At 61.7% G+C, this 46,371-nt stretch carries 45 protein-coding genes and 4 pseudogenes; 22 read left to right on the forward strand and 27 right to left on the reverse strand.

Going from position 1 to position 46,371, the window contains the following annotated elements; translation table 11 throughout:
* Positions 1-103 precede the first annotated feature (103 nt).
* From NKI61_RS20210 to NKI61_RS20220, 3 genes are all read left to right on the forward strand, one after another.
* The gene (locus tag NKI61_RS20210; protein WP_352537634.1) at positions 104-865 is read left to right on the forward strand and encodes a heme ABC transporter permease; all 762 of its coding nucleotides are present in this window, start codon (positions 104-106) and stop codon (positions 863-865) included.
* 191 nt (positions 866-1,056) lie between these two features.
* Positions 1,057-1,728 carry an outer membrane protein gene (locus NKI61_RS20215; protein ID WP_023816258.1) on the forward strand — a complete coding sequence of 224 codons (672 nt, stop codon included), beginning with the start codon at positions 1,057-1,059 and terminating at the stop codon, positions 1,726-1,728.
* Between the two features lie 35 nt (positions 1,729-1,763).
* A complete protein-coding gene (locus tag NKI61_RS20220; RefSeq protein ID WP_352840448.1) occupies positions 1,764-3,395 on the forward strand; it encodes a tetratricopeptide repeat-containing sulfotransferase family protein in 1,632 nt (543 codons plus the stop codon).
* A gap of 47 nt (positions 3,396-3,442) precedes the next feature.
* Here the strand turns inward: NKI61_RS20220 and NKI61_RS20225 are convergent, their stop codons facing one another.
* The 3 genes and pseudogenes from NKI61_RS20225 to NKI61_RS20235 all read right to left on the reverse strand — a co-directional run bounded on the left by NKI61_RS20225 (position 3,443) and on the right by NKI61_RS20235 (position 5,164).
* Entirely contained in the window at positions 3,443-3,739 is a 297-nt protein-coding gene (locus tag NKI61_RS20225; protein WP_023672893.1) for an addiction module antidote protein, read from the reverse strand.
* Positions 3,732-4,036: pseudogene (locus NKI61_RS20230) on the reverse strand (type II toxin-antitoxin system RelE/ParE family toxin). The gene NKI61_RS20225 and the pseudogene NKI61_RS20230 overlap by 8 nt, the downstream one beginning before the upstream one ends.
* Before the next feature lie 69 nt (positions 4,037-4,105).
* Positions 4,106-5,164 carry a D-TA family PLP-dependent enzyme gene (locus NKI61_RS20235; protein WP_352537636.1) on the reverse strand — a complete coding sequence of 353 codons (1,059 nt, stop codon included), beginning with the start codon at positions 5,162-5,164 and terminating at the stop codon, positions 4,106-4,108.
* A 150-nt stretch (positions 5,165-5,314) separates the two neighbouring features.
* Here NKI61_RS20235 and NKI61_RS20240 point away from each other — a divergent pair, with 150 nt between their 5' ends.
* Positions 5,315-6,001, forward strand: a complete 687-nt coding sequence (locus tag NKI61_RS20240) for a D-lyxose/D-mannose family sugar isomerase (RefSeq protein ID WP_023694398.1) — start codon at positions 5,315-5,317, stop codon at positions 5,999-6,001.
* A 7-nt stretch (positions 6,002-6,008) separates the two neighbouring features.
* Here NKI61_RS20240 and NKI61_RS20245 read toward each other — a convergent pair whose 3' ends face one another.
* Genes NKI61_RS20245 through NKI61_RS20275 form a run of 7 tightly spaced genes read right to left on the reverse strand, consistent with a single transcriptional unit; the run spans position 6,009 to position 12,332 of the window.
* On the reverse strand, positions 6,009-6,362 hold the full coding sequence (locus NKI61_RS20245; protein WP_023702292.1) for a hypothetical protein: 354 nt from the start codon (positions 6,360-6,362) through the stop codon (positions 6,009-6,011).
* Between the two features lie 13 nt (positions 6,363-6,375).
* Complete coding sequence (locus NKI61_RS20250; RefSeq protein ID WP_352840450.1) at positions 6,376-7,242, reverse strand: RDD family protein; 867 nt, start codon at positions 7,240-7,242, stop codon at positions 6,376-6,378.
* Positions 7,229-8,248: a stage II sporulation protein M gene (locus NKI61_RS20255; RefSeq protein WP_023715249.1), complete on the reverse strand. Its 1,020-nt coding sequence runs from the start codon at positions 8,246-8,248 to the stop codon at positions 7,229-7,231. Before NKI61_RS20255 ends, NKI61_RS20250 begins: the two co-directional genes overlap by 14 nt.
* Positions 8,245-9,555 (reverse strand): DUF58 domain-containing protein, encoded by a 1,311-nt coding sequence (locus NKI61_RS20260; protein WP_352840453.1) that lies wholly within the window; start codon positions 9,553-9,555, stop codon positions 8,245-8,247. Before NKI61_RS20260 ends, NKI61_RS20255 begins: the two co-directional genes overlap by 4 nt.
* Positions 9,552-10,508, reverse strand: a complete 957-nt coding sequence (locus NKI61_RS20265; protein ID WP_023698037.1) for an AAA family ATPase — start codon at positions 10,506-10,508, stop codon at positions 9,552-9,554. Before NKI61_RS20265 ends, NKI61_RS20260 begins: the two co-directional genes overlap by 4 nt.
* Positions 10,495-11,703 carry a hypothetical protein gene (locus NKI61_RS20270; RefSeq protein WP_023736408.1) on the reverse strand — a complete coding sequence of 403 codons (1,209 nt, stop codon included), beginning with the start codon at positions 11,701-11,703 and terminating at the stop codon, positions 10,495-10,497. Before NKI61_RS20270 ends, NKI61_RS20265 begins: the two co-directional genes overlap by 14 nt.
* Positions 11,700-12,332 (reverse strand): DUF4129 domain-containing protein, encoded by a 633-nt coding sequence (locus NKI61_RS20275; protein WP_023682900.1) that lies wholly within the window; start codon positions 12,330-12,332, stop codon positions 11,700-11,702. Before NKI61_RS20275 ends, NKI61_RS20270 begins: the two co-directional genes overlap by 4 nt.
* A gap of 150 nt (positions 12,333-12,482) precedes the next feature.
* On the opposite strand from NKI61_RS20275, the gene NKI61_RS20280 reads away from it, so the two are divergent.
* From NKI61_RS20280 to NKI61_RS20290, 3 genes are all read left to right on the forward strand, one after another.
* On the forward strand, positions 12,483-13,265 hold the full coding sequence (locus NKI61_RS20280; RefSeq protein ID WP_352840456.1) for a hypothetical protein: 783 nt from the start codon (positions 12,483-12,485) through the stop codon (positions 13,263-13,265).
* 63 nt (positions 13,266-13,328) lie between these two features.
* A complete protein-coding gene (locus NKI61_RS20285; protein WP_023715255.1) occupies positions 13,329-14,207 on the forward strand; it encodes a hypothetical protein in 879 nt (292 codons plus the stop codon).
* Between the two features lie 27 nt (positions 14,208-14,234).
* Positions 14,235-14,990: a hypothetical protein gene (locus NKI61_RS20290; RefSeq protein WP_023743642.1), complete on the forward strand. Its 756-nt coding sequence runs from the start codon at positions 14,235-14,237 to the stop codon at positions 14,988-14,990.
* Positions 14,991-15,026: 36 nt separating this feature from the next.
* On the opposite strand, the pseudogene NKI61_RS20295 reads toward NKI61_RS20290, so the two are convergent.
* The 6 genes and pseudogenes from NKI61_RS20295 to NKI61_RS20320 all read right to left on the reverse strand — a co-directional run.
* Positions 15,027-16,141 (reverse strand): annotated as a pseudogene (locus NKI61_RS20295) (hypothetical protein); the annotation flags it as partial.
* A 231-nt stretch (positions 16,142-16,372) separates the two neighbouring features.
* A complete protein-coding gene (locus NKI61_RS20300) occupies positions 16,373-18,013 on the reverse strand; it encodes an ABC transporter substrate-binding protein (RefSeq protein WP_352840459.1) in 1,641 nt (546 codons plus the stop codon).
* A 271-nt stretch (positions 18,014-18,284) separates the two neighbouring features.
* Positions 18,285-19,343, reverse strand: coding sequence for an alpha/beta hydrolase (locus NKI61_RS20305; RefSeq protein ID WP_352840461.1), 1,059 nt, complete (start codon positions 19,341-19,343; stop codon positions 18,285-18,287).
* Between the two features lie 3 nt (positions 19,344-19,346).
* A complete protein-coding gene (locus NKI61_RS20310; RefSeq protein ID WP_352840464.1) occupies positions 19,347-20,024 on the reverse strand; it encodes an isochorismatase family protein in 678 nt (225 codons plus the stop codon).
* 337 nt (positions 20,025-20,361) lie between these two features.
* Positions 20,362-21,666, reverse strand: coding sequence for a M24 family metallopeptidase (locus NKI61_RS20315; protein ID WP_352446613.1), 1,305 nt, complete (start codon positions 21,664-21,666; stop codon positions 20,362-20,364).
* A gap of 322 nt (positions 21,667-21,988) precedes the next feature.
* Positions 21,989-22,885, reverse strand: coding sequence for a GlxA family transcriptional regulator (locus NKI61_RS20320; protein ID WP_286439855.1), 897 nt, complete (start codon positions 22,883-22,885; stop codon positions 21,989-21,991).
* Positions 22,886-23,068: 183 nt separating this feature from the next.
* On the opposite strand from NKI61_RS20320, the gene msrC reads away from it, so the two are divergent.
* A complete protein-coding gene (msrC, locus tag NKI61_RS20325) occupies positions 23,069-23,566 on the forward strand; it encodes a free L-methionine (R)-S-oxide reductase MsrC (RefSeq protein WP_023730524.1) in 498 nt (165 codons plus the stop codon).
* Here msrC and NKI61_RS20330 read toward each other — a convergent pair.
* Positions 23,563-24,597 (reverse strand): YeiH family protein, encoded by a 1,035-nt coding sequence (locus NKI61_RS20330; protein ID WP_502899909.1) that lies wholly within the window; start codon positions 24,595-24,597, stop codon positions 23,563-23,565. The genes msrC and NKI61_RS20330 overlap by 4 nt on opposite strands.
* Positions 24,598-24,987: 390 nt before the next feature.
* On the opposite strand from NKI61_RS20330, the gene NKI61_RS20335 reads away from it, so the two are divergent.
* The 3 genes from NKI61_RS20335 (at position 24,988) to NKI61_RS20345 (ending at position 27,309) form a co-directional block, all read left to right on the forward strand.
* Entirely contained in the window at positions 24,988-25,458 is a 471-nt protein-coding gene (locus NKI61_RS20335; RefSeq protein ID WP_352840470.1) for a GNAT family N-acetyltransferase, read from the forward strand.
* 13 nt (positions 25,459-25,471) lie between these two features.
* Positions 25,472-25,759, forward strand: coding sequence for an ACT domain-containing protein (locus NKI61_RS20340; RefSeq protein WP_352840473.1), 288 nt, complete (start codon positions 25,472-25,474; stop codon positions 25,757-25,759).
* 116 nt (positions 25,760-25,875) lie between these two features.
* The gene (locus NKI61_RS20345) at positions 25,876-27,309 is read left to right on the forward strand and encodes an aldehyde dehydrogenase family protein (protein ID WP_023705799.1); all 1,434 of its coding nucleotides are present in this window, start codon (positions 25,876-25,878) and stop codon (positions 27,307-27,309) included.
* 63 nt (positions 27,310-27,372) lie between these two features.
* Here NKI61_RS20345 and NKI61_RS20350 read toward each other — a convergent pair whose 3' ends face one another.
* The 8 genes and pseudogenes from NKI61_RS20350 to NKI61_RS20385 all read right to left on the reverse strand — a co-directional run bounded on the left by NKI61_RS20350 (position 27,373) and on the right by NKI61_RS20385 (position 38,038).
* Entirely contained in the window at positions 27,373-28,683 is a 1,311-nt protein-coding gene (locus tag NKI61_RS20350; protein WP_023705800.1) for an HlyD family type I secretion periplasmic adaptor subunit, read from the reverse strand.
* A pseudogene (locus NKI61_RS20355) lies at positions 28,680-30,417 on the reverse strand (type I secretion system permease/ATPase). The gene NKI61_RS20350 and the pseudogene NKI61_RS20355 overlap by 4 nt, the downstream one beginning before the upstream one ends.
* A gap of 34 nt (positions 30,418-30,451) precedes the next feature.
* Positions 30,452-30,859, reverse strand: a complete 408-nt coding sequence (locus NKI61_RS20360; protein WP_352840475.1) for a hypothetical protein — start codon at positions 30,857-30,859, stop codon at positions 30,452-30,454.
* A gap of 72 nt (positions 30,860-30,931) precedes the next feature.
* Positions 30,932-34,273 (reverse strand): M10 family metallopeptidase C-terminal domain-containing protein, encoded by a 3,342-nt coding sequence (locus NKI61_RS20365; RefSeq protein ID WP_352840478.1) that lies wholly within the window; start codon positions 34,271-34,273, stop codon positions 30,932-30,934.
* 288 nt (positions 34,274-34,561) lie between these two features.
* Positions 34,562-35,065 (reverse strand): hypothetical protein, encoded by a 504-nt coding sequence (locus NKI61_RS20370; protein ID WP_023705804.1) that lies wholly within the window; start codon positions 35,063-35,065, stop codon positions 34,562-34,564.
* 404 nt (positions 35,066-35,469) lie between these two features.
* Positions 35,470-36,096: a hypothetical protein gene (locus tag NKI61_RS20375; RefSeq protein WP_031196890.1), complete on the reverse strand. Its 627-nt coding sequence runs from the start codon at positions 36,094-36,096 to the stop codon at positions 35,470-35,472.
* 102 nt (positions 36,097-36,198) lie between these two features.
* Positions 36,199-37,413: a tyrosine-type recombinase/integrase gene (locus NKI61_RS20380; RefSeq protein ID WP_352840481.1), complete on the reverse strand. Its 1,215-nt coding sequence runs from the start codon at positions 37,411-37,413 to the stop codon at positions 36,199-36,201.
* Positions 37,400-38,038, reverse strand: a complete 639-nt coding sequence (locus tag NKI61_RS20385) for a hypothetical protein (RefSeq protein ID WP_352840484.1) — start codon at positions 38,036-38,038, stop codon at positions 37,400-37,402. The genes NKI61_RS20380 and NKI61_RS20385 overlap by 14 nt, the downstream gene beginning before the upstream one ends.
* 114 nt (positions 38,039-38,152) lie before the next feature.
* Here NKI61_RS20385 and NKI61_RS20390 point away from each other — a divergent pair, with 114 nt between their 5' ends.
* The 11 genes and pseudogenes from NKI61_RS20390 to NKI61_RS20435 all read left to right on the forward strand — a co-directional run bounded on the left by NKI61_RS20390 (position 38,153) and on the right by NKI61_RS20435 (position 44,567).
* Positions 38,153-38,347, forward strand: coding sequence for a DNA-binding protein (locus tag NKI61_RS20390; RefSeq protein WP_352840487.1), 195 nt, complete (start codon positions 38,153-38,155; stop codon positions 38,345-38,347).
* The gene (locus tag NKI61_RS20395) at positions 38,347-38,838 is read left to right on the forward strand and encodes a hypothetical protein (protein WP_352840490.1); all 492 of its coding nucleotides are present in this window, start codon (positions 38,347-38,349) and stop codon (positions 38,836-38,838) included. The genes NKI61_RS20390 and NKI61_RS20395 overlap by 1 nt, the downstream gene beginning before the upstream one ends.
* A gap of 26 nt (positions 38,839-38,864) precedes the next feature.
* The gene (locus tag NKI61_RS20400) at positions 38,865-39,185 is read left to right on the forward strand and encodes a hypothetical protein (protein WP_352840494.1); all 321 of its coding nucleotides are present in this window, start codon (positions 38,865-38,867) and stop codon (positions 39,183-39,185) included.
* Positions 39,186-39,193: 8 nt separating this feature from the next.
* Entirely contained in the window at positions 39,194-40,345 is a 1,152-nt protein-coding gene (locus NKI61_RS20405) for a hypothetical protein (protein ID WP_352840495.1), read from the forward strand.
* Between the two features lie 373 nt (positions 40,346-40,718).
* Entirely contained in the window at positions 40,719-40,994 is a 276-nt protein-coding gene (locus tag NKI61_RS20410) for a hypothetical protein (protein WP_352840497.1), read from the forward strand.
* A complete protein-coding gene (locus NKI61_RS20415; RefSeq protein ID WP_352840499.1) occupies positions 40,991-41,197 on the forward strand; it encodes a hypothetical protein in 207 nt (68 codons plus the stop codon). Before NKI61_RS20410 ends, NKI61_RS20415 begins: the two co-directional genes overlap by 4 nt.
* Positions 41,198-41,461: 264 nt before the next feature.
* A complete protein-coding gene (locus NKI61_RS20420; RefSeq protein WP_352840502.1) occupies positions 41,462-41,803 on the forward strand; it encodes a hypothetical protein in 342 nt (113 codons plus the stop codon).
* Positions 41,804-42,037: 234 nt separating this feature from the next.
* Positions 42,038-42,260 (forward strand): annotated as a pseudogene (locus NKI61_RS32940) (hypothetical protein).
* A gap of 44 nt (positions 42,261-42,304) precedes the next feature.
* Positions 42,305-42,574, forward strand: coding sequence for a metal-sensing transcriptional repressor (locus NKI61_RS20425; protein WP_352840503.1), 270 nt, complete (start codon positions 42,305-42,307; stop codon positions 42,572-42,574).
* A complete protein-coding gene (locus tag NKI61_RS20430; protein WP_502899908.1) occupies positions 42,571-43,632 on the forward strand; it encodes a cation diffusion facilitator family transporter in 1,062 nt (353 codons plus the stop codon). The genes NKI61_RS20425 and NKI61_RS20430 overlap by 4 nt, the downstream gene beginning before the upstream one ends.
* A gap of 224 nt (positions 43,633-43,856) precedes the next feature.
* Positions 43,857-44,567 carry a HoxN/HupN/NixA family nickel/cobalt transporter gene (locus NKI61_RS20435; RefSeq protein WP_352840506.1) on the forward strand — a complete coding sequence of 237 codons (711 nt, stop codon included), beginning with the start codon at positions 43,857-43,859 and terminating at the stop codon, positions 44,565-44,567.
* 279 nt (positions 44,568-44,846) lie between these two features.
* Here NKI61_RS20435 and NKI61_RS20440 read toward each other — a convergent pair whose 3' ends face one another.
* Together NKI61_RS20440 and NKI61_RS20445 are read right to left on the reverse strand one after the other, a co-directional pair.
* Positions 44,847-45,227, reverse strand: coding sequence for a response regulator (locus NKI61_RS20440; RefSeq protein ID WP_352840508.1), 381 nt, complete (start codon positions 45,225-45,227; stop codon positions 44,847-44,849).
* 414 nt (positions 45,228-45,641) lie between these two features.
* On the reverse strand, positions 45,642-45,824 hold the full coding sequence (locus NKI61_RS20445) for a hypothetical protein (RefSeq protein WP_352840511.1): 183 nt from the start codon (positions 45,822-45,824) through the stop codon (positions 45,642-45,644).
* Between the last annotated feature and the right edge of the window lie 547 nt (positions 45,825-46,371).

Raw genomic sequence — 46,371 nt, forward strand, 5'->3', positions numbered from 1 at the left:
ACCCCACCCCGCTGCTTTGCAGCGACCTCCCCACAAGGGGGAGGGTAAGCACTGCGACAACCGCTCAATTGCCCCGAACGCGCCGCCGGTCTATCTAGACCTTATGAGCGACACCTCCTCACGCCTCGCCGGCTGGACCGACCTCGCCAACCCGACGCGCTTTGTCGGGCTGGCCGACAGGCTGGTGCCGTGGCTGGCGTCGATCGCCGCGATCCTGCTAGCCACCGGTCTCTATATGAGCTTTGCCGCGCCTGAGGATTTCCAGCAAGGCATCACGGTGCGCATCATGTATATCCACGTGCCTTTCGCCTGGCTCGCCATGATGTGCTACACGGTGATGGCGGTCGCCGCGCTCGGCACGCTGGTCTGGCGCCATCCCTTGGCCGATGTCGCCCTGAAATCGGCAGCCCCGATCGGCGCCACCTTCACCGCGCTTGCGCTGGTCACCGGCTCCATCTGGGGCAAGCCGATGTGGGGCACCTGGTGGGTCTGGGACGCGCGTCTGACCTCGGTCTTCATCCTCTTTCTTATGTATCTCGGCATCATCGCGCTGACGCGCGCGCTGGATGACGCCAGCCGCGCCGCCTGGGCTGCCGCCATCATCACGCTGGTCGGCTTCATCAACATCCCGATCATCAAATTCTCGGTCGACTGGTGGAACACGCTGCACCAGCCGGCCTCGGTGTTCCGGCTCGGCGGGCCGACGATCGATCCCAGCCTGCTATGGCCGCTGCTGGTGATGGCGCTCGGCTTCACCGTGCTGTTCTTCGCGCTGCACCTGACGGCGATGCGCACCGAGATCCGCCGTCGGCGAGTGATCGCCATGCGGCGCATCGCGGCGCGGCAGGCAGAGCAACGCGACTAGGCGGTTCTCTTTTCCGGCCACTCGAATGACAACCGAACAGCAGCCTTTGCCTGTCTCCGTCTAAATTAGAATATGCTGCTATGTTGCTGTATAGCAACGAGGATTGCTGAAAGAGTGCCCTGACTGCGTCTGCTTATTGACAGCTCCAACCCAGGCGAGCAAGTAGCTGGAAGGCCACGAGGGAATCGACGATGAAACTGCTTCTACTCGCTGGTGTGTCGACAACGGCATTGGTGCTTGGTTGGAGTTCGGCCTACGCCGCCGACGCGATTGTCGACGTTCCGAGGGCGGAGGATCTCTGGTACGTCACGCTCTTCGGCGGCGCCAGTTTCCCGAACCATGTGAAAACGGACTACAATGGTACTGGCTATTCAGTCGATCTTGATACCGGGTTCGTAATCGGCGGCGCTGTCGGTCGGCGCATCAACGATGTGTTTCGTGTCGAAGGCGAACTGTCCTACGCGCGCTACAAGGCAAGCGAATACAGCTACACGGGCGTCGGCAACTATCCGGCTTCCGGCAATCTGTCGGCCACCTATCTTCTCGCCAACGTCTGGGCCGATGTTGCGCATTTTGGTGATGCCAAACTCTATGTCGGCGGCGGTGTCGGCGCGGCCTATGTTACCGCCGATACTCACTTTGATGGCCACGCCTTTGGATACGGGCCTGGCGGCTGGGGTTTCGCCGGCCAGGTGGGCGCCGGTGTTACCTACGCGGTAACGCAGAATGTCGACCTCGATTTCGGTTACCGCTTTAAGGCCGTGACAAGCGTGGATCTAGACGACAATGATGGCGGCGGCACATACGAGAACGCCAAATTGTACTCCCACAATCTCCAGCTTGGCGTTACCCTGAAGTTCTGATTGGTTCGTCGCAGGCCGCGACCGGGATTTGACGGATGCCGCTCTTGCCACGCCGGCAACCCCTGGGCCTGCCGGCAATGATCCCAGCCTCGCTGCCGACCGCCGGTGAGCCGGCGGAAAAGACATTGCAGCGCGGCATCGACCTGCAACGGCGCAAGCGTTTTCGCGAGGCCGAGTTCTGCTACCAGACGGTGCTTCGCACGCAGCCCAAAAATGCCATGGCGCTGAACCTGATGGGCACGCTCGCCATCGAGGCCGAGCATCATGACGCCGCCATTGCCTATATGGAAAGGGCGGTCAAGCTCGAACCGGACAACGCCATCTTCCGCAACAATCTCGGCAATGCCTACAATGTCACCGGCAACGTCGACAAGGCGCGCAGACATCTGAGAAAGGCGATCGAGCTCGACGGAGGGCTCATCGAAGCGCTGTGCAATCTCGGCCGCTCCTACCGCAGCCAGCTCGAGGGCGACATTGCTGAAGGGTTCTATCGCCGGGCGCTGGCTATCGACGGCCAGTCGGTGATGGCACTTGCCGGTATGGGTGATTTGCTCACCGACATTGGACGGCCGGCCGAGGCGGTCGAATGCTTCAGCAAGGCCCTTGCCATCGACCCGGGCCATGTCGAAGCGCTGGCCGGAATGGCGCTGGCGCGCCGGGCGGTCAAGGATGATCCGACGCTGCCTCTAATACGGGCTCGTCTGGAATTGCCGACGACCACCGATCGCGAGCGGGTGGTGCTGCACCATGCCGCCGGCAAGATGCTCAACGATCAGCGCGAGTATCGCCCGGCAATCCGCCATTTCGCGAGGGCCAAGGCGATTTCCGGCAATGATTTCGACATCGACCGGCACACCCAGCTTTACGACAGCTTCATCGACACTTTCGACGCCGGCTTCTTCGAGGCGCGAGCCAATTTGGGAAATCCATCCAGACGCCCGGTCTTCATCGTCGGCATGCCACGGTCGGGAACGACGCTGACCGAGCAGATATGCGCCAGTCATCGCGATATCAATGGCGCCGGGGAGTTGTCGACCATTCGTTCACTTGCCGGCGAACTTGGGTTCGACAAGCTCGACCCAGCCATTTTCACCAAGGGCATGGCGGCGCTCACTGCGGCCAAGGCCAAGGAGCTTGGATCGAAATATCTCGACGATCTCAACAGACGCAACACCAAGGCGCGGCTTGTCGTCGACAAGATGCCGCATAATTTCGAGCTGCTGGCCTTCATCAGCCTGATCTTGCCGAATGCCCGCATCATCCATTGCCGGCGTGACCCGATGGACAATTGCGCGTCCTGTTTCATGCATAATTTTTCCGAGGCGCACGGCTATAATGCTGATCTGACCAAGCTTGGGCAGTATTACCGGCAGTATGACCGCCTGATGCGCCATTGGACCAAGGTCATCCCGCTGAATATCCACGACATGCCCTACGAAGAAACGGTCGCCGATTTCGAAAATCGCGCCCGTGGATTGATCGGATTCCTCGGCGTTGAGTGGGACGATGCCTGCCTGCGTTTCAACGAGACCGAGCGCACCGTGCGGACGCCGAGCCGCTGGCAGGTGCGCCAGCCGATCTATTCATCCTCGGTCGAGCGCTGGAAGCTGTATGGCGACGCGCTGGATCCGCTGAAGGCGGCGCTGGGTCCGGTTTATCAGTCCTGATTTCAGTTGGCCCGAACAACCTCGCGCTCGACGCGCGCTGGCGTAGATTAGACCTGAGTTGCATCGTGCTTTGGGGCCAAATGAAAGCCGAATGCTTTCATGACCGCCAGTGTGGTTTCCAGCGTAGGATTACCGTTTTCGCTGAGCGAGGTATAAAGATGCTCGCGAGCCAAGCCGGTCTTTCTGGCAATGTTGCTCATCCCCTTGGCGCGGGCAACGACACCGAGGGCGGACGCGACGAATTTGGCGTCTCCGGTTTCCATTGCCTCTGCCAGAAACGCCTCGATTGCCGTATCGGAATCGAGCATTTCGGCGGGATCGAAATCATAGATTTTTTCAACCATTGTCGTCACTCCATTCTACGGCCAGGCGCTTTGCTGTCCGTATGTCGGTTTCTTGTGAACTTTTATCCCCGCCGCACAGGAGCAGGATGACCGTTTCACCGCGCTTGTGAAATAAACGCGATAGCCGGGCCCATAGTGAATGCGCAATTCACTGATGCCTTCACCCACTGGGGCCACGTCGCCGGGATTTCATACAATCAAACGTTGCAGCCGAACGGCAATTGCCGCCTTGGCTCTTCCGTCTTTCAGCTTTTGGTGCCACCTCCGAAAGGTGGCTGTCTGCTTCAGGATTGCCATGGGGACTAGTAAGTTATAAATTACAATTCGTCAATGTCGAAATAGGGCGAGCCTCCAAAACGAAAAGCCTCACCCCATCCGCCCACGCGCTTCCACCTTCAGCGTTTCCAGCACCTTGTCACCGTCGATCAGATGCACCTGGTCGAACAGGTTGGTCACGACGCAGCAATGATCAGGCACCACGCGAACGCGTTCGCCGATGCGCAGGCTCGCGCCATTCGCAAGCGTGACCGTGCCATGTTCCTCGCTCAAGCTGGTGACGCGGGCGCCGGGCATGCCGAGCAGCTCGCCAAAATCGGCGAGCCCCAGCGTGTCGCTGGACAGCGCCTTGCTGCCGCTGTCGAGGATGGCGCGGGCCGGCGTCGGATGGCTGACCACGGTGGCGAGCACCGTCAGCGCACAATCGTCGAGCGTGCCGACGCCTTTGGCGACCTGATACCGGTCGAGGTAGATGTAGGTGCCGGGGCGGTATTCGGTCACCACGCTGTCCTCGCCCGAGCGCCACATGTCAGGCGTGCCGCCGCTGGAGATGCGATCACAGGCGAGACCCGAGGCCGCGAGCGTTTGTTTGGCGCCGGCCAGCCAGGATTCAGCCTCGGCGGCGCGGCCGGCCGCGGGGTAGGTCATCAGCCCGCCGAAGGTGAGCCCCTTGGCTTGGTCGATCAACTTCGCCAGTGCCAGCGCCTCGGCGGCGCTTTGCACACCACAACGGCCCATGCCGGTATCGCATTCGACCAGGACGGGCAGGGGGTGCCCTGCATCGGTGAAGGTGGCGGCGAGCCCCTCCAGTGTTTCGCGGCTGTCGGCCGTCACTGACAGTGTCACGCGGCCATGCAGCGCCTTGAGGCGCTCCAGCTTGGCGCGGCCAAGGATGTTGTAGGGCAGGAAAATATCGGTCAGCCCGGCATCGGCCATCACTTCGGCCTCGCCGATCTTCTGGCAGGTGATGCCGACCGCGCCGGCCGCCATCTGCTTCTTCGCCCAATAAGGCAGTTTGTGCGTCTTGATGTGCGGCCTGAGTTTCAGCCCGTGGCGGTCGGCATGCGCCTGCGCTCGTGTGATGTTGGCTTCGGCGCGGGCTGCGTCGATGAGGATCGCCGGCGTGTCGAGGTCGTCTATGCCTTGCATGAAATATCACCCTGGGAAATCTGGCTGACTTATGGCCCCGATCCGCACGGATGTCATGGGGCCAGCACGCAGTTTGCGTCGACACCGCAGCGCTGTTCGGCTATGCGCTTCAGATAACTCCAGGGAACGCGACGCGAAGGGATCACGATCATGAAACGCTCCACCGTCAACGACATCATCCGCGATGCAGACGCCTTCATCCGCTCGTTCGGCTACATCATGCCGCCCTTCGCCTACTGGAGCCCGGAAGAGATGAAGGCGCGCAAGGCCGACTCCGCCGCCATTTTCACCTCGCGGCTCGGTTGGGACATCACCGATTACGGCCAGGAAAAATTCGACGAACTCGGCCTGTTCCTGTTCACCGTTCGCAACGGCGTCTATGCCGACATGAAGAAGGGCATGGGCATGCTTTATGCCGAGAAGATCATGATCTCGCGCAAGGATCAGCTGTCACCGATGCACCGCCACAACATCAAGGCCGAGGACATCATCAACCGCGGCGGCGGTAAGCTCGTGCTTGAACTGTTCATGCACGATCGCGACGGCGGCATCGATCCGAAGGCCGAAGTGACGGTGCCGGTCGACGGCACCATCCACAGGCTGCCGGCAGGCGGGCTCCTGAAGCTCGACCCGGGCCAGAGCGTGACGCTGCTGCCCGGCGTCTGGCACGCCTTCTGGGCCGAGGGCAAGGATGTGCTGATCGGCGAGGTCTCGACCGTCAATGACGATCTCACCGACAACGTCTTCCGCGAGCCGATCGGCCGCTTCTCCAACATCGACGAGGATGTCGCGCCGGTGCACCTTTTGGTGTCCGACTATGAGAAGTGGGTGGGGTAGGCGATGCCTAATCGCCCCAATTCACCTGCTGAAAGAACGTCCAGATGCTGATCGTGCTGTCATCCCGATCGCTCGTGCTGTGCAGCGTCAGGACAATATCCACGGTGGGCGGCGCCTTGATCAAGACTGTGATCAGGCGCGCGCTGCCGTCAGGCACGATACCTATGCCTGAGGTCATTTCCCAATTTCCGTCGGCTTGCTGAAGTCGGGAAGAAGTATCTCCGAATTGCTCCCTCATCGATGCATCGTTTGGAAACGGTTCGTCGGTGAGTTCTGCAAATTCCTTCCAGGATCCGGAGACTGCCGCCTGAATGGCGCGTTCTATTCTGGCTTTTTCCGCTTCGCTAACTTGAGCCGGCATCCCGAACTCCGATCTACCGCTGGTACTTATCCGCCTTGCGTGTTCCCAGCAAAAGCTTGCGTTCGAGCTGTGCCCGCAGCTCGCCATAATAGGCGGTGAGGAAGGCCCTGGAATCGACCGGCTCGATTGTCATGCCGATTTTGCGCCCGATCGTCTCGGCCACGGCTTTCAGGGCGAAATAGTCGTCGCGGCGCAGCACCTCTTCCAGCTTGTGCAGTTCGGCGATGCCATAGGCATCGAGCTGCGCCTGGGTGAATCGGAAGGCGCGTGCGTTGGTATTTTGCCTTTGCGACAGATCCTCGACCAGCGCCAGCTTGGGCGCCTCGACCACCCAGGTTCCAGCCAACAGGTCGCCGATGCGCATGCGGTCGCGGTTGAACAGCGGGAAGAGCGCAAACAGCAGCGTCCAGACCAGCCCGAAGATCGTCGACAACGTGTCGGCGAGCCCCATCTCGCTGCGGCCGAGGATGATCGACAGCGGCAGGAAGATCTCGATCTCGCGCATCAGATTGCGGGCGATGACCTGATCGACCGATAGGCCGGCGCCGCTGCGCGATGCCACCCGGATGCCGAGCATCCGCTTGCCGGGCGTGGCGGCGCGGCGGCCGGCCTCGAAGACGATGAAATAGGCGTTGCGCAGGAAGAAGATCAGGATGATCCAGACGACAAACAGCGGCTGCGCTTCCTCGCCGCCGAGGCCGCCCACGCCCAGCAGCGCGACGATCGTGATCACGATTGCGGCGACGACGATGATGACAAAGTCGAGCAGGAAGGCGGCGGCGCGGGTGCCGGCATCGGCGAGCTTTATCCGGAGATCGACGCCTTCGGGCGTGATCAGCGGCCGTATCGTCGAGACGGCGGCGCGCCTAACGGTCGCCATGCCGCACCACCCTGAACAAATAGAAATAACAGAGCCACAGCGTCAGCATGCCGCCGCCAATGGCATAGCGTGTGACGTCGCTGGTGATCACCTGCCTGCCGATGCCTTCGAGCAGGCCGGCGAACAAAAGCATGATCGTCACCCCGACCATGGTGGTTGCCGCCACGCGCCCGGCATCGGCTGCGGCCGTCATCCGCGTCAGTTCACCGGGGAAGGCGATACGCGTGCCGATACGCATGCCAGCGGCGCCCGCCAAGGCGATCGCGAACATCTCGGTGGTGCCGTGGATGGACAGCCATCCGCCCAGCTCGATGCCAAGCCCCTTGGCGACATAGATTTGGAACATCGCGCCGAGCAGGCAGCCATTCATCAGGATCAGGAGCACGCTCGGCACCGCGAAGGCAAAGCCGAGCGCGAAGGCCAGGATCGCCACCTGGACATTGTGCGTGAACAGATAGGCGGCGAAGCCCGACAGGAAATTGCTGTCGGCGCCGTCATAAAGCACCTGCCGCAGCACTTCCGCCGATGCATCCGGGTTGCGCCCGCCGGCCAGGCTCGGCGGAATGATGGCGTCGAACCAGCCCTTGTCCTTCGCCACCAGCCAGTAGCCGGCGCCGAGACCGACAAAGGTCAGGACGACCGACAGCAAGGTCTCGCGCCACAAATCGCGAATGGCATGCGGCCAGTCATGCAGGAAGAAATCGCCGATGCGCTGCCGCAACCCTCGGCGTGCGCCATAGAGGTAGAAATAGCCGCGCAGGCACAGCGCCTCGAGATAGCCGACCAAGGCATTGTCGAGCGAGGTCGCCCGCGCCACCGAGAGCGAGGACAGCGCCGAGCGGTAGAGCAGCGGCAGCGACAGCAACTCGTCTTCCGAGAGCGTGCGCGGCGCGCGTTTCTCGACCCGGGCGAGCAGCGCCTCGAACGCCTTCCAGTCGGCCTCGCGCTCCGAACGGAAGCTCGCCAGCGACTGGCGCACGGCATCCTTGCCGACCAGCGCGTTCACAACAGATCCTCCCGCTTGAACTCGAGATAGCGCTCGACCAGCGCCGGTCCGAGCCTCTGATGGTCGGCTTCGATGACATGCGCGCCGAGCAGCCTGAGCCTGCCGATGACGACCTGCCTTTCGCGCAGCAGCCCGCCGGCGACGACCGAGCGCGCCACATCCTCCGGTGCGTCCGGCGGCATGTCGGCCAGTGTCTCCAGTTCGACATCCCTCATCATCATGAACAGCACCAGATGCCGTTCGGTGAGCCGGCCGACCGTGCGCAGCATCAGTTCGGCGCTGATCGGATCGACGAAGTCGGTGAAGATGATCACCAGCGAGCGCCGGTCGAGCCGCGCCGCCAGCGTCGTCAGCGCCAGGGTGAAATTGGTCTCTTCCGTGGAATAGTCGATTTCCGCCGCCCGCTTCTGGATCATGGCGAAGCTGGCGGAGCCGCGCACGGCGCCGCTGGAGACGCGCGGCCTCGCGTCGAAGCCGAACAGGGAAACCATGTCGCCGCCCTTCAGCGCAATGAACGCCGACAGCAAAGCGGCGGTGACGGCGCGGTCGACCTTCGGCACGCCGTCGACGGGCTCGCACATCAAGCGGCCGCTATCGATGGCCAGCACGATGTTGTTGTTCTCCTCGATGCGGAATTCGCGCGCCAGAAGCCTGCCGTGGCGGGCGCTGCGCTTCCAGTCGATCATGCGCCGGCCCATGCCGGGCTGGTAATCCTTGAGCGCCTCGAATTCGCGGCCCTGGCCGGCTCGGCGCTGCGCATGGCCGTCGGGCAGCGCCTGTCGCTGCAAAAGCGTGATCGCCTCGTCGCGGGCGCTGCTGACGTCGGGCAGCACCGCCACCTTGCTGTCCATCGGCAGCACGACCTGGTTCCAGACCAGCCCGAACGGCCCGCGCCAGCGCACCCACAGGCGGTCGAACCTGGCCATGCCGCGCCGCAGCGCCTGGAATTTGAGGTCGAGCGATGCGCTGCCGGCCTCAGCAGTCAATGCCCCGCCGGTGCCGCCCAGCGGCTCTAGCCGCGCATCATGGCCGAGACGCGCCTGCACCGCGCGCGGACGCCCGCCAAGCCTGGCCGTGACGTGGACGGTGAACTGGCTGCCGACGCTGACCTGCGGCGGTGCATGGATGCTGGCGTTCAGAGAAGCCCGACCGCGCCCGGCGGCCGCGTCCACGGCCAGGAAAGCAAGCAGCACGCAAATCCACAAAAGACCGAGATACCACAGAGACGGCAGCGCGAGCGCGATCAGGAAGGCCGGTATTGCACCGGCCGCACCTGCCCAGACTGCCCGGCCGCTCGGATAGATCAACGTGGCGCTTCCGTCTGGTCGACGAGGTCGGTGACGATCTGCTCGACCAGGCGGCCGTCGATCTGCGCCGCAGGCGACAGGATCACCCGGTGGCGCAGCGCCGGCACGGCAAGCGCCTTGACGTCGTCGGGGATGACATAGGCGCGTCCGTCGAGCGCCGCCCGGGCGCGCGCGGCTCTCGCCAGCATGGCGCCCGCGCGCGGGCTGGCGCCGACTTCCAGATCGGGGCTTTCGCGCGTAGCCCGCACCAGCCTTGCGATATAGTCGACGACATCGTCGACCAGCGTGACCCCGCCGACGGTCGCCAGCGCCTTTTCCAGCGTCTTGCGGTCGGCCTGGGCGGTGATGCCGTACTGCTTGATGTCGTGCGAGGCGGTGCCGCCGCCATGGTGGATGATGATCGCCTTTTCCTCTTCCGCGCCGGGGTAGCTCACCCGGTGCTTGAACAGGAAACGGTCGAGCTGCGCCTCGGGCAGAGGATAGACGCCCTGATGTTCGATAGGGTTCTGCGTCGCCACCACCATGAAGTTCGGGCCGAGCGCATGAGTGGTGCCGTCGAAGGTGACGGCATGCTCCTGCATCGCCTCCAAAAGGGCAGCCTGGGTCTTGGGCGGCGTGCGGTTGATCTCGTCGGCGAGCAAAAGGTCGCAGAAGATCGGGCCGCGCGTCAGCGTGAATTGCCCGGTCTGGAAATTGTAGATGTTGGAACCGACGATATCGCCGGGCATCAGGTCGGGTGTGAACTGGATGCGGCCATAGGCGACGCCCAGCGCCTGGGCAAAGCAGCGCGCCGTCATCGTCTTGGCCGTGCCCGGCGGTCCTTCGAGCAATATATGCCCGCCGGCGAACAATGCCGTGAGCATCAGATCGACCGTATCGTGTTGCCCGGTGATGGCCTTGGCCACCTCTTCCCTGATCTGTGTCGCCAGGGCCTTCACATCATCGACGTTCACCGAGCCTCCTTGCCGTCCAGTCGTGCAGCTTTTCGGCTGCATCATGCATTTGTGTCAGGGTCTTTGCCGCGTTCGCAGCTTGCAGGCGGGTCGTGAAACCGCCGGCTTCGTCCTTGTCGCGGGAATCGAGCCAGCGGTCGAGCGCTTCGCCCTGCAAACCGTGCGGCGCGCCGAGCAGCGCGCCGGCGCGCACGCGTGCCAGTGCTCCATAGCGGTCGCCCAGTTCCTCCAGCCGGCCGGCGCGGCGCAACAGCATCGCCGTGGTGTCGACCAGCGCGCGTTTGCCGAAGGCGATGGCGCGCTGATCGGCCCGTGGCGGCCCGAACCGGCCAAGACCATGCAGGAAGGCAAGTGCCGCGGCCGCCAGGATGGTCAGCGTCAGCGCCAGGAAAGGCGGTTCGACCAGAAGCTTGGCGAGGTCGTATTTTCGCCCCGCGCCATGCAGCGTCAGGTCGAACATGACGGCACGCTCTTCGGGCTGCAGGAGCTCGATCAGCTTGAGCGCCGCCGCCGCCTTGTCGGGATCTTTCAAGCCAGCGTTATTGATGAGATCGGGGTCCGTCAGAATGTAGAACCGCTCGTCTTCGATCTCGGTCAGCACGGCCTTGCCGTTGCCGGCGGCAATCAGCGGGTGTTCGTCGGCCACCCATTGCAACTGGCCGGGAACGCTGACCATTTGCCCTGAGACGTCGAGTTGCTTGACCGTGGTCTCACCTTCGCCGAGCTTGGCCTTGGCGATGCGGCCGAGCCAGTCGTTGACCACCACATCCGGCAGCCGCTGGATCTTCATCTCCCAGCCTTCGTGCAAGGCCAGCGGCAAGGTCGCCCATTTGGGCAGCACGAACAGCGTATCCAGGCCCTTGCGAAGCTTGATGATGTTGGCAAGCGCATCCGGGTCGCTGTCGGGCGAAATGGTGACGATCAGGAGGTTCGTGTCGATCTGAAGATCGCTGTCGGACCGCGCCATGTCGGGCGCTTCGCCGGTCAGCTCCAGCCATTCCGCCAAGCCGGCATAGCCGATGCCGCTCTTCGACAGCGGGGTTGCGCCACCGACGCTCGGCTGGCGAAAGTCGGGCGCATAGGTGGACAACAGGAAGAAGCCTGCGGCCGCGAGCAGGCTGGCGAAAATGCCCCAGAACAGCGTCCTGCGGCTGAACGGCTCCTGCTGGGCGATGTCGGCTGTCGCGTCACTCACGTCCAGGCATCCCTGAAGACGAATCGCTCATAGGCGCTGCGCGCCTCCTGCCAGCCCTCGGGCCCGACCGGCCGGCGCGCGAACAACGCCGCCTCGACGATGCGCGCGATCTGGGTAAAGGCGCCACGCGCCCGCGTTGGCAGCGACGCCGCTCCCGCGATATCGCGCGCGGTCAGCGACGGGCGCAGGAAGTCGGGCAGGCGGCCGGCAATGTCGGCAACGCTGCGGCGCAGCAGGAGATGCACCGCCTCGTCATACTCGCCCCGGGCGGCCAGCGCATCGGCTTCCGACAACAGGATCTGCGCGGCGCCAACGTCGGGGTGCCATATCGCTTCCGCCTCGGTCACGCTCTTTTTGCGCCACCAGGGCAGGCGCCAGGCGACGCCTTTCACTTCAAGGACAATCAGCAGCAGAATGATCGCGGCACCTGTGATCACCGCGCCCCAGAACAGGTAGATCATGTACGGGCCGAGCGATTTCAGGAACTCGCCCAGCGGTCTCAGCCACTCGGGTGTCTCGGGTGGTCTGTAGGCCGGCAGGTCGAACTGGATCGAATCGTCCGACAGCAACTGCTTGTGCAGTTTGGCCAGCCATTCGGCTTGCGCAGCGTCCGGCTGTGCAGCAGTCACCTTCTCGCCCCCCTGCAACCTGCGGTTCGCGAGCCGACACTGGCAATGCAGCGTAACTTTTGCAAGTGGGCTAGACGCCAGTCGTTAATCTTGGCAAATTTACTACTGCGGCTGCCGGACAATATTCGGCGGTGGAACAGGGGGCGCATCATGACTTCGGAAACATTTGCACGGCCTGAGAAATTTCAGATCGGCAGGGTCTTCAACAACAGCTTCTCCGTCATCGGCCGCAACGTCATACTTTTCGTGGGGCTTTCGGTGCTGTTTGCGGGGGTGCCGGCAGTTATTCTTCGGCTATGGACCGAATCGCGCATGCAGGCGCTCCTGACGGCCAATCCCGGCGCTGCGGCCGACCCCGCCCTGGTGTTTAGCAACATTTGGGTGACGCTCCCGGCCAGTTTCATTGCCTCCCTTTTCGTACTGGTGCTGCAGTCGGCGCTCGTGCGAGCCACAATCGAGGATTTGAACGGCAAGCGGCCGACCTTGGGCGATTGCCTGCAGATAGCCATCCGATATTTTCTGCCGACATTGGCGATCGGCCTGCTCGTCGGCCTGGGCGCAGGCCTAGCCGCGCTTGCGTTGCTGGTGCCCGGCATCATCTTGTGGCTGGGCTGGTCGGTTGCGATACCGGTTCAGATCCAGGAGCGGCTCGGCGTGTTCGGCTCGATGTCGCGCAGCCGCGCCCTGACCAAGGGCAGCCGCTGGTCGCTCTTCGGCTTGTTCCTTGTCCTGATCATCATCGGCATGGTCATCCAGGGCGCGGTGGGCGTGTTTGTCTACCTGTTTCACGACATTGTCGCTACTGTCGTGGCGGCACTGGTGCAGAGCGTGATGTCGATGTTGCTGTCGGTCGCCGCCGCGGTCAGCTATGTCGAGCTGCGCCAGGTCAAGGAAGGCACCAGCGTCGACGAACTGGCCGAGATCTTCTCGTAAGCCGACGGGTTTGCACCGCCTTGACCCGGTCAGGTCAAGGCGGGTGCCAGGGCAGGAGGCATCGTGACGTCACTGGCGCAGGACCGACCGGAAAAATTCCGCATCGGCAGGGTTTTCAGCAACAGCTTCGCGGTCATCGGCCGCAATCTGGGTTTCCTTGCTGTGGTCGTCGGACTTTTCTCAACCCTGCCCGCACTGCTGTACAACCTCTGGAACCTGTCCCGGGTCGCTACATTGGTGAACGTCGACAGCGCCGGGAACGCCGCCGCTTTCGAAACGTCGGCCATGGGAGACTACTCGGGCTTATCGATAGTCGCTTCCTTGATCATTTTCGTTCTGGCCTTGCTGGTGCAAGCGGCGCTTGTCAGGGCGGCAATCGAGGATTTGAACGGCAAGCGGCCGGTCATCGGCGACTGCATCCAGATAGCATTGCGCAGCTTCTTGCCCACGCTGGGCATAGGCATTCTGATCATTGTCACTCTGGTGGTGGCTGTTTTTGTGATGGTTTTCATCGCCTGGGTCATTCCCCCTATCGGGTGGCTGATCGGGCTTGCCCTGGCGTTTATTCCCGCTTTCATGTGGCTGATTTCCGTATCGGTTTCCGTGCCCATTGCGGTTCAGGAGCGGCTTGGCGTGTTCGGCTCGATATCGCGCAGCCGTGCCCTGACCAAAGGCAGCCGCTGGTCGATATTCTGGCTGCTGCTGATCATTGGCGTGGCGGCGATGCTCATCCAGGCGGTGTTCTCGTTGTTTTTCGGACTGGCGCTCGCCACCGCCGGCGGCGTCACCGGTGTCGGTGTCCTGGTCGGAGCGATTGGCAGCACTCTGGTGTCGACGATCTTTTCGACGATGCTGTCGGTGACCATTGCCGTCACCTATGTCGAACTGCGCCAGGTCAAGGAAGGCACCAGCGTCGACGAACTGGCGCAGATTTTTTCGTAACGGCACATCGACCGGGGTAGGGCAATCGTGACGTCGATGACGCCGGAGCAGCCAGGCAAATTTCGCATCGGCAGGGTTCTCCGAGATACGTTCGCGATTATCCGGCGCAATCCGGTGCTGTGCTTGGGAGTGGCGTTGTTCGTATACGCCTTGCCGGAGTTTGGATTTTCCTACTGGTTCTGGGTATCCGTTGGGTCGGTAGAGCCCGAATACTCGATGCGACGGTTGACGATCACGGCAATCTTCACGTTGGGCTTTTTTGTGCTGGGGGCTTTCATGCAGGCGGCATTGACGCGAGCGGCCCTGATGGATCTGCGCGGCGAACGGCCGTCGGCACGCGATTGCATCAGAACAGCCTGTGCGCTTCTGCTACCGGCAAGCGCCGCCTCGATCCTGATCACATTCGCCTTCTGGCTGGGCCTGGTACTCATCATCGTTCCCGGACTGTTGCTGCTGGCGCGCTGGTCGGTCACGACGCCGGTAATTGTCGGTGAAGGGCGTGGCGTGTTCGCCAGCATGCAACGCAGCCGCGACCTGACCAAAGGCAGCCGCTGGCCGTTGCTGTGCATCTGGCTTGTCGTGCTCGTGCCTTCAATCACCGTGGATATTTGGGCGAACGCCTTCTTTTTCTCATTTGGTCTGACACTGGGCTTTTTGCTCAACGCCCTGGTCGATACAGCCCAAGGCTTGGTGGTATCGATCGCCATCGTCGTCATGTATGTGGAGTTGCGACAGCTCAAGGAAGGCACCAGCATCGACGATCTGGCTGAGATTTTCTCGTGAGCGAAAGTCGCCGATTTCGGTCGGTTGGCTGCCCTCTCAACGACAGCAGCTACGGTCCGCCTGCGGTCTCGTCCGGCACAGGCATGACGACGTGATCGCCACATTAGCCTTGGCCAGTGCTACGTCGAGCTTCTCCTGCACCCCCGGCAGTTCCACGCTCTCGCCGCGCCGCTTCAGACATTCCACCAACCCGTGCAGCGACCAGACATTGTCGGGGTGTGGGCGCAGCGCTGGACCTTGCCGCTCAGGCCGAGGTCGTCGCGATAGACCTGCTCGGCCTCGTCAGTGTGGCCCTGGTCGAGGACCAGTGCCGCCAGCGCATGGCGCGGCGGTGCATCCAGGCCCAGGGCTCGGTGTAGGACAGATTGTCGTCGAGTTCGACGGATTGGCGCAGATGGGCGTAAGAGTCGTCATGCTGCCCCTGGTGGTAGGCCAACTCGCCATCGAGCAAGGCGGCGCCGACGGCTAGCGAGGCCCGTGCCGGGTTGCTGAGGAAGCGCCGCTCGGGCGCAATGCTCTCGACATGCCTGCGGAAATTTTCGCGCTCACGCTCGGCTGCCGCGAATTGCTTGAGCGTCGCATGGGCGACGCCCTTGGCGTAGTGCTGCATGGCGGCGGCCAGCACATAAAGTGCCGGCTCGTCCACCATCGGCTCATCGATGATCTCCTGCCAGGCGCACCTGCACATGCGATTTTATCGCATGATAGCCCTCCACTGTTTGCGTCAGCTTTGGCCGGTCCTGGATGGCGACCACGTCGCGCGTGACCAGGCTGCGCACCTTGTCAGCCGCCCACAGTGCCGGCTGGTACTGGCCAAGGAACATGCAGGTGAACATCATCAGATTCAAATCGTGGCAGCAGCCGAGCAGATAGTAGGTCGTCTCACCGGCATAGGCGAGGTAGAGGTCGTTGGCGCGCACCGCCTTTTCGCTGGCCAGCTTTGCCTTCTCGTACTCGCCGCACAGCACATGGATATGGCCCGGCATATGGTTCATGTGGCCGGCATCGGGGCACATGGTGCCGAGCCGGTCCGCCGAGCGCATGCCGCGTTCCGGCTGCGTCGACATCTCGAGCAGATGGATATGCAGGTGCAGGATCGCCGGATGCGGCGCCGTGCCGGCTTCGCCCGAAAGCCGGATCGAGCGCTCGCATTCCGCCATGTCAGTACTGCTAAGGGAGACGGCACTAGAAAAAAGTTCCTACGCGATAGACCACATGATGTCGTTCTATCGTAACCCGTGGGAGCCTTATGAGGCTCGAGTTAGAGCGATTGACGAAAAGCACGAGGGGCTTGCTGTCTAACTAGCTTTTGGCGCAGGTAGTGGCGCGATCAAGCCGGCGCGGCTTTAAACGCAGCGCCGGCCACCTTAATCCTAGAACGATCACCCCTCCAGCCACACCTTCTCAAAATGCTGTTCCAGCGACTGGTGCTGTTCGCAGCCTTGCACGCCCTTGCGGTAGGTGCGGTAGACCGAGCGCCAGTAGGGCTGGATGATGATGCCGGCATCGCGCAGATTCTGCTCGATCCTGGCCATGATCTCCTTGCGCTGGGCGGCGTCCGGCGTTGCCAGCGCCTTGTCGAGAAGCGTGTCGAATTCCTTGTCGGCATAGGCGCTTTCGTTCCAGGCGGCGCCCGATTTGTAGGCGAGCGCCAACACCTGGACGCCGAGCGGGCGGCCCAGCCATTCGGTTGTGGAGAAGGGGTATTTGCTCCAGTCGTTCCAGAAGGTCGCGGCGGGCAGCATGGTTCGCTTGATCTTCAGGCCGGCCTCACGCATCTGCGCGGCGATCGCATCGCCGGTGCTCTTTTGCCATTCGACGTCGACCGAGATCAGCTCGAATTCGTGGTCCGTCTTGCCGGCCTCGGCGAGCAATTTCTTGGCCTGTTCCGTGTCGCGCTTGGCCGGGCCGATATCGGCAAATTCCGGGTGCATCGGGCCGACATGGTGATTGTCGGCAGGCTTCCCGCGGCCGCCGAGGCCGAGCGCCAGCACGGCCGAATTGTCGACCGCAAGCTGGGCGGCGCGGCGCACCTTGACGTCGTCATAAGGCGCGTTGCCGACATTGAAGCGGGCAACGATGGTCGAGCCGGTGGCGATCTCGGAATTCAACAAGCCCATCTGTTCGGTCTGCGACACGGCGTCGGACGCGGTCTCATGGTCGGTGTCGATCTCGCCGGATTCGAACGCCGACAGCATCGCGTTGGGGTCGGAGCCGTAATCGACCCATTTGATGCCGTCGAGGTAGAAGTCGCCCTTCCACCAGGGCTTGTCCTTGCGCTTCACCTCAGCACTGGTCTCGGTTTTCCAGCTGACCAGTTCGCAAGGGCCGGTGGTGATTGCGAGCGCCTTCATCGGATCGTCGCCGCCCTCATAGGAGCGGTGCATGATCAGCGCGGGATAGTCGGCCATCCCTGCAATCAGCGAAATGTCGGGTTTCGGCAGATTGAGCTTTACGGTGAAATCGTCGACCTTCTCGATGCCGCCATCGACCGGCTTCTTGGTGTCGGCATTGACCAGCGCGCCCATGCGCGCGGCGACCGAATTGCCGGGGACGGAAGCGTCGCACCAGCGGTTGAGATTGTGGATGACGTCATCGGCGTTGAAGGCGTCGCCATTCGACCAGGCGATGCCCTTGCGCACATGCAGCGTCAGCGTCTTGGCGTCGTCGCTGGTTTCCCAGCTTTCGAGCAGCCACGGCTCGAAGGTGAAGTCGCGGTTCCAGCGCACCAGATATTCGTTGCAGTGGCGCGCCACATTGGACATTTCGACACCGTCGAAAATGCGCGGATCCTTGAACCCCTTGACGTTCATGGCGACGCGCAAGGTGCCGCCGCGCTTCGGCTCCTGGGCCCGGGCAGGCGACGCGCTGAGGCCGCCCAGCGCCAGCGCTCCGGCAGCACTGACGCCGAAGCCGGCCATGATGGCAAGATATTCGCGCCGGTTGACGCCGCCTTTCCTGAAATCGTCGGCAACGGGCTTCGCCTGCGGGTGCAAATTGCGGTCGGTCAGCATGAATTTCATCGTCGTTCCCTCTTTTGTTGGGCGCCCCGACGGTCCGTCTCCGCTGGGGGCGGAGGCGACCATCGGGCGCGCCGTTGCCTGAGCAGGTGATGATAAAGCGGGCCCACCCAGGGAAATGTTCTCTTTTCCGCAATTCTTGTGCACTGCTCCGCAGAGGTAGACTGCCAATCTCCCCCCTTGTGGGGGAGATGTCCGGCAGGACAGAGGGGGGCGCTGTCCCGCCATCCCGTCTGCCGACTGGAGTATCTTCACAGATAATCGTTGCGCTGATTTAGGATATTGAAGGGCCGCGATCCTTCGCGCCCCCCTCTGGCCTGCCGGCCATCTCCCCCACGAGGGGGGAGATCAGCGCTTCGTCGTTCTTGCCGAGCACGGCGACGGCGGCGATGGCTGCAAGCGTGCACACGAACGCCTCGCCGGCGCGCGGAACATTTTTGCGGGCGCGCAGAAAACTGTGCACCAGCCGCGGCTCCTCATACCACCAGGCGCGGCCGCCTGCCGCAACGATGCGGTCGCGATAGGTCTCGCCGTCCGATGACAGCGGATCGCATTGGGCGGTGATGATGACAGTCGGCGGCAGGCCGGAGAAGTCATTGTCGCTCAGCGGCGAAAAAGTCGGGTCGTCGGGCGACTGTGCCGGGGCAGCGCGAATGGTGCGGTAGAACGCGATGTCGCGCAGCGTCAGCAGCGGTGCGTCGGCATGTTCGACATAGGAGCCGGCACTCTCGTCGCCGCCGAGGCCGGGATAGATCAGCACCTGGCCGACCGCGTGGCGCAGGTGGCGGCGCGACGCGTGCGCGACCGCGGCGGCAAGGTTGCCGCCGGCGCTTTCGCCAACGAGCACGATCGGCAGGTCCGTTGTCACCGCCGCCCATTCGAACACGGTCAGCGCGTCGTCGAAGGCGGCCGGGTGGGGATGTTCCGGCGCCAACCGGTAGTCGGCCGAGACAACGTCGAAACCGGTGCCGGCGCAGATTTCGGCGCAGATGTCGTCATGGCTGTCGAGCCCGCCAAGGACAATGCCGCCGCCATGATAGTAGACGATGACGGCGCGCACGGGCTTGCCCGCCATCCGGTAATAGCGGATCGGGATGGCGTGTCCTGCATCGGCGGCGATGATGCCGTCGCTGGCCGAAACCCCGTTGGGATAACCCTGATGGAAGGCGCGGCACATCGCATCATAGACCGACCTTTGCTCGGCGATCGGAAGTTCGGCGATTTCGGGCGGGAACCAGTCATTGACCAGGTCGATATAATCCCACAGCGCCGGGTCGAGCAGGGTGGCGTATTTGCCCCGTCTGGCTGTCTTGAGCTTGTGGGCGGTGCCCATCTCTCAGAGCTCGCCGTAGAGCCGTTCGGCGTTTTCAAAGGTGAATCGCAGCGGCACCGAACCCTCGACCTGCCAGGCGCTGACCGTGTCGCCCGCCATCAGCCGGCACGCGTCTATCGTGTTGGTGACGGCGCCGCCATAGAGCCGGTTGGCAAGGTTGAGGATGGCGGTCTGGTGCATGGCGGCACTGCCGCTGCCGCAGGCATCCTTGACCAGAAGCACGCGAAAGCCGGATGCGACCGCGTCCTTGACCGTGGCGTCGATGCAGGCCTCGGTCCAGACGCCGGCGACGATCAGCCATTCGATGCCGCGCGCCTTGAGTTCGGTTGCGGCAGGCCCGGCGCCGAAGGCGCTGGCCTGCGTCTTGACCAGCATCGTCTCGCCGGCCGCGGGCGCCACTTCCGGGCAGATTTCCGTCAGAGGATCGCTCTTGTCGGAAAAGGCGGACTTGCCGTCGGCGTCGAGCGGATGGAACGGACGCGCCTTGGCGGTATCGACGACATAGGCCCAGTGATAGAGCGGCACGAAGTTGCGCCGCGCCGCCGCCTGCAGGCGCTGGACGTTGGCCAGCACCTCGCCAAAACCTCCGACCAGATAGCGCTTGTCCTGCCGATGCTCTTCCTGGAGGTCGATGAACGCCGCGGCGACCGTGCCGCGTTTGATCGAGATGGGGCTTTTCATGCGGATAGGCTTATGCCTGTCGTCGCCAACGCCGCTCGGGTCGTGTCGACGCAAACGGTGGCGATTAGCGGGTGCCTCCCCACCTTCGTCATCCACGGGCGAAGCAGGAGCGAAGCTCCGTCGCGAAGACCCGAGGATCCATTCCGTGAGGTTGGCCGTGGGGTGCGGCGGAGCAGAACTTGCACCGTTGCGGCGCGGATGAGTCCCGGCATGGATCCTAGGGTCTGCGCCGCGTCGCTGCGCTCCTTGCTTCGCCCTAGGATGACGAAGGCATAGCTGCCGCGACTATTCCCGAAGGTTTGCGATACCGCGCTGACGTTAGTGAGGGACGCTGCGATCAAACCTGCTTCTCCAGAAACTCATCCTCGTAGGGAAAGCGCGACAGAAGCTCGGTGCCGGTGTCGGTGATCAGGATCTCGTCCTCCAGCTTGACGCCCTCGCGGCCGCCTTTCTCGCCGATATAGCTTTCCACGCTCACCACCATGCCGGGCACGATAATGCCGTCGCGGCCATAGGTTTCATAGTCCATGGCGTGCGCAATGAACGGCGTCTCGCCATGCATGCCGACGCCGTGCATCACCGAGGTATAGCGCTGGTCGACGAAACGGTCCGGGATTTTCCACGCCTTTTCGGCGATTTCGCGAAACGCCATGCCCGGCCTGACGATCGAAATGTTGTGCTGAACCTGGTCGTGCGCCATGCGGTAAAGCGATTTCTGATAGTCGGTCGGCTTGCCCGGCCCGCAGCGGAAGGTGCGCGAAAAATCGGAATAATAGCCATAGCAGCCGATCGTATCGGTATCGAGCGCCAGAAGCTCGCCCGGCCGGATCTTGCGGCCGCTGGCCTCGTTGAACCACGGATTGGTGCGCTGGCCCGAGGTGAGGAGCCTCGTCTCGATGAACTCGCCGCCCTGGCGGATCACCTCGCCATACATGATGGCGAACAGCTCGTTTTCGGAAACGCCGGGTTTTATCGCCTCGCGCACGGCATAAACAGCGGCTTCCGCGCCGGCCATCGACACCTGCAGGCATTTGACCTCCTCAGGCGTCTTGACCGCGCGCACCGCCAAAATCTCGCCCTGGCAATCCTTGACCTCGCAGCCGCGCTTTTCCAGCGCCAGCGCCTGCAAATGGCTGCAGCGGTCCAACCCGAGCTTCATCGAGCCGCCGCCATGTTTCTTCAAAAGCTCGGCGATCTCGTCGGCGAAGGGGCCGGCGGTTTCGTCGTCGCGGCCCGAGACCGAAGACCATACCAGCTTGGACGGGCGCGCCTCGTCGATCGTGTCGAGCACCATCGAGACATGGTAGCTCTGCGGGTATTCGAACAGCACGATCGGCCCGTCGGTCGGGATGAAGAAATACCGCGTCGAGTTGCGCAGGAAATAGCCGAACATGTTGCGCGAGCCGGTGGCATAGCGCTGGTTGTAGGGGTCGAACAAAACGACGCCGCCATAGCCCGCCTCGCGCATCCAGCCGCGCAGTTTCGCCAGCCGCCCTTTGCGCAAGGCGTCGGCATCGATGAAGGACGGCTCGGTATCCGACAGCCACATGCCGCCGGCGGAGTCGGCCGCGACCGGGTGGCGCATGCGGTCCTTGAAATCCACATCCTCGGTGCTGTCCGGGTCGAAAACGACGATGCTCATGGGTGCGCCTCCTGAAGGGCTAGACCATAGCCATCCGCCGAAAAATGTCTGTGCGAGAATCCGCAGATGTCGTGCGAAATGCCGCAAGAAGGGCATGGATACAAAGGGCAATGTTGCGATCCTTCGCGCCCCCCTCTGTCCTGCCGGACATCTCCCCCACAAGGAGGGAGATTAGCAGCTTTCGCGTCCCGCTCGCTGCAACGTTGGTGATTGGCGAAAGCCGAGGCGACATCTGATCTCCCCCCGTGTGGGGGAGATGTCCGGCAGGACAGAGGGGGGCGCTGTCCCGCCAGCATCTCACCGCGTTAGCGCGCAGCGCCCCCTAATGCCGCCGCATCGCCTTCGGCGCGTGGCCATGCTCTTCGCGAAAAGCCCTGGCAAAACTCGACATCGACGCGAAGCCGCAGGCCAGCGCCACGTCTCGCACCATCAGCGTCGAATGGGCCAACAGGTCGGCGGCGCGCCGCAGCCGGAGCCGCCGGTAATATGCATTGGGCGAAATGCTGAGCTGGGCGCGGAAATTGCGCTCCAACTTGTCGGAGGAGACACCGAGCCTTGCCGCCAGCTCCGTCATGCCGAGCCGCTCTTCCACCGCATCCTCCATGATGGCGATGGCCGACAGCACCAGTTCGTTCTGGACGCCGGTGCGCAGCCTGAGCGGCATCAGCTTGCGGTCGACGCTCGAACGCAAAGGGCTGTGCACGAACCATTCGGCAACGCCCGCCGCGAGCTCGCCGCCATAATCGTTGGTGATGATCTCCAGCATCATGTCGAGGCTGCCGACGCCACCGGCCGAGGTGAAGCGCTTGCGGTCGATGACATAGAGATCGCGCCGAAGCTCGATATCCGGGAAGGCCTCCGTGAAGGCCGCCTGGCTGGTCCAGTGCAAGGTGCAGGCATGGCCGTCGAGCAAGCCGGCCCTGGCGAGGAAGAAGGCGGCGTCGGCCACCGCGCCGATATGGGCGCCGGCGCGCAGGCTCCTGCGGATCCAGGCAACCGCATACTCCGCGACAAGCAAGTCCGCATTGCCGCCGGAGCAGACGACGATGCGGTCGACCTTCGGTGCGCTGGAGGCTGAGAATCCCGGTTGTATGACAACCCCGTTGGACGCCTCGACCGTTCCCTGGTCGGCGCCGACGATCACCCAGCGGTAACAATCGCGTTTGGCCAGCACATTGGCGGCGCGCAGCGGCTCGATCACCGAACTGAACGCCATCATCGGAAAGCCGGGAAAGACCAGCACGGCGAAGGTGAGGGGACCTTCGCTCGCTGCGGGTTGCGCCCGGTCGTGTGTTTGGCTGGCACGGTCGGTATTCACAATTGTGTATTTCCTGGGAGCGTCATTGGTGGCAGACAGGAAATGTAAGGGGCTTTTTGCCCCGCCGGCAATGGAGACGACGCCATGTTTGCGGCCCAGACCATCGACAGCACCGACAAGCCAGCCTTCTACCGCGAACTGGCCACCCAGTTGAAGGCGCTGCTGGAAGGCGAGAGCGACTCCGTCGCCAACGCCGCCAACACATCGGCGCTGATCTTCCAGATGGTGCCCGATCTCAACTGGGCCGGCTTCTATTTCCTGGCCTCCGACGAGGAACTGGTGCTCGGACCGTTCCAGGGCAAGCCGGCCTGCGTGCGCATCGCCGTCGGCAAGGGCGTGTGCGGCACCGCGATCGATCTCGAAATGTCGATGCTGGTCAAGGATGTGCACGAGTTTGCCGGCCACATCGCCTGCGACGCCGACTCGCGCTCGGAACTCGTCGTGCTGCTGAGGGACAGTGACGGCGTCTTCGGCCTGATCGACCTCGACAGCCCGACGCCCGGCCGCTTCGACAAGGACGACCAGGCCGGCATCGAGGCGCTTGCCGCGATCTATGTCGCGGCGAGTTCGTTCGAGGATTAAGCGAACTTCACCAGCATCAGGCTGAAGCAGCCGATGAACAGGAAGGCGCAGAAGGCGAGCGCCAGCGGGCGAAGGCCGCGCGAGCGCAGTTGCGAAATGTTGGCCTGCAGACCCATGGCGGCGAGCCCCATGGTCAGCATGATGGTGGTGGCGAACGCCATGGCCGACTTCACTTCGGCCGGCACGGCGACCAGGCTGTTCAGCGCCACGACGGCAATGAAAGCGGCGACGAACCACGGCATCGGCGGCCGCGCAGCGGATTGGTCGCTTGGGCGATCGCCATTGCTCTTGCGGCGCGCGATCAGGCCGAGTGCGACGACCATCGGCGCCAGCATGGCGACGCGGGTAAGCTTGGCGACGGTGGCGATCTCGCCGGACTGGGCGCCGTTCTGGAAGCCGGCGCCGATGACCTGTGCCACCTCGTGGATCGAGGCGCCGGCCCACAGGCCGAATGCGTGCTGGTCGAGGCCGAGCACCGGCGCCAGCAGCGGGAAGCCGAGCATGGAGACGGTGCCGAACAGCGTGATCGTGGCGACGGCGTAGGTGACATCTTCGTCACGCGCATCGGTGACGATGTTGGTGGCGACGATCGCCGAGGCGCCGCAGATCGAGGTGCCGGCGGCAATCAGCTGCGCCAGCTTGGCGTCGACGCCGAGCAGCCGGCCAAGCGTGATGGTGAAGACGAAGGTGGCGCCAAGGGTGGCTGCCACGATGCCGACGCCGCCGGCGCCGATGGAGACGACCTGGCCAAGCGTCAGCTGGAAGCCGAGCAGCACGACGGCAAAGCGCAGCAGGCGCTTCTGCGAGAAGGCAATGCCGGCCTTGGCGTGGGCGGGGGTGCCGAGCACGTTGGAATAGATCATGCCGGCGACGACGGCGAGGATCATCGGGCTGAACAGCGCGAAGCCGGAGACATTATGGGCCGAGAAGGCCACAGCCGTGATCATCGCTACCAGCACGATCCCGGGGATGACGCCATTCCACACGGAATCGAGCCGCTTCCGGCCCACGGCCAGATCGGCGGAAATCATGCTGATCGGAATATCGTTCGCTAGCTGGGCGGCGGAAGACAATGCAATTCTCCACGCAAGTACCTCAGGAGAATGTCATTCCAGAATCGATCTTTCCAATTGTTCTTGTTGGAATGATCGATCTTTGCGAACGGTCGGCAATGCCTTCAATCTTGCCTGTGCCATGCAAACATGATGACTGGCTCGGTTATGCAGCTTGACGCTCTGCGTCTTGCACTCCAGCGTGGCGTCATGTCCATTTTCTCGCTCGCCATCGCCCAGCGACGTCGCCTCTGCACAGTGCGGAGCGGCAAGGCGCGACGACAAAGACCGGCACACTAAGTCGGTTCGTTCGTTCCAGCCCCGCCCGCGACGTCTGCCGGCGGGGTTTTCATGTCTGGAGCCTTTGCCATGTCCAATTCTTCCATCCTGTTTCGGCCGGCCCAACCGGCGGACGCTGCCGCCATCAGGGACATTGTGCGTGCCGCCTATGCCAAATGGGTGCCTCTGATCGGCCGCGAGCCGCTGCCGATGCGCGCCGACTATGACAAGGCGGTCGCCGAACATCCGTTCGATCTCGCCATCGAAAATGGCCGCATCGTCGGCATGATCGAGACCATCCTGACCGACGATCATCTCTGGATCGAGAATGTCTGCGTCGCGCCACAGGCGCAGGGCAGGGGCATCGGCCGGCTGTTGCTGGAACGGGCGGAGCAGAAGGCGCTGGAGGCCAGCTGCTTCGAGCTGCGCCTGCTGACCAACGGCGCCTTCATGGCCAATGTGTTGTTGTACAAACGGCATGGCTATACGATCGACCGGGAGGAGCCGTTCATGAACGGCATGACGGTCTATATGAGCAAGAAACTGGGTGATGGCCGATAACAGGGAGGATCGGATGGCAGTCAGGGTCCGGTTGAAGCCGCTCACGGGGCGGTATGCGGTTTCGCGCCTCGAAGCAAAAGACAGCATTCCCGGCTGGGCCGAAGGACCGGGCTTCGTCAGCATTACCAGGACCGACGACGAGCTTTCGGTTGTCTGCCTGCAGGATCGGGTGCCGGACGGGGAAAGCGAACTCGGCATTTTTCTGGTATCCACCTTCGATGGTGACCATCTGCTCGTCAAAGCCAAGGATGAAGCCGCGGCAAGGGGGCTTCTGGTCGCGGCGGGGCACACGCTTCTGTAGCCGTAGGCTCAATCGCCCGCCCTTGCGTTTGACATCGCTCTTGCCCCATCGTTATCCCCGATACGACGATCTGGCGATCGCCCCCATCAATTCAGAAATCCCCCGAGGAGAAGCCCGTGTCACACAATCTGCAGTTCTATATCGACGGCGTGTGGGTCGATCCTGTCGTGCCCAGCACACTCGACGTCATCGACCCGTCAAACGAAGATGCTTTCGCGCAGATTTCGCTCGGCTCAAAGGCCGATGTCGACAAGGCGGTTGCGGCCGCCAAGCGCGCCTTCGAGACATTCGGCTTCACTTCGGTCGAGGAGCGCCTCGATATCCTCAACCGCATAATCGAGGTCTACAAGAAGCGCAGCGCCGATCTGGCGCTGGCCGTATCGCGCGAGATGGGCGCGCCGCGCCAGATGGCACTCGACAGCCAGGTCGGCATTGGCCTGGCACATCTGCGGAAGATGGCCGAGGTGCTGAAGTCGTTCGAATTCCGCCACGTCAAGGGCTCGTCGCTGATCGTCAAGGAGCCGATCGGGGTCGTCGGCCTGATCACGCCGTGGAACTGGCCGCTGAACCAGATCACCTGCAAGGTCGGCCCCGCCCTTGCCGCCGGCTGCACCATGGTTCTGAAGCCCTCGGAAATCGCCCCGCTCGACGCCATCATCTTTGCCGAAATCATCGACGAGGCAGGCGTTCCCAAGGGCGTCTTCAACCTCGTCAACGGCGACGGCCCGGGCGTCGGCCAGGCGCTGTCCAGCCATCCCGATGTCGACATGATGTCGTTCACCGGGTCGACCCGCGCCGGCATCCTGGTCGCCAAGGCGGCCGCCGACACGGTCAAGCGCGTGCATCAGGAACTCGGCGGCAAGTCGGCCAACATCCTGTTTCCCGATGTCGATCTCGAAAAGGCCGTCAGCAAGGGCGTCGCCGGCTGCTTCAGCAACTCGGGCCAGTCCTGCAACGCGCCGACCCGCATGTTCGTGCCGCGCGACCGCCATGACGAGGCGACCGGCTACGCCAAGACGGCGGCCGAAAAATTGACCGTCGGCCCGGCCGATGCGGCCGGCACCAAGCTCGGCCCGGTGGTCAGCCAGATCCAGTTCGACAAGATCCAGGACCTGATCCAGGCCGGCATAGATGAAGGCGCCACGCTGGTCGCGGGTGGACCGGGGCGTCCGGCCGAGCTCAACCGCGGCTACTATGTCCGCCCCACCGTGTTCGCCGACGTCACATCAGACATGCGCATCGCGCGCGAGGAAATCTTCGGGCCGGTGCTGGCGATCATGCCTTACGACACAGTGGAAGAGGCGATCGGCACCGCCAACGACACTGTCTATGGGCTGGCGTCCTACATCCAGGCCAAGGATATCGAGAAGGCCCGCGAAGTCGCCGCCCGCATGCGCACCGGCACTGTCTACATCAACTATCCGCAATGGGACGCCGGCCTGCCATTCGGCGGCTACAAGCAATCCGGCAACGGCCGCGAATACGCCGAATACGGGCTGGAGGATTTCCTCGAGATCAAGGGCATCGCGGGGTATAAGGCAGCGGAGTAGGGGCTACCCCTTGGGGACCGGCAACCAGCCGGTCCCGAGGCTTCAGCTCTCAAAGGTGCGGCTTCACTCTTCCCGGAAAGCTTTCTGGATCTGATCCGACAGCGGCTTCACCAGATAGGAAAGCATCGTCCGGTCGCCCGTCGGGAAGAACACTTCGGCCGGCATGCCTGGCGCCAGCGCCAGCCCGCGCAGCTTGGCGACCTCGGTTTTGGGCAGCGTCACCCGCGCCACATAGAAGGCTGCTCCGGTGCGCTCTTCGATGGTGAGATCCGCCGAGATCCGCGACAGCGTCCCGGTCAGCTCCGGCGTGGTTTGCCGATTGAAGGCCGACAGGCGCAAAATCGCATTCTGGCCCATCGTCACCTGGTCGATATCCTGCGGTGCGATATGCGCTTCAACGGTCAGGTCGTCCGTCACCGGTACGATCTGCATCACCTGTTCGCCGGGGGTGATCACCCCGCCGATCGTATGCACGGCCAACTGCAGCACCACGCCATCCTGCGGGCTGCGCAGATCGATGCGCTTCAACTGGTCCTCGGCCGCCACCTTGCGTTCGACGAACTCGGAGATCTTCCCTTGGGTTTCGCGTAAGTCGGTTGCGACCTCGCTGCGAAGGTCCTGGTCGATCTGGATAATCTGCAGTTCGATCTCGGACGCCTTGCCTTTCACCTGGGCAATTCCGGCGGTCAACTGGCCATGCTCGCCTTCGAGCCGCACCGCGTCCCGTTCCAGCGCCGTCATCCGCTCGATCCCTATCAGCTTGCGACGCCAGAGCGACCGCACCCCTTCCAGCTCGATCCCTATCAGCTCGATCTCGCGGCGTTTCGCCTGCCGCTGCTCGGTCAGGCCGGCGGTCTCCTGCGTCAACTGGGCGATCCGTTCGCGCAATTGAGATCGCTGGCCGGATCGCGCCTGGTGCCGGAAATCGAACAGCGATTGTTCTCCGGCCATCGATGCGGCGACACCGGCTTCGTCGCGCCGCGATGTTAAAACGTCCGGAAAGCTGATCGTGTCCTTGCCGTCACGCTCCGCCTCCAGGCGCGCCAACCGTGCATAAAACTCATCCAGACCTTTTGAGACGATCGCCAGATTGGCGCGCGTTGTCGTCTCGTCCAGCCGCACCAGAATATCGCCCGCCTTGACCCGGTCGCCTTCACGCACCCTGATCTCGCCGACCACGCCGCCCGTCGGATGCTGAACCTTCTTTACATTGGAATCGACCACCAGCCGGCCAGCTGCGATCACCGCACCCGACATCTTGGTCACTGCCGCCAGGCCGCCAACACCTCCGACAAGCAGCAGACAGGTAGCAACGCCAGCCACGAGATAGCGGCGGACCTGCCGGTGATGCAAAGCGCTTCTGTCCTCGCTCATGCCGGAACGCCTCGCTCCGTGGCGGCAACGACCTTGAGCGGCGCTGCCGATCGGAAGACCTTGTTCAGCACCTCGTCCTTCGGACCGAAGGCCTGCACATGGCCATTGGCCATCACCAGCACCGTATCGACATTGGCCAGCACACTGGACCGGTGCGCGACGACGATAACGATGCCGCCGCGGTCCCTGATGCCCTGGATCGCTGCGGACAAGGCCACTTCACCCTCCGAGTCGAGATTGGAATTCGGCTCGTCCAGGATGACCATGAACGGATCGCCATAGAGAGAGCGGGCAAGGGCGACACGCTGCCGTTGCCCCGCCGACAGCGAGGCGCCGGCTTCGCCAACCTTCGTGTCGTAACCGTCGGCCAGATGCACGACGAGATCATGCACGCCGGCGGCCTTGGCTGCCGCAAGCACCATGTCGGATGACGCATCCGGGTCGAAGCGGGCGATGTTCTGCGCAATCGTGCCGTCGAACAACTGCACATCCTGCGGCAGGTAGCCGATATGTTTGCCCAACTCGTCGGCCGGCCACTGGTCAAGCGTCGCTCCGTCCAGCCGCACGGCGCCGCGCGCCGGCAGCCAGACACCTGCAAGCGTACGCACCAGCGATGATTTGCCGGAAGCACTCGGGCCGATGACCCCCAGGCCTGCTCCCTTGGCCAGTGAAAAACTTGCATCCCACACCACCGGCGTGCGTTCGCCCGGCGGCGCGACACTGACATTCTCGACCGCCAGCGCGCTGACAGGCGCGGGCAGGGTCACGCCGGTTGCGCCTTCCGGCAGCGCGGACAGAAGCTGCTTCAGGCGTGCCCAGCTTTGCCGCGCCGAAATGAAAACCCTTCCAATGCGCTATCGCCAGTTCGATCGGAGCCAGCGCCCTGCCCATCATGATCGAGCTTGCGATCATGATGCCGCCGGTCGCCTCTTGCTTGATGACCAGATAAGCGCCGATCGCCAGCATTGCCGATTGCAGCATCAACCGCAGGATCTTGGAAATCGTGCCAAGCGTTCCCGCGACATCGCTGGCCGCCGCATGGGCGTTCAGGTACTCGGCATTGACGGCAGACCACCGCTCGGCGATACGCCCGCCAAAACCCATGGCCTGCATGGCTTCGGCATTGCGCCTTGTCGCCTCGGCCAACGTGCTGCGAACGGCCGCGTGCTGTCCGGCGATCCTTGTCGGGCCGCGGGTCCGGAATTCGGCCAGAAGCGTCAGTGCAAACAGGACAACGGCGCCGGCAAGCGCGGTAACGCCGATCCAGAAATGAAAAATGAAACAGATGCCGATGTAGAGCGGCATCCATGGCAGGTCGAACAAAGCGGTCGGTCCGGCACTGCCGATAAAGGAGCGGACCTGATCGAGATCCCGTAGGGGTTGCAGCCCGTCGCCGGAAGGCTTGGCGCGCAGCGGCAGGCGCATCAGCGCCGAATAGACCGACGGGCTCAGCTTTGCGTCCAGCCCCTGTCCCAGCCGAACCATGAGGCGAGAGCGGATCAACTCCAGCACGCCCTGAAACACGAACAATGTTCCCGCAAGCACCGCCAGGCCGACCAGCGTCGGCACGCTGCGACCCGGAACGACGCGGTCATAGACTTGCAGCATGAAGAACGAGCCGGTCAGGGTCAGCACGTTGACGACCCCGCTCATCAGGACGATGCCCGAAAACGCACGTCGAAAGGACGCCAGGATTCCGACCAGCGTAAGCGGCGTCGATGGCGTCAGCTGCATGCAGGCTCGCAATCAGGATATGGCATCTCGCCCTTCAATAGATAACTGCCTTGAGTGTGACATGGACGGGCAGGCCGGCCTGGAACTGCGCGCTGCCCCGCGCCACCAGCCGGCCGTCCGCACGCTCCAGGCGCGCAATGACCTGCAGCGTTGGTGAAGCGGTCGAGCTTGCGGGCAGGGGCAAGGAAAATTCTATCGTCTTTGAGCCGCCCTCGCTCTTGAGGCTGGTTTTGGCGGCGCGGCGTCGCCCACTGTCGTGGATGGCGGGATCATCGAGATAGATCTCGAGATGACCTTCCGGGATAGACTTGCCGCCCACAAAGGTGACGGCGCCGCGAATATCGGTTGCGCGAATATCTGGCGATTGCGCTGCCGCCGCCCCGGTGGCCGCGGCGACTGCCGCAACTCCGGCGGCCATTAACACTGTGCGGCGGTCGGTCATCGCGTCCTCTCCCTTTTCACTGCGCTGGGGTATGCGGGAGGAGAGCCTGACGGCACCCCTCCCGGCAACGCGTTAGATGACAATGAAGTCTGCAGCCGAAAGATCCAGATTTGTGTTCAGGTGTGCAAACTGAACGGCCGCTCCCTGTCCGGAACCATCGGCGTCGTAAGACAATATTCCACTGTCGGTGTCGTAGATGATGCGGTCGTCGGCATCATGAGCAGCGCCGGCTGCGCTCTTGTAGAATGAGCCCAGGGCGAGGGCGCCGTCGCCGCCAACGCTGGCAAAGATGAGGTTGTCCAGCAGGATCGTATCGTCGGCGACCTTGAAGTCCTTGATCCAGTCGATATTGCCGTTCCCGAGTTCTGTCGAGAAGCGGAAATAGTCGTCGCCGGCGCCGCCGGTCAGCGTATCGGCAGCCAGCCCGCCATCCAAAAGGTCGCTGCCGCCGCCGCCGTTGAGCGTATCGGCGCCCGTAACGCCCGGCTGAGCTGGTGCCGGCGGGAATTCGACCGACACGTTCAGCTTGTAAGTCGAGCCCTCCGGCACGGATTCGACCCAGCCATCGCCAGGAGCCGAGTCCGACCATTCGCCCTCCACAATATAGTAGGTTCCGGTTTCCTGAACGATGAAGCTGGTGCTCGAATCGCGGCCGTTGTTGGAGCCGGGGTCGTTGCCGCCATCGTCGTTCTGGGCGACGATATTGCCATCGCTGTCCAGCACCCTGACGATGCTGTCATGGACATTGGGGTCGGCAATGCCATCGATGTCGATGGTGATGATCGTGCCGGCCGCCAGGTTGATGCTGTAATATCCGCCCAAGCCGTTTCCGGTGGCATTGACGGTGGTGTGAAGGGTGGTCGTCGAATCGAAGATGTCGGGGTCGGCGGTCAGCGAGAAGTTGTTCGAGATGTCGAAGGCGGTCGAGACCGAATTGTTGGTCGCGTCCGGTCCGAGCGTGGCGTAGCCGGTGCCCATGCCCGGGCGTGGCGGAGCATCGCCCTGATAGGCGAAATCGCCGAGCAGGGTGTCATCGCCGCCGCCGCCGTCGATCTTGTCGGCGCCGCCCTGGCCGGTCAGCACATTGGCCGCGCCATCGCCGGTCAGGTGATCGTTGAAGCCCGAGCCAGCCAGATTTTCGATCGAGATATAGGTGTCGCCGCCGGATTTGCCGCCACCCAGTTTGAGGTTTTGCCCGCTGGCCGCGTCGGCGTAGTCCGCCGTGTCGCTGCCGGCGCCGCCATTCAATATATCGGCGCCGCCACCGCCGGTCAGCGTGTCGTTGCCGGCGCCGCCGGAAAGTTTGTTGGCCTGGGCGTTGCCGATGAGATGGTCGTCGAAGAACGACCCGACGGCGTTTTCGAAGCCGACCAGGATGTCGTGCCGGATAACGGTGCCGCGCCCGACGATCTGCACCGGGCCATCGCCGTCGCCGCCATTGGCCGTGCCATTGGCGAGGTCGATCGTCACGCCGGCGGAACTGCCTTCGTAGACGACCGTATCGATGCCGGCGCCGCCATCCAGATAGTCCTGGCCGGCGCCGCCGATGATCGTGTCGTTGCCGGCTTCACCGTACAGGATGTCGCCGTCATTGCCGCCATCCAGTATGTCGTTGCCGCCGCCGCCGTTGAAATAGTCGCCGCCGCCCCGGCCCCAGAAATGATTTGCCGCCGACGTACCGATGAAACGGTCGATGCGGTCATCGGAGCCGATCAGGTTTTCGATGCTGTAGAAGGTGTCGCCGGTGGCGGTGCCGCCATTGGCAACGTTCGTCTCGAGGTTGACGAGCAGTTGGAAGGGGCTCTCCTTGCTGAAGTCTACCGTGTCGACGCCGGCGCCGCCCCTGAATATATCGACGCCATCTTGGCCGCTCAGCGTATCGTCGCCGTCGCCGCCGTCGAGGATGTCGTTGCCCTGGCCGCCGAGGATCGTATCGTTGCCGCGGCCGCCATAGAGCGTGTCATTGCCGTCGTCGCTCTCGGTCTGGTCTGGAAGGTCGGCGACATCGATGGTGTTGTTGATGTCGCGGCTGGCGAGCGAGTCGCGGGCGCCGATGATGAGATCATCGCCGCCCTGACCGAAGATCGTGTCGTCGCCGGCGCCGCCGTCGAGCGTATTGTTGCCATTGTCGCCGAAGATGACGCTGGTCATCGTGTTGTCGCCGATGGTCGGTGCGGTTTCGGTGCCGCCGTCTCCAGGCTGGAGTGTCGACTCGTCGGCGTAGATGATGTGTTCGACGTTGGCGATTTTCCGGATATTCAAGTTCCGGTTCAGCAGAACGACCGTGTCATTCCCGCCATTCGCTTCCTCGCGCACGATGTCGTCGAGAGAATCGACGAAGTAGGTGTCGTCGCCGCCATTGCCGGCCATGCGGTCGCCGCCGCCGCGGCCATCCAGCACGTTGGCTCCGTCATTGCCGATCAGGACGTCGTCATAGCTGCTGCCGATGCCGTTCTCGATGTAATAGTCCGTGCCGTCGGCGTTGTGCCCGGCAAAGATCGACACATTGTTGCTATGGCCGTTGACGCTGGAGAACTGCCCGGCGCGCAGATCGAGGATCGTGCCGGCCGTCGAGCCGGAGAAGTCGATCGTGTCGGTTCCTCCGGTGTCATGGATGACAAAACCGATATCGTGCTGCATGCCCGAGGAGGTCAGCCGGTAGCCGTCCACGGCACTGCCGAAGCCGTAGACGTTGTCGCCCGTGTTGAGATCGATATGCTGATAGGTGCGCACGCCGTTCTCGTCGACGGTGGAGAAAAAGCGGCGGATGACAGCCTCGATGTCGGCCATCATCGGCGTTGACGCCGACCAGCGGCTGGTTTCACCGACATCGATCCCGTCGAAATAGGACATGACGCTGTATTGCTGACGGTCGTAGGTCCAGGTCGCATTGTTCAGGTAATTGATCTGTACGCCGCCTGGGCCGCTGTAATTGTAGAGCCCGGGGTGGTTCAGCCCGAACTCATGACCGAATTCATGGATGAAGGAATCGAAGACATAGCCGCCAATATCCGTCTTGTTGACCTCGGTGTCGTGGAAACGCTGGCCGATGCTGACATAGCGGTCGTTGGAATAGGCGCTGCCGTCGTCCTCTTCGCCCAGTTCGGGGCTGACAACCTGCATCCAGTCCGTTGCGCTGTTGTATGGTGCATTGTCGACGATTTCGAACTTCAACGGGGTGACACTGGCCCACATCTGCAAGGCGCCGATCGCGGCGGCCTTGTATTCGGGATGGTCATTGAGCTCGGAGACATTGATCCTCAGCGTTCCCGCCGCGATCGCCGGCGTTATCGACCGGTCCAGCGCTCCAAGATAGGTGAGGAAGGCTCCGTAATCTTCGCTTTTGCCGTACGGGTTGTCCGGCGTCTGGTCGTTGACCCACCATTGATCGCTGGTTTGGCTTGGGTTCGGCATCCTTGGGCTCCTTGGTCTCGCAGCCGTGGCAATTACGGCTGTACGGTTTAGCAGTTGCCAACCACCGACAAGCATCCTCTGCGCTTGCCGGTCGAGCCCCGTCCCAGTGCCAACAATGCTATTGGAATTTTCACTTGTCTAGCGTCAGTTCGCGCTCAGTACATATGAAGGTTCTTGGGCGCGCTTGTACCGGCGATTTGAGATCCTGGTTTGGTGTTAATTGAGCTATCGCTAATCTATGGTCGTACCTCGCCCGTAGGCACGAGGGGCTGAATGCACAGGCGTGCTTCAGGATCCCGTTCGGCGCGCGAAATGCTCATATGTCACGCGCCAGGGGTCGCTCTCCGCTCGTCTCTCCTCGCCGATCCAGTGAAAGCTGGCGGCGGTGATCTCGGTGAACCGCCACCGCGCCTGCAGGCCGCGCGAGTCGGCGCCCATCTGGACGATGTCCTTGCCTTCGGCCCGCCCGATCTGGCGCGAGTAATCCTGGTTGGGCGGATCGCTCCAGATGATATGCCAGCCACCGATCCCGGGATCGAAGACGCGCAAGGTCGTGCCATACATGGTGGACGGGGCAGGGCGCCTGGGCCTGATCCAGATGTCCTGAATGGCGCGGCCTTCGAGCACCCAACCAAAGTGACACTCGCCATCCCATTTCTGAATTGTGCCGTCGTTGCGGTGGTGGAGCGTCTCCATGTCCCAACTGCCAATCAACCATCCATACAGGTCCATGTCTTTCGCCCGGTCGGCTGGGGGACCTTCGGATGCGAGAGCGGCGAGAAACGTCGTCATGATTGTCTCCAGGGCAAGCCACGCCGAAACGCTGGGCGTTCCAACCATCGCAGCGTTGCGGGTTGGGGGTCTTGGGAAAAATTGCGGAATGCTGCTGTGAAGGCAGCCGCCCTTCCGCGTTCGCGCCATACCAAATCTATGCGTTAATGCTAATGTAGCGTCGGCGGGTACCCCAATGCCCGCCTGGCCGGCGCCTCCTCAGGCAATCTCTTGATGAGCGGCGCCGGCCGCTGACTTCGGCGGCGACCAAGTTCCTGCCGGGGAAATATCAGGCCTGGCGGGAGGGTTACCGCTGGGCGGTTTTGGCCGGCATTTGGATATCGGTATGTATCCCCAGAACGTCCGCTGCCCAATCGCGCAGTTCCGGAGAAGCATCGCCCGATTTCATGATCATTGGAACCCAATCAATTCTCGGGCGGCGCTTCATCTTCCCAGCCGGCCAGCTCCGGCAGGTCGTCAAGCCAACTCTTCTCCGTCGCCGAAGCTTCGCCGGCCTGCGGTACCGCCTCTGTGGCGTTTTGCATGAGCGAGTCCATCCACTTGCGATAGGCAGGCGGGGCCAATTCCGGCGGCAGCACCTTAGCCTTGGCCAGCATGCGTTTGCGGAAACTGAGTTGCCGGCGCAGTTTCGTCGTCGTGAATTTTATCGCCTTGCCCTGATATTGCACCGTCCAGCGCCCATCGCCGTGGCTGGTCAGCCTGTCGATGGCAAAACCGGCATCGACCGGCCTGTCGCGCCAGGGAAGCTCGATGGCATTCCGCCTGAGATCGAGTGCCCATCGCCGGTAATCGGCCCCGGCACGCTGCGGCGGCAGAACGCCGGCCTGTTCGAGGATTTTCCTGCGAAAGGTAGGCTGCTTCTTGATCTGGCCGGTTGTCAGCTCGATGCGATGCCCCCGGAACTCGACATGCCAGCGGATTCTCCCGTTGCCGACATATTTTGCCAGCCTGTCGATGGCGAACTCGTCATCGGACAACTCCACGCATCCCTGGCGGATGCGTTCGAGGATGTACTGGCTGTCAGTGGGCATGACGTGCCTTGGCTGGGGAACCTGGATTCGAACCAGGACTAACGGAGTCAGAGTGTTTCCGCCCGGGTTGTTTCAATTGGTTTTTTGCGGCCCATGTCGCAGTCATGTCGCGCCTACCGCGATCATAAGCTGATTCTGCGCCGCCGAAAGCGCTTGAGCATCGTCGGTACTGGGGAACAGATGCGAATAGACATCTGCAGTCATAGCGATCGATCCATGGCCCAATCTTTCCTGCACCGTCTTCATGGGTAATTCCAGGCCGCCATCGACGCGACGATTTATCAGCCAGCTTGCATACCAATGCCGGATGCTATGCAAACCAGGATATTTCGCCACCATGATCGCGGCGCCGTCACTATCGCGCTTCCCAGAATCGATTCTAACCCCCGCCGCAACCTGGGCAGGCCAAAGACCGCGCTTAATAATATTGGCGTGCCATTCGATGTTGCCTTCGCCGTTCGGGAACACGAGGTTGAGGTCACCCTTTGGGCAAGCCAGTTTCCATTCCCTCAACACATTCACTGCCATCGGGGGCAGGGGGATTGTGCGCTGACCAGCCTCTGTCTTTGTCGCGCCGATGGAATGGAATTTGTCGGCTCGCTGATGGACGTGCAGCAACGCCTTGGCAAGATCGACATGATCCCACCTGAGGCCGCGAAGCTCGGAAGCGCGAAGCCCCGTGAAGATAGCGGTGACGAGCAACGGTTTGTAGCGCCCGGTGACGTGTTCGAGGATTGCCCTGATCTCCGGATTTGTCGGAATGTCCTTGCCGACACGGAGCTTTACCTTCTGGCGGCGCTCAACCTTTCTAGCCTTGCCATTCAGACGACGCTTCGAGGCGTCATAAACGGCATTGCCAATAATGTGGCCACGGCCCTGGGCATCGGCGATCAGGCCGCCAAGGCTGACTACGATGCGTTTGATCATAGCGGCTGACCTGCCAGCCTCACGAAGCCGATCCTGGAAATTTCGGACAAATGGAACGGTGATCCGCGTCAACTTCTCTGTGCCGATCATCGGGGCGATATGGATTCGATAATGCTGCTCATATTGTTGAATTGTGCTTCGTTCCAGCCCGGCTTCATCGCAGGCTTTCAGCCAGTTCTTGCCGGCCTCGGCAACGGTTACCGTCTGGGCATCAGGAACATGAATGCCAGCGGCTATTTCAACCGCCGACACCGCTGCGAAGGAGTCGGCTGCCTTTTTGGTACGGAAGGTTTTCAGTCTGCGGACTCCGGCGGCGTCGCTGTATCGAACGACCCAGGCCGCCTTCTCCTCGCCCTTCGGCGTTGTCCAATTGCGTTTATTTACCGACATTGCCCTTGTCCTCCTGTGCTTTGTTTCGATGCCGTAGCGCAGCCTGACGGCAACTCTCGCGGCAAAATCTCGAGGTGTTCCGGCGGCCTGTGGCGGTGCCGGTCAAGAAGCCGTTGGAGCACCGTTCGCAGCGCTGAAAATTGGCGCCCACTTCGAAGGCGTAGAGAACTTCCAGACACATAAACTCAAATGGCGTTGTGACCTTAACGGCCAATTCTGGATTGCCCGTCCTGGGCGAAAAATGGATGTCAGATTCAATCGTGAAGCGCTCTCGGATGAGCAGGGCGGTTTCGAGCTTAGCGGCTGGGGGATGGGAGCATGCAGCGAGATAGCGGTTCAGGTCCTTGGTATTACTTATCAGCTGCCAAACCTCAGCTTTATCTTTTTCCCAGGGGAAGCCGTGATGGTTGATGAAGGTGCGAAAATCTTGAAAGTTCCGACAATTCGCCATAGCCACCGAGATCGGATTTTCTAGGTTGGTGAGCGTGAAGGAGAGAGGCCGAACCTCGTCGGTCAGAGGCGTAAAACGGCGTTGATCATCGGCCGGAGAGTCCCAATCTATTGGGCCGGCCGGGACAACGACATCGCGGAGGGGGTGATGCCATTTCAATGTTACTGGGATCATGGATAACCTGTCTGGCTAATTTATAAATTATCCCATGACATAAAATTAGACGTTTCGCAACCATTCTAATCCGTTACCATCGGCTGCAATCTGTTTCACGATTGCGAGTTGCCAATGAAAGCGAAATCCAAAGATTCCGGCGATATCCTGTGGGGTTGTCGCGACATCGCTTCGGCGATTAACAGGACACCTGCCCAGACCTTTCACATGCTGGTGAAAAAGCAGATTCCGGCGTCCAAGGTCGGGGCGATCTGGGTAGCGAGCCGCCGCCGCTTGCTTGCCCATTTGGCAGGTGAGGTGGTCAAGTGATGGACCTTTATCATTTCACGGCCGGCGAATATCTGCGCGGTATTGCAGCGCATGGCTTAACTGTGGGCGACGTCCCAACCGATCTTTGGAGAGGCTCCGGCCTCGTTGGTGTTTGGCTAACCTCGTCGAAAGTCGAAAGTGGTCATGGCCTCGCAGGCTCAGCGTTGGACAAGGCACGTTTTCGGCTCAAAGTTAACGTGCCGGAAGCGGACCTTCACAAGTGGCGGGGGTGGGCTGCAACTAACGTCACCCAGGAAACGGTAGACGCCCTGCGACGTGTCAATGGATCCAGTGACCGAACCTGGTTCATCTACTTCGGGTGCGTCGCACCCGATCGCATTGTTGAAGTCGTCGATCTGGCCACTAGCAACGTCGTCTCGAACTGGCAGAATATTTGGCCTATCGAGATCAGCAGGCCCGGCCTCCGCTTCGAAGACCGCTTCATATGGCATGAGCGACTACTTGAGAACGTTAGGAGCAGGGTGAAATGATGAGGAGCCTAAGTGGTCGACAGTTGATGGCCGAGGTCATCACCATCCCTACAAAGCGGGCGCCCTCGTCAAGGCCGGCGCCTGCCGGGCCGGCTGAGATCATCGATCTGAGCCGGCTCGCCACAATCAAGCGAGATGGAATTCCGGCCGTGGCTAAAACACTGGCCAGGCAGCCTTCCGCTGATTTTGACAGAGAACTCGCAAAGACGTTGGGAGAATTTCGCACGGGCGTGGTTCGCCGCCATGGCCTTTCCGGGACGCAACTGGATGGCGTCACGAAAGCCGTCGCAGCTTCGTTGCGCCGGCAGGTCCAAAATTTCAGAAAGGGCGCGAAATGGGAACGCTAGGGGGCAACTTGGTTGCCGACGACGACAAGGCCAAACTGGCCGACTTGCAGGGCAAGAAAAAAGAACTTGTCAAACTCAAATATGTGCCGATCGTCTGGGATGACGAGCCGAAAAAACGTGGTGCGCAACTCAAGGAGTTTATCCGGGAAGGGGTCAGGATCTGTGCAAGGGACCTCATTGCATTGCGTGGCGTAGGCCTGATAACGGCGTTCTTTAATCTCAAAAATCAATTCCTTGGTTGGACAGCCGACGAGTTGGCTACTTGGTGCGGCATGAAGCCAAGGTCGATCGAAGAAAGTTTTGGGCGCCTTTACAAACTAGGCTTGGCCTATCCGGACCATCTGATGACCCGCAACCCGCAGGGGAAATTGATCACTGTAATGCATCGTGTACGTGCGTCGTTTCCTACCGATTACGAAGGGCCAAGACTGATTGTTTCTCAACGGGCGAAGCCGCCTCTCCAGTCCGCAGCGGGTCTGGTCAGCGAAAACGTGGAGAGCGTAGCAGGGGCACGCGCGCCGCGTTCTTCAGTAACAGACCCGCTGCGGGATAAAAGGGTAAAAGGAAAGGCACCAAAAGAAAGCTATGAAAAGAAACGACAGGCAAGCACTTCTGCCGATCTCCTTTCGGATGAGACAAGGCAGCTTGTTGAATCTCACCCGATAACAGATGACGCGATCGATGAGGTCATATCTAATCCCGAATGCGAACCTCAAGACGACCGACACGCACTTTACTATCTCCGAAAGGGCTTGGCGAAAAAGGCCGGTGTTGAAAAAGGCTCGAAGGAATGGGGCGCGTTCTGCGCCGCGGTTGACGAGGTTCGCCGTAAGCATGTTGAAGAGGTTGAGGCGCAACGAGACGTAGAGCCGATAAGCGTTGCCGAGATTGCGGCACGTGTCGAAGCTAGGTTTGAAGAACCCAGGTTTGACTTCATACGCCAGGCGCCTTTTTTCGATGAGGCACAGTTGTGTGTTCACGTATCTGCTGAAATCAAGGCGGTTTGGACGGGTGTTTGCTGGAAGTGGGAAGACGCCAACCCCCACGCGAGGAGAAGGCCATACGGCTTCGAAGATCTCAAAGGCGATGATCTGGAGACGGCAAAGCGGCTGACTGAAATAGTCCTAGCCAAAAACCTGCATCATATAATCAAGGCATAAGGCGCGGATTGAACGGCGCCGTAACGCGTGACTGGCGATCGCTGAACCGACGCACTACCTACGAGGGGTAACGAGAAAGGAGCGGGTAATCCAAAGCGGGGACGAGTGAAATGACGTGCATTGAAAGAAAGAACAGGTATCTCGACCGGAAATCGAAAGGGCTCGCGGTCCTCGATGTGGAGGTCGATCTCACGGAGCTCACAGACAGCCTGGTAGAGGCCGGATACCTGGCAGAATGGGACTCACACGATCGCTCGAAAATAGAGCAAGCCTTGAGTCGTGCTCTCGTAGACCTGACCAAGGTCACGCGTTCCAAGTTGCGGAAACTGGTTGAGGTATAGTGCGCCTTCCACCCCATCGGAGGCCTCACCAGATGCGCGCACTTACAAAGCTCACTTCCAGCAATAGCGATCAGCTCGACACCATCATTGCCTTGGCAAAGGTCTTTGCCAAGGCGGATAGCAATGTGACCTCGGTCTTGGCCGAGGACGGGCTACTCGCCGACATCGCGGATGTGATCGAGGCCTTGGTCGCACGGGAAACCAAGACGCTGGCAAATCGCCTCACGTTGCTTGAAGTCGCAGCGGGACCGCAGAGGAGCGTGAAGCCGGCAGGCGTTAAGCCTCGCACCGCCAAGGTGAAGCTATGACCCCGTCCCAGGCAGTCGAGTTCGCCACAGCCGCGTTGGCCAAGGTTCGCGATAAAGTTCTTGTCGACTACGAAGCCACCCTCAAAAAGCAGGACATCAACGAACGCGAAATCAGCGTACGTCTCGCCACCTATCGACGGCAGATGGAGATCTGGTTCCAGCGCTCGATTGACGGGGTAAAGAGGCGTTACCCAGTCCATTGAAAAAACCTGTCGTTGGCCTGGGCGTCTGCCCTTCCTCTCAGGCCACTGGTCGCCGCGCTGTGACGCCAGCGCGGCGGCGCCTCTGAAGGGGTGGGGGCATTAAAATGTGGACATCAGGCAACGCACGCCGACCGCACGCCCGCCCACGCGCGCAATTATTCTGGCAGCGTTCGAACATTTGCTCGATGCATCGGCCCGATTTCTGCAATTGTTTTACGGATTGGTGCCTGACACGAGTTCTCAGTCTTGGAGCCAATGTCTGCTATGATCAAAAATGTGAAAAATATGAGGGCTTTGCCTTTCCCCAAGGCCCTTTCGAGGGCAGAAAAGAAAGCGTTCCAAGAAGGGTTCCGGGCGTATTTCGGCAACGGGGCAGGCGTTTCACAGGCCCAAATCGACGGTTTGATAGATCTGACACGGGCGAAAGCGCGGCTGGCAGCGCTGCAGTCGATGCTGGATGCGGAACTCCGAGATATGAAAAAGAGTGGTGCGACTTTCAGCATCGATTTGCTTGCCCTGATTAGGCAGACCGACTCGACATCTCGCCTTGCCGTGAAGCTCGCTGACCGGCTAAAGGCCTCGCCAATGGTGAGCAAGGCCTCATAGCTCACCGCCGCCAAAGTTATCTTACTCCCACACGGCCACGCTATGAGCTTCGATGAACACACATTTTCGGTACGAGGTCCTGCTCGATTCAGAGCGCTGGGGCCGGTGAAAAAGGTGTACTGAGTAGTCAATGAGTATATATCCGCACCCTAGGGATCGGACCTGATTTGCCGCCCAGGAAATCTCCCACCTCAACGCCAGCCCATTTTGTATTCGCAATCGTAAAGCGCGAAGTTGATTGTGGTTGTTGCCTTTGATCGAGGCCAGGATGGCGATTGTTCACAGCCTATGGTCCAACCGATCAGCAGAGCGAAGACGCGCGATTTGCACTGCCAAGGGCCTATCATCCAGCCATGTCGGCGTCATAGCCTGGAGCCGTGATACAGACCCGGCGCTTGGTGATTACGGGGAGCCGACGACGCTCTCCGTGGGTGGCGACGTACCGGACATGGAGTAAAAGTCCCTTGACCATATCCTCCCCGGGGGGATACGGGTGGCGGCATGTCAGATAGCTTACACACTTCGCACCCCGCCATCGTGAAGCGCCTCAAGCGCGCTCAAGGGCATCTCTCAGCCGTACTATCCATGTTTGAGGCGCGTCGACCCTGTGTCGACCTAGCCCAGCAACTCCACGCGGTCGAGAGCGCCATCAGTGGCGCAAAGCGCGAGCTGATCCACGATCACATCGAGCATTGTCTGACCGATACGGCTGAACCCGGTAGCGCCCATGACAGCCTCGCCGAACTCAAGCAACTGGCCAAATACCTATGAACGGAATCGGCGCGCGTATTCTCGATTGGTTCGGCTTCGGATCTCATGACCATAGCGGGCATGGCCACGGTCACGACCATTCCTCGCATGGCCATACCCACGGCGTCATTGACGCGACCATCGCCACAACTGATCGCGGAATTTGGGCGATCAAGTGGTCGTGCGTCATACTCGCGGTCACGGCCCTTTTGCAGATTGGCGTCGTGGTGCTGTCAGGCAGCGTGGCGCTGCTCGCAGATACAATCCACAACGTTGGTGATGCCACTACGGCTGTACCGCTCTGGATCGCGTTCATACTGGCACGCCGGAAGCCCACCAAGACGTTCACCTACGGCCTTGGCCGGGTTGAAGACCTCGCAGGGATCATGATTGTTCTGATCATCCTCTTCAGCGCGATTGTCGCCGGGTATCGGGCCATCGACCGGCTAATCCATCCTCAAGCTGTGACGCACCTTGGCTGGCTGGCAGCGGCCGGTATCGTCGGCTTTCTTGGCAACGAGGCTGTGGCGGTGTTCCGCATAAGGGTGGGCCGCGAGATCAACAGTACGGCGCTGATCGCGGACGGGTTCCATGCGCGCACGGACGGGCTGACGAGCCTTGCCGTTGTAGTCGGCGCGCTTGGTGTCTGGCTGGGCTTTCCGCTCGCCGACCCGATCATAGGGCTGTTGATCACGGTGGCAATCTTGGGAATTGTCTGGCAGTCGGCCCGCTCCGTCCTCACCCGTATGCTCGACGGCATTGAGCCCGGCGTGATCGAGGAAATCCATCATGCGGCCGCCCACGTTCCGGGAGCCGAGATCGTGGAGGCGAAAGCACGATGGATAGGCCACAAACTCCACGCTGATGTGGCGATTAACGTTGACCGGTCCCTCCCGCTTTCGGCGGCAAGTAGGATCGCCGAAACCCTGGAAAGAGAAATGTTGGAACACATGCCAGCCCTCGCTGCGGCAAACATTCGCTTCTCGTCAGAAGTTGTTGGTCTCAGCCACCCACATCCGCACGACCCTGGTCACGACCACGACCATGGAGATGGGATGCCTCCCACAGACGCCGATTAGCGTGTCAGTTTGGAAGACAAGAAGCCCGTCGCAGCTAATAAGCGTAGGCGACGGACTTCCTGAGATTGGAGCGGCTACACCCTTCGGATCGACCACTTGCACTGCAAACGTGTAACTCTGGCAACGGTTCCATACAATTTTATCGGCTTCAGACTTCAAACTGAGGCACTTCCCACAGGCACCAAGGATCGTGTCGACAATGCCGTTTCTGGTACACTGAGCCGATGCTTCATTCGCTCGTCGAGTATCAGCGAACGATTTATCTGGCCTTGGCCGACCAGATAAAGCTGCTCCAGACGGGAGGCGACTGGCTGGCGTTCACGGCCTTCCTGCCAATGGGCGTCGTGTTCGGGGCAGCCCACGCCTTGACGCCGGGACACAGCAAAGCCGTCCTTGCTACCTACCTTGCCGGATCAGATGCGTCGGTGTCTCGCGGCCTATTGGTGTCGCTCACGCTGTCGTTCACGCACATCACTATTGCTGTCTTGATTGCGGTTCTCTCCTTGCCCCTTGTCTCCACCACGCTCGGCAGCGTTGGCCGCGCCCCTCTTCTCGAAGACATCAGCCGTGGCCTACTCGGCCTTATAGGCCTCTGGATGTTATGGCGCGCAGTTCGCCACGGCCATCACCACCATCATGAAGGTGAGGTTGTGGGTGTAATGGCCGGACTGATCCCATGCCCATTGACCCTCTTCGTCATGACCTTCGCCATATCTCGCGGCGTACCCGGAGCGGGCATCCTCTTCGCCATCACAATGATGGTCGGTGTCACGCTGACCCTGTCCTGTGTCGCGATCCTTTCGATCTTGTTTCGGCAACGGCTGATGCACTTCTTAGACAATCGTCCCCGTGTGTTCGAGGTAATCTCGCGTGGGGTTGAGGGACTAGCTGGGCTGCTGCTCGCGGGCGTAGCGGTGTGGCAAATCGCTTCCTGAAGGCCCGTTTTGCCCCCTCAGTCAGCAAGGCGCGTCGAGCCTCAATACCCCCTCTTCCTTGGCAGCAGCTCGGAAACGCCTGACGAACCTCCTGAGGTGTCGCTTGGTCAGCTAGGCAGGCCCTACATACGCGCACCGCGAGGTTCCATTTAGGCCCACGCTTGTTCCACTGAAGGAGAGTTTGGAGGCACCCTCGACGTGACTGACGCCCAACGTGATGCCGATCTGCTCGGTCCTGACGTAGACCGTTGGGGAGAACCAATGGAGCGCCATAACCGTCTATGCGGCGGACCGGCTTCTGACACAAGCCGCGACTGCATTAGTCACATCCCCGTCCCCGGCGGGCTTTGATACCCACGTTCCGTTTTGAAAGATCGGATCGTAGTAGCTGCCATCGAACGCGCTTCCCGAATGAACAACAAACGGGATATTCCGCTCGTGAAGGAGCCTGGCTACGGCCTCGCAGTTTCCATCATTCAGCTCGACATCAAGGACGGCTACATCGGGGGAGTTTGATTGCAGCCACTCAAGAGCCTCGGAGCAAGATGACAGGACTGCCAAGACATTGAAGCCGGCATCACACAATGACTGTTCGACATCGAGCGCAATAAGCGCCTCATCTTCCAAAACGACAACCGACAACACCGATTGGGTGCCCATCGTCATTACCCTCATGAAGGGCGGGAGGTTGAAGACCCTTCCCAGTCGCCAGCGCCCACAACCTCAGCCAGCGACGGTTCGGAACTCAACGTCCACCATTGTACGTTGTCAAGAGCTTTTTTCAGGGAGACCCAGCGATGATTTCTCGTACATCCGGTAGGTTGTGACGCGGAATTCTGTGCCTATCTGCCGTTGCGCTTCCCATCAATCTCGTCAAGCAGTGATTGATGTTTCTTGGGCAGCTCAGTCTCGACAGGCAGCTTCAGCAACTCGCGAAGGTGACGGCGGATCGTCTCTGACGTAATCCACTTGCGAATGAGGCGCGAGATAGCCCGTCGCTGTTCGTTGTTTAGCTCTCTCACGGTCAGCCTACCAGTGACGCAAACCGAACGTGCAGGCGTCCCAGTTGGTTCCCTAGCCCGAGGCGCTAAGTGCCATCAGGCGAAACCCTCCTGGGAACCTCCCGTGGGACAGCCTCTGCTTCAGGTCGTTGGCATTCAGGATGTCCGCCAGCTCCTTGGCGTACTCCATATCAGGAAGGTCGACAGATGGGTGGCCCGCTAAAATAGCCGGCAGCCCGGTGAACACGTCGAACACCGTCCATGTCCCAGCCGGTTCCCGCCTTACGCCGTACCGCAGAGTTGCCATGAGGGGATGCTAATGGAAGTCGGGAATAGATGGTACGAAAATCCGAGCGGGCGATCGGACAACAGGCACGCCTTTCCGGAAACTTTTTGCCGCTGCGGCGGGTTCGGTCGGGCCTGACCAGAATGGCCGACCTCGGACCGCCCATTTCCGGCAAGCCACATGACCCTGACTGGGCGAAGAGCATCTCTATGCGCGCCCCATCTGCGCGCAACAGGGAGACCGTCCCGAGTTCCGCCAAGTGATGTGGCAGGAGCTACCGGAGCACCAGCCGCTGGAATTCGACGCCTAAGAGCGCAGCACAACCCAACTGGGCATCGCTATCGAACCAGCGTTTGCGCGCGGCCACTTCTAGGCGCAAGGTGCCTAGATGAGTTCTATCGAACGGAAGCTGGCCGAATTGAACGACATTCAGCAGGACTTGACTGAACAGGCTACAATCCTGCGCTATCGCTGCGAGTGTTCGCGCCAAGACGCGAGAGAGCTATGCGAAGAGCTC

This window comes from Mesorhizobium sp. M0514, from assembly GCF_040321145.1.
Taxonomy (GTDB): Bacteria; Pseudomonadota; Alphaproteobacteria; order Rhizobiales; family Rhizobiaceae; genus Mesorhizobium.

Coding starts and splice junctions, on each gene's coding strand:
- NKI61_RS20380 (WP_352840481.1), bottom strand. CDS start 37,413: ATGTCGGTAAATAAACGCAATTGGACAACGCCGAAGGGCGAGGAGAAG.
- NKI61_RS20210 (WP_352537634.1), top strand. CDS start 104: ATGAGCGACACCTCCTCACGCCTCGCCGGCTGGACCGACCTCGCCAAC.
- NKI61_RS20305 (WP_352840461.1), bottom strand. CDS start 19,343: ATGGGCACCGCCCACAAGCTCAAGACAGCCAGACGGGGCAAATACGCC.
- NKI61_RS20385 (WP_352840484.1), bottom strand. CDS start 38,038: ATGATCCCAGTAACATTGAAATGGCATCACCCCCTCCGCGATGTCGTT.
- NKI61_RS20320 (WP_286439855.1), bottom strand. CDS start 22,885: ATGATGGCGTTCAGTTCGGTGATCGAGCCGCTGCGCGCCGCCAATGTG.
- NKI61_RS20245 (WP_023702292.1), bottom strand. CDS start 6,362: ATGCCGGCTCAAGTTAGCGAAGCGGAAAAAGCCAGAATAGAACGCGCC.
- msrC (WP_023730524.1), top strand. CDS start 23,069: ATGTTTGCGGCCCAGACCATCGACAGCACCGACAAGCCAGCCTTCTAC.
- NKI61_RS20240 (WP_023694398.1), top strand. CDS start 5,315: ATGAAACGCTCCACCGTCAACGACATCATCCGCGATGCAGACGCCTTC.
- NKI61_RS20340 (WP_352840473.1), top strand. CDS start 25,472: ATGGCAGTCAGGGTCCGGTTGAAGCCGCTCACGGGGCGGTATGCGGTT.
- NKI61_RS20215 (WP_023816258.1), top strand. CDS start 1,057: ATGAAACTGCTTCTACTCGCTGGTGTGTCGACAACGGCATTGGTGCTT.
- NKI61_RS20365 (WP_352840478.1), bottom strand. CDS start 34,273: ATGCCGAACCCAAGCCAAACCAGCGATCAATGGTGGGTCAACGACCAG.
- NKI61_RS20300 (WP_352840459.1), bottom strand. CDS start 18,013: ATGAAATTCATGCTGACCGACCGCAATTTGCACCCGCAGGCGAAGCCC.
- NKI61_RS20395 (WP_352840490.1), top strand. CDS start 38,347: ATGGACCTTTATCATTTCACGGCCGGCGAATATCTGCGCGGTATTGCA.
- NKI61_RS20400 (WP_352840494.1), top strand. CDS start 38,865: ATGGCCGAGGTCATCACCATCCCTACAAAGCGGGCGCCCTCGTCAAGG.
- NKI61_RS20350 (WP_023705800.1), bottom strand. CDS start 28,683: ATGAGCGAGGACAGAAGCGCTTTGCATCACCGGCAGGTCCGCCGCTAT.
- NKI61_RS20220 (WP_352840448.1), top strand. CDS start 1,764: ATGCCGCTCTTGCCACGCCGGCAACCCCTGGGCCTGCCGGCAATGATC.
- NKI61_RS20415 (WP_352840499.1), top strand. CDS start 40,991: ATGACCCCGTCCCAGGCAGTCGAGTTCGCCACAGCCGCGTTGGCCAAG.
- NKI61_RS20310 (WP_352840464.1), bottom strand. CDS start 20,024: ATGAAAAGCCCCATCTCGATCAAACGCGGCACGGTCGCCGCGGCGTTC.
- NKI61_RS20440 (WP_352840508.1), bottom strand. CDS start 45,227: ATGGGCACCCAATCGGTGTTGTCGGTTGTCGTTTTGGAAGATGAGGCG.
- NKI61_RS20330 (WP_502899909.1), bottom strand. CDS start 24,597: ATGATTTCCGCCGATCTGGCCGTGGGCCGGAAGCGGCTCGATTCCGTG.
- NKI61_RS20410 (WP_352840497.1), top strand. CDS start 40,719: ATGCGCGCACTTACAAAGCTCACTTCCAGCAATAGCGATCAGCTCGAC.
- NKI61_RS20280 (WP_352840456.1), top strand. CDS start 12,483: ATGACTTCGGAAACATTTGCACGGCCTGAGAAATTTCAGATCGGCAGG.
- NKI61_RS20235 (WP_352537636.1), bottom strand. CDS start 5,164: ATGCAAGGCATAGACGACCTCGACACGCCGGCGATCCTCATCGACGCA.
- NKI61_RS20360 (WP_352840475.1), bottom strand. CDS start 30,859: ATGACCGACCGCCGCACAGTGTTAATGGCCGCCGGAGTTGCGGCAGTC.
- NKI61_RS20390 (WP_352840487.1), top strand. CDS start 38,153: ATGAAAGCGAAATCCAAAGATTCCGGCGATATCCTGTGGGGTTGTCGC.
- NKI61_RS20420 (WP_352840502.1), top strand. CDS start 41,462: ATGATCAAAAATGTGAAAAATATGAGGGCTTTGCCTTTCCCCAAGGCC.
- NKI61_RS20375 (WP_031196890.1), bottom strand. CDS start 36,096: ATGCCCACTGACAGCCAGTACATCCTCGAACGCATCCGCCAGGGATGC.
- NKI61_RS20370 (WP_023705804.1), bottom strand. CDS start 35,065: ATGACGACGTTTCTCGCCGCTCTCGCATCCGAAGGTCCCCCAGCCGAC.
- NKI61_RS20250 (WP_352840450.1), bottom strand. CDS start 7,242: ATGGCGACCGTTAGGCGCGCCGCCGTCTCGACGATACGGCCGCTGATC.
- NKI61_RS20225 (WP_023672893.1), bottom strand. CDS start 3,739: ATGGTTGAAAAAATCTATGATTTCGATCCCGCCGAAATGCTCGATTCC.
- NKI61_RS20315 (WP_352446613.1), bottom strand. CDS start 21,666: ATGAGCATCGTCGTTTTCGACCCGGACAGCACCGAGGATGTGGATTTC.
- NKI61_RS20335 (WP_352840470.1), top strand. CDS start 24,988: ATGTCCAATTCTTCCATCCTGTTTCGGCCGGCCCAACCGGCGGACGCT.
- NKI61_RS20435 (WP_352840506.1), top strand. CDS start 43,857: ATGCTTCATTCGCTCGTCGAGTATCAGCGAACGATTTATCTGGCCTTG.
- NKI61_RS20430 (WP_502899908.1), top strand. CDS start 42,571: ATGAACGGAATCGGCGCGCGTATTCTCGATTGGTTCGGCTTCGGATCT.
- NKI61_RS20425 (WP_352840503.1), top strand. CDS start 42,305: ATGTCAGATAGCTTACACACTTCGCACCCCGCCATCGTGAAGCGCCTC.